The organism is Streptomyces sp. NPDC041108 (assembly GCF_055592645.1).
The window spans coordinates 1-53981 of sequence record NZ_JBVIYK010000020.1 but is presented as its reverse complement, the minus strand read 5'-3'; the positions used below and the strand labels follow the sequence as shown (position 1 = coordinate 53981).

Below are 53981 nucleotides of genomic sequence, written 5' to 3'. Positions count from 1 at the left end.
GGGAGTGGTACTCCAGGAAGTCCCGGCCGTCGTGGGAGAAGGTGACCTCCTGGCCGAAGTTGCACTTCTCGGCACCGGGGAAGTCGTGGACGCCCGCGCCCGCCCAGTCGCCGAGCAGAAAGGCGAGGGGGACGAGGTCCTTGTGCAGGTCGGACGGGATCTCGATCATGAGTGGCGTTCCTGGATGTCCTCGACGTGGGTCAGCGCTGGCCCTGGTACAGCTTCTTCACGGTCAGACCGGCGAAGGCGAGAACGCCGACGGCGACCAGGACCAGCAGGATTTCGAAGAAGAGTTCCACGGGGTGCTCCTCGGATGAGCGGGGGTTCGGTACTGCACAAGGCCGGGCCCCAGCTTACGCGGCCGGGGTCCGGGGTTCGCCGCGAGGTGGCCTTCGCCGCTCGGCGGCCACGATGATCACGGCGCGGACTACCATGCGGCCATGGCGAAGAAGCTCGTGATCAAGGTGACGGCCGGGGCGGACGCCCCCGAGCGCTGCTCCCAGGCCTTCACGGTGGCCGCCGTGGCCGTGGCCAGCGGGGTGGAGGTGTCCCTGTGGCTGACCGGCGAGTCCGCGTGGTTCGCGCTGCCGGGCCGGGCCGCCGAGTTCGAACTGCCGCACGCCGCCCCGCTCCCCGACCTTCTCGACTCGGTCCTCGCGGGCGGCAGGCTCACCCTGTGCACGCAGTGCGCCGCCCGCCGCGACATCACCGAGAAGGACGTCATCGAGGGCGTCCGGATCGCGGGGGCGCAGGTGTTCGTGCAGGAGGCGCTGGCGGACGACGCCCAGGCGCTCGTCTACTGAGCGCCGGGGATCCGTCGGCGGGGCCCTAGGGTCTCGGCCGTCTCCTGCCGTCCAGCTCGTCCCACCACTCGTCGGACTTCGGGTCACCGGAGGGGTCGTCCCACCAGCGGTCGTCGGGGCCGCGCCGGTTGGCGACGACCGCGGCCAGCGGCGGGATGACCATGGCCACCACGCACATGCCGACCGCGACCGGGACCGACCAGAGGCGTACGACGCCCCAGGCCAGGACGAAGAGCGCGAGGCACGTGCCCATCATGGCGAAGTAGGCGTGGCGCCGTCGGGCGTACATGTCTCCAGCGTAGGCCCGGACACGGCCGAGGGCCGTACCCCGGGTAGGACACCAGGGGTACGGCCCTCGGCCGTTCGGGAACAACCGCCTCAGACGGCGATCGCGACCTCCGCCAGGCCGCCCTGCTCGGCGACGACGGTACGGTCGGCGGTGCCGCCGGGGACGAGCGCGCGGACGGTCCAGGTGCCCTCGGCCGCGTAGAAGCGGAACTGGCCCGTCGCGGAGGTCGGGACCTCCGCCGTGAACTCGCCGGTCGAGTCCAGCAGCCGGACGTAGCCGACCACCGGCTCGCCGTCGCGGGTCACCTGGCCCTGGATCGTGGTCTCACCGGGCTTGATCGTCGAGGCGTCCGGGCCGCCGGCCTTCGCTCCACACATGTCTTTCTCCAAAGAGGTCTGACCGGAGGGGAAGGCCGGTCGGGATGAACGGGGTGTTCGCTTGCTACGGGTACCGCTGGGTGGGGCCGGGTCCTACTTGTTGGCGCCGAGCTCGATCGGGACGCCGACGAGGCTGCCGTACTCGGTCCAGGAGCCGTCGTAGTTCTTGACGTTCTCCACGCCGAGCAGCTCGTGCAGGACGAACCAGGTCAGCGCGGAGCGCTCACCGATGCGGCAGTAGGCGATGGTGTCCTTCGCCAGGTCGACCTGCTCGTCGGCGTACAGCTCCTTGAGCTGGTCGTCCGACTTGAAGGTGCCGTCGTCGTTGGCGTTCTTCGACCACGGGATGTTGCGGGCGCTGGGCACGTGGCCCGGACGCTGGGACTGCTCCTGCGGCAGGTGGGCCGGGGCGAGCAGCTTGCCGGAGAACTCGTCGGGCGAGCGCACGTCGACCAGGTTCTGCGAGCCGATCGCGGCGACGACGTCGTCACGGAAGGCGCGGATCGCGGTGTTCTGCGGCTTGGCCTTGTACTCGGTGGCGGGGCGCACCGGCACCTCGTCGGTCAGCTCGCGGGCGTCCAGCTCCCACTTCTTGCGGCCGCCGTCGAGCAGCTTGACGTTCTCGTGGCCGTACAGCTTGAAGTACCAGTAGGCGTACGAGGCGAACCAGTTGTTGTTGCCGCCGTAGAGGACGACGAGGGTGTCGTTGCCGATGCCCTTCTCCGACAGGAGCTTCTCGAAGCCCTCCTGGTCGACGAAGTCACGGCGCACCGGGTCCTGGAGGTCCTTCGTCCAGTCGATCCGGATGGCGTTCTTGATGTGGTTCTTCTCGTACGCGGTCGTGTCCTCGTCGACCTCGACGATGGCGATGTTCGGGTCGTCGAGGTTGGCCTCGACCCAGTCGGCGTCTACCAGGACGTCGCTGCGGCTCATGCTCTTTCTCCTCCGGGGCAGTTACGGCGGGGTGCGGGTGCCTCCGGCGGTTCGGCCGGCGGCGCGCAGGGATGGGCCCTGGCTCGAACAGGGCAGGCATCGGGGGACACGGCGGCAGGACTCCGCCGCTCGCTCAGAAAGTGCGACAGAGCATGGCGGCGACGCGGCACAGGTCTACTGCCCGCCGCTTCGTGAGATCCGCCTGTCGCTTCATGACTGTCGATCGTAGGGACGGACAGGCGGACGTGTCACCGGTGTGTCGGATATTGAGACGCGATCGTCCGCGATGTGGGACCAGATGGGCGTACGCGCTGCCGACGCAGCGGTTCCCGAGGGGTGTAGTGATCGTCACAGCTGCCCTGCGGACATGACCGTCTCGCCACTCGGACACCGCAGGTCCGTCCACCGTCCCCGGATCCCGCCCCCGTACTACCCGGCGAGCCTGACGTTCGAACCCCGGACCGTGATGTCCACGCCGTCCGACGCGGCCTCGACCTTGTCGAGCTTGATGCCGCCGGGGAGGCCGTCGATCTTCTGCTCGAAGTCGGTGATCGAACGGACCTGGCCCTCCGCGGCCTCCACGACGAGGTTCGGCAGGTTGTCGGCGTGCACCTTCACGGTGTCGCCGTCGACGGTGACCGTGCTGAGCACCGGGTAGGTCGTCGACTTGCCCAGGAAGGCGACCTTGATGTCGACCTTGACCTTGCCCTTGCCGCCGTCGGAAAGACCGACGACCTGGGCGGTCGCGCCGGGGAGGATCTGGGTCGGCGCGGACTTGGCGGCCTTGAGGAGTTCGTCGTACGTGATGGTCGCGGTGCCGGTGGCCGTGGCGGCGGTGGCGGAGCTGTAGTCGCTGGAGAAGGCGACGCCGTGCATGTTCGCCTTCAGGTCGGCGATACGGATGCTCTCGTCGCCCTTGCCGGTGGTCGCCTCGTAGTCCTCGATGCCGACCTCGACGTCGTCGAGTTCGCCGCTCGCGACCTGGGTGAGGAACGGGAAGCCCTTGATGGAGACGTCGGGGGTGGTCGCGAGGCCCTCGCTGGTCTTCAGCTGCTCGGCCGCCTCGTCCTCGGCGAAGCCGACGGCCACGCGGTCGGCGATCACGAAGAGGCCGCCCAGGATCACGGCGACGATGACAAGTATTCGCAGTGCGCGCATGTCTCGGTGTTCCCCACGTAGTCCACTCGGCGTTCGGCCCGGCGTCCGGCCCGGCGTTCGGTTCCGCTCCAACCACCTGAGTGGCCGTTCTCCGCGAGAGTAATCGGGCGGGTATGAAGGCGGGGTGGGCCGGATCGCCTTGTTGATCAGCTGTGACAGGGGCGGGGCGGCCGCGGGGGAGGTGTGCTGAGTGCGGGTCCGGTGGGGGCTGGTCGCGCGGTTCCCCGCGCCCCTGGAAAGCAGGGGCTGCGCCCCATGCTTTTCAGGCCCGCAGCCCCGTCGCTCTTCAGGCCCGCAGGGCCTGGGCTTTCAGGGGCGCGGGCAACCGCGCGAGAAGCCCCACGCACCCGCACCCGACAACGCGCCCTCGTCAGGCCAACGCACGACCCAGCAGATACACCGCCGGGGCCGCGGCCGTCAGCGGCAGGGCCACCCCCGCGGTGAAGTGGACGAAGCGCGAGGGGTAGTCGTACGCCGCGACCCGGTGCCCGATCAGCGCGCAGAGGCCCGCCCCGGCGCCGAGGAGGGCACCGGAGGTGCCGAGGCCGGTCCCACCGCCGACGGCGATGCCGGCGCCGGCCGCCGCCAGCAGGGACACGACCACCGACGCCGGCGTGGGCAGCGGCAGGGCGCGGGCCACCACGGCCACCGCCACCGCGACCCCGCCCACGGTCACCGCGTCCGCCACCGCCGCCAGATAGCCGGTCGCGATGATCGACAGCGCCGCCGAGGCCACCGTCGCCATCAGGCCGTACATCCGCTCGTCCGGGTCCGCGTGGCTGCGCAGTCCGAGCACGATGGCGAGCAGCACCCACACACCGAGCGTCCCGAGGATCGCGGCGGGCGCGTGCTCCCGTCCGGCCACGAACAGAGCCGCGTCCGCCGCGAGGGCACCCGCGAAGGCCAGCACGATGCCCTGCCGGGCCGGCCACATGCCGTTCAGCCGGAACCAGCCCGCCGCGGTCACGGCCTGGAGGATCACCAGCGGCACGGCGAGGGCGTACTCGCCGATCGCCGCCGCACCGGCCAGCAGCAGGCCCAGTACGGCCGTGATCAGCGCCGGCTGCATCCCGGGCTCGATGATCGGCGACCGCCCCTCGGCCCGCGCCCGCTGGGCGTCGGTGACCCGGGTGTTGCCGGTCAGCGTGGGCGGCCCGTAGCCGGGCTCGGGCGCGGCGGCGGGGTCCGTCCGGGGCGGCGCGGGCGTCTGCGGCTGGGCCTGCGGAGCCGTCTGCGGCGCCTGCTGCCCGTACGGGTCGTACGGGCCCTGCTGCCCCGGCTGCCCGTCCTGGCCCGGCTGCCCGTACCGCGCGCTCGGGCCGTCCGACTGCTGGGGCAGGTACGCCGTCTCCGTCAGATGGGCGGCGGGTGGGGTCTGGGGCTGGAGCTGGGTCTCCCAGGTCTGGCCCTCCCACTGCTGGGTGTACTGCTGGGCGTGGGCGGCCTGGCTCTCGTCGTAGCCCTGCCACTCGGGCTGGGCCTGGGCCCCGTACTGCTGCGCCCGCTGGTACTCGTCGTAGCCCTGGTGGCCCTCGTACCCGTACGGCTGGTTGCTCATGATGTGGGGGTCACCCTCCTGCGAACGGCGGAAGCACCTCGACCGTGCCGCCCTCGGCCAGACGTACCGTCTCATGGGCGCGGGTGCCCACCGGGTTGCCGTCGACGAGGAACGAGCAGCGCCGCAGGACGCGGACGAGTTCGCCGGGGTGTCGCTCGCGGGCCGCGTTCAGGGCCTCCGCGAGGGTGGCCGCGTCGTAGGGCTCCTCGGCGAGGCCGGCTGCGGACTTGGCCGCGGCCCAGTAGCGGACGGTGCCCTTTGGCATCTGCGTTCCTCTGTATTAGTCGTGACGGGGATCAGGCTACGGGGCGGGCGGCGCGGCGGGGAAACCGCGGGTGAGCGAGAACTTCTCGCCCCCGGAGCGGCACGGCCGCCGGCGTCCGTTCACTCCGACCTCCCCGATATCCACTCCCCGACGCGGGCCAGCAATTCCGCGCTCGCCGCGTTCTCCGCGTGCCCCATCCCCCGCTCCAGCCACAACTCGCCGTTCTCGCCGGCCGCGGTCGCCAGCATTTCGGGATGGTCGGTCGGAAAGTAGCCGTCGCTGTCGCCGTGGACCACCAGGAGCGGGGTCGGGGCGATGAGGGGGACGGATTCGACCGGGGAGAGGGGGACGGGGTCCCAGTCCCGGTCGTGGATACGGGTGCGGAAGCCGTAGCGGCCGAGCAGGCGGCCCTCGGGGCGGGTGATGAGCCAGTGGACCCGGCGCATGGGGGCCGTGCCGCGGTAGTACCAGCGGGCGGGGGCGCTGACGGAGACCACCGCGTCGGGGCCGTCGGGCAGGGCCGCGTGGCGCAGGACGACCGAGCCGCCCATGGAGAACCCGACCGTGGCGACGCGCTCGTGCCCGAGGGCGCGGGCCCAGCCGACCGCCGCCGCGAGATCGAGCACCTCGCGGTCGCCGACCGTGGAGCGGCCGCCGGACCGTCCGTGGCCCCGGAAGGAGAAGGTGACGACGGACCCGTACCGCGTGAGCGCCCGCACCACCCTCCGAACATGTGGGCGATCGGCGTGCCCCGTGAAGCCGTGTGCGACGACGACGGCGAGATGGCCGGAGGATGTAGTTCCGGTGTCGGCGGAGCCGTTGTATACAACGAGTTTCGGATCGTATACGGCCTCGATGTTCACCCCGTCGTCAGTGCGCAGAAACCTACGCAAAGGGGTTCGGGGCGGCCCCGCACTCGTTCGACCGGCCGTCTCAGAGTTCGGAATGTCGGAAGATCGCGTCACATGGCCTGCCGGACCAGCACTCATGTGGGCTATTCTGCTGGACAGAGGACTCGGGCAATGTTGCCCCCGGGTCCTTTTGTGCTTTCGGAAGCGTTGTATACGAGCGGGAAACGCCAGGTGACCGCAGGTATACGGGCCCCGGGATCGCAGAGCAGAACACTGATCGGCACCGCATGCGGGATCGCGGTGGCGCACAGTGCCACACACGTCCTCGCAGGGACCGAGGAGGAACCAGACGTATGAGTTCTCTGCTGCTCCTGACCAATGCCCTCCAGCCTTCCACGGAGGTGCTTCCGGCCCTCGGCCTGCTGCTGCACAACGTGCGCGTGGCCCCGGCCGAAGGCCCCGCCCTCGTCGACACCCCCGGTGCCGACGTCATCCTGATCGACGGTCGCCGCGACCTCCCACAGGTCCGCAGCCTGTGTCAGCTGCTCCGCTCCACGGGCCCCGGCTGCCCCCTCATCCTGGTCGTCACCGAGGGCGGCCTCGCCGCCGTCACCGCCGACTGGGGCATCGACGACGTCCTCCTCGACACCGCCGGCCCCGCCGAGGTGGAGGCCCGGCTGCGGCTGGCCATGGGCAGGCAGCAGATCGTCAACGACGACTCCCCCATGGAGATCCGCAACGGCGATCTCTCGGTGGACGAGGCTACCTACAGCGCCAAGCTCAAGGGCCGCGTCCTCGACCTCACCTTCAAGGAGTTCGAGCTCCTCAAGTACCTCGCCCAGCACCCGGGCCGCGTCTTCACCCGCGCCCAGCTGCTGCAGGAGGTCTGGGGCTACGACTACTTCGGCGGTACGCGCACGGTCGACGTCCACGTACGGCGGCTGCGCGCCAAACTCGGTCCCGAGCACGAGTCCCTGATCGGGACGGTCCGCAACGTCGGTTATCGATTCGTTACGCCCGAGAAGGCGGAGCGCGCCGGTGAGGACACCAAGAGCAGGGCCGCCTCCTCAAAGGCGGAGGATGCGGACGAGACGGCGCCCCTGGAGGCCGTCGAGATCACGGCCGAGGCGTAGTGGCGGTCCCGCCGGGCTTCGTACGCGCCGGTAACCCATCGGTGTGCCGGCGTACGCCCTGCCCAGCGGCGATCCATCCGCGTAGACTCCGCGCGTGGCCAAGGTGACTCGGGATGACGTGGCAAGACTGGCGGGTACATCGACCGCCGTCGTGAGCTACGTCATCAACAACGGACCCCGGCCGGTCGCCCCGGCCACGCGCGAGCGTGTCCTCGCCGCGATCAAGGAACTGTCGTACCGGCCCGACCGCGTCGCCCAGGCGATGGCCTCCCGGCGCACGGACCTCATAGGCATGATCGTGCCGGACGCGCGCCAGCCCTTCTTCGGCGAGATGACCCACGCCGTGGAGCAGGCCGCCGCCGAGCGCGGAAAGATGGTGCTCGTCGGCAACACCGACTACGTCGCCGAGCGCGAGGTCCACTATCTGCGGGCGTTCCTCGGGATGCGGGTCTCCGGACTGATCCTCGTCAGCCACGCCCTCAACGACAACGCGGCCGCCGAGATAGAGGCGTGGGACGCACGGGTCGTGCTGCTGCACGAGCGGCCCGAGGCGATCGACGACGTGGCCGTGGTGACCGACGACATCGGCGGCGCGAAGCTCGCCGTGGAGCACCTCCTCTCGCACGGGTACGAGTACGTCGCCTGTCTGGGCGGCATCGCCGAGACCCCGCTCGTCGGCGACCCCGTCTCCGACCACGTCGAGGGCTGGCGGCGCGCCATGGACGAGGCCGGGATCCCCACCGAGGGCCGGCTCTTCCAGGCTCCCTACAACCGGTACGACGCCTACCAGGTGGCGCTCAAGCTGCTGGCCGGGCCGGGCCGGCCGCCGGCGATCTTCTGCTCCACCGACGACCAGGCGATCGGGGTGCTGCGGGCCGCGCGCGAGCTGCGCATCGAGGTGCCGAGCGAGTTGGCCGTCGTCGGGTTCGACGACGTCAAGGAGGCGGCGCTGACCGATCCGCCGCTGACGACGATCGCGACGGACCGTACGGGGATGGCACGGGCGGCGGTGGACCTGGTGCTCGACGACGGGATCCGGGTGGCCGGGTCCCGGCGCGAGCGGGTGAAGCTGTTCCCGTCGACGCTCGTGGCCCGGCGGTCGTGCGGGTGCGCGTAGCCCTTCGGGCGCGTGCGGTCCCTCGGGCGCGTGCGGTCCCTCGGCCGCGTGCAGTCCCTCGGGCGCGCGTGAGCCTGCGGGTGCGATCGACCCCGCGGGTGCGCTCGGCCCTGCGGGGCACTGACCGCGGCATCCGATTGCGGCTGGTCGCGCGGCAATTCCTTGTTTTCCCATGCCCGTCGGGCCCGGCGCCTTTATCTGGGGCGAACGAGCTTCTGGTTCGGTTCTCAGGGAGCACTCAGGAACGTCTCATGGTCGGGCGGCAGGCTCTGAGTCATGACCGAGAGCTTCCGCCGCAGCGGCGAGTACGAGAACCCCTACCAGGGGCAGCAGCAGCACTCCGGGTACGCCCAGGGCGAGACCCAGCAGCAGCCCGCGTACCTCCAGCAGCAGCCCGCTTCCGCCCCGGTGAACCCGGAGTGGCCGCCTCCGCCGGCGTACGAGCCGGCCTCGGCGACAGCGTCGGCGGGGACGGGAGCGGCGACGGTGACGGCGCCCGTGTCGAGAAGGCGGAGCCGGGGTCCGATCGCGCTGGTGGCGGCCGTGGCGTTCGTCGCGGCGGCGATCGGCGGCGGTACGGCGTACGGCATCCAGGAGCTGACCGGCACGAGCAGCGCGGCCTCCAGCTCCACCAGCACGAGCGTGGTGCCGACCAGTCAGAAGGGCACCGTCTCCGGGGTCGCCTCGGCGGTCAGCCCGAGCATCGTGGAGATCAACGCCGGCTCGAACGCGGGTGAGTCCACCGGTTCCGGTGTGATCATCACCAGCGACGGCGAGATCCTCACCAACAACCACGTCATCGCCGGCGCCTCCCAGATCAAGGTGTCGACGAGCAACGGCAAGACCTACACGGCCGAGGTCGTGGGCACGGACAGCAAGAAGGACCTCGCCCTCATCAAGCTGCGGAACGCCTCCGGGCTGAAGACCGCCACGCTCGGCGACTCCGCCGGCGTCAAGGTCGGCGACCAGGTCGTGGCGATCGGCTCCCCCGAGGGTCTGACCGGCACGGTCACCAGCGGCATCGTCTCCGCCCTCGACCGTGACGTGACCGTCTCGACGGACGAGAGCCAGGGCCAGCAGCAACAGCAGGGCGGTGGCGGCGGGCAGTGGCCGTTCGAGTTCGGCGGTCAGCAGTTCAACGGCGACACGGGTTCGTCGACGACGACGTACAAGGCCCTCCAGACGGACGCGTCGCTGAACCCGGGCAACTCCGGGGGCGCCCTCATCGACATGAACGGCAACATCATCGGCATCAACTCGGCCATGTACTCCGCCGCGGACGCCTCCTCCTCCGGTGCCGGCAGCGTGGGCCTCGGCTTCGCGATCCCGATCAACACGGTCAAGGCCGACCTGAGCACTCTGCGGGCGGGCGGCTCGGACTGAGGTCCCCCGCTTCCGAGCAGGCCCGTGCCATCCCATCCAGCCCCGTGCAGTCCAAGGAGTTCGACATGATCACGCAGATCTCGCACGACGTGGAGACCGCCGGCGACCCGGCCGGGCCGGCTCTCGCGCTCGCGGTGGCGGCCGAGCTGCACCCGGCGGTGACGAGGGCACCCGAGGTGGCGTCCACCGTCGCCGCCCCGGCCCGCCGCGCCACGGCCGGCCGGCCCCGCCGTCGCACGGTCCGCGGCTGATCCGCACGCGCTACTGCGCGGCCGGGTGACATGCAAGGCTAGGACGAGACCGCGCGACCAGCCCCTACGGCGCCCCGGCCCGTACCCCACCCCACACGAGGAACGACACCCACATGAGCCCCGCCGAAGGTGCCCCCGAACCCCAGCGCATCCTCATCGTCGACGACGAGCCGGCGGTGCGCGACGCGCTCAAGCGCAGCCTCGCCTTCGAGGGCTACGGCACCGAGGTCGCCGTCGACGGCGCGGACGCGCTGGAGAAGGCGGCCGCGTACCGGCCGGACCTGGTGATCCTCGACGTCCAGATGCCGCGGATGGACGGGCTGACCGCGGCCCGCCGTATCCGCGGCGCAGGCGACACGACCCCGATCCTGATGCTCACGGCCCGCGACACGGTCGGCGACCGCGTCACCGGCCTCGACGCCGGCGCGGACGACTACCTGGTCAAGCCGTTCGAACTGGACGAACTCTTCGCCCGGGTACGGGCGTTGCTGCGCCGCAGCACCTACGCGACCGCCCTCGCCGACACCGCCGAGGCGGACGAGGCGGACGAGGCGCTCACCTTCGCGGACCTGCGGATGGACCTGGCGACGCGCGAGGTCACGCGGGGGGCGCGCCCGGTGGAGCTGACCCGTACGGAGTTCACGCTGCTGGAGATGTTCATGGCGCACCCGCGCCAGGTCCTCACGCGTGAGCAGATCCTGAAGGCGGTCTGGGGCTTCGACTTCGAGCCGTCCTCCAACTCCCTGGACGTGTACGTCATGTACCTGCGCCGCAAGACCGAGGCGGGCGGCGAGCCGCGGCTCGTGCACACGGTGCGGGGTGTCGGGTACGTCCTGCGACAGGGCGGCGCGGAGTGAGAAGGCTCCTGGGCCGCTACCGGTCCCTGCCGATCAGGGCCCGGCTGTCGATGCTGGTCGCGGCGGCGGTGGCGTTCGCGGTGGCGGCGGTGTCGGTGACCTGTTGGTTCATCGTGCAGGGGAAGCTGTACGACCAGCTCAACGATGACCTGAAGAAGTCCGTGGGCATGATGCGGAACGCGGCCGAACGGGCGGTCAACTCCTGCACGCAGGTCCCGGCGGAGAACGACGGCCGCCAAGGCCCGCAGAACGCCTACTTCCAGGTGGTCCTGGAGGACGGAACGCCCTGTGTCCTGCCCTTCTCCGCCGGCTTGGTGAACGTCAGCGAGGACGACGAGGAGATCGTCAGCGACCCGCAGCGTGATCTGACCCTCTACCGCAACGGCACCGACTCGGAAGGTGCCGACGTACGGATCATGACCACGCCGGTGACACTCACCGACCAGACCACCGGGGAGACGTCCAACGCGGCGATCGTCGTCGCGCTCCCCCTCAAGGGCACCCAGTCCACCCTCAACGACCTCGCCCTGATCCTCCTCCTGGTCTCCGGCATCGGAGTCGTCGGTGCCGGAGCGGCCGGTCTGGCCGTGGCGCGTGCGGGTCTCCGACCGGTCGACAAGCTCACCGAAGCCGTCGAACACGTGGCGCGCACCGAGGACCTGAGCATCCGCATCCCCGTGGAGGAGCGGAGCGAGGACGAGGTCGCCCGCCTCTCCCGGTCCTTCAACTCGATGACGAGCGCCCTCGCCAGCTCCCGCGAACTGCAACAGCAGCTGATCGCCGACGCCGGCCACGAACTCCGTACGCCCCTGACGTCGCTCCGGACGAACATCGAACTCCTCACCCGCAGCGAGGAGACGGGCCGCCCCCTCCCGGCGGACGACCGCAAGGCCCTGCTCGCCTCGGTGAAGGCCCAGATGACCGAACTGGCCGCGCTGATAGGCGACCTCCAGGAGCTGTCGCGCTCGGAGTCGGGTCAGCAGGGCGGCCGGCACCTCCAGGTGGTCGACTTCCAGGAGACCGTGGAGGCGGCCCTGCGCCGGGCCCGGCTGCGAGGCCCCGAGCTGACGATCACGGCGGACCTCCAGCCCTGGTACGTCCGCTCCGAACCGTCCGCCCTGGAGCGGGCCATCGTCAACATCCTCGACAACGCGGTGAAGTTCAGCCCCGAGGGCGGCACGATCGAGGTCTCGCTGAATGCGGGTGTCCTGACGGTCCGCGACCACGGCCCCGGCATCCCCGCCGACGAACTCCCCCACGTCTTCGACCGCTTCTGGCGCTCCCCCGGCGCGCGGGCCCTGCCGGGTTCGGGACTCGGCCTGTCCATCGTGGCCCGCACGGTCGAGCAGGCGGGCGGCGAGGTCTCGTTGTCCCGCGCGGACGGCGGCGGCACGCTGGCGACGGTACGGCTCCCGGGGGCGGCGACTCCGCCGCCGGAGGGGCCGGTGGGGGCCTGAGCGGGGCCTGAGCGGCGATGCGGGCCGGGGTGCTCGGGGTCAGTGGAAGCCGAGCATTCCGGGGGAGTCGATGTCGATGGCGAGTACGCCGGGCGGGTAGTCGTCCTCGCGTCCTGTCAGGATGATGGACATGCCGCCCGTCTCCAGATGCGGCGTGGCGACGTAGAGAGCGTGACAGATATCGGCTCCGCCCCATCCGTCACGCACCATCCCACCCACCGTCACAGCGGCTGTCTGCCCGAGTGGGTCCACCTGGATGCCCGGCAGCGCGAGCAGTGCCCGTCCCACACCCTCGTCCTTCTCCTCTGCCCTCATGAGGCACAGGGAGGGAATGTGCAACCAGTTCCCGGGGGTGTGCGCGACGTTGTCCGCGAGGCGTTGCAGGGCCTCGTGGCCGCGAGCGAGCGCGAGGGCCGCATCCGTGTCGAGCACGATCACGCGGCGCGCCCCCGGTCCGAGCGCGTCATCTCGCGGCCGGAGTGCATCTTCTCCGCAGCCATCGCGTAGATGTTGGCCAGGACGTCCGGCCCGCTGTCGAACTCCTCGTCCGTGAGCGTGCACCCCATGCGCTCACGGAGCACCTTGCGTGTGGCCGCGACCCGCTCCGCGATCTGCTCCGCCGTCGGCTGCTCCGAGGCCAGCTGCTCGATGAGCTGGCCGAGGGTCATGCCGCGTTCCTTGGCGACCTGGGCGAGGTGATCGCGGGCCTGCTTGGACACCTGGATGGTGGTACTTTCTGCCATGGAGCCACCATAGTCACACCACGGCCAGGGTGCCCCCCGTTTCCGGGCTGCATTCACCACGAGGTGCTCAGTCAGCCGCGACGACCTCGACGAAGGCGGACCAGGCCCCGGCGGAGAACAGGAGCGGACGGCGGTCCGGGACCTTGCTGTCCCGGACGGGGACTATGCCGGGGACTCCGTCGGTGACTTCGAGGCAGTTCGTTCCGCCCCCGTCGCTGTACGACGACTTGCGCCACACAGCGGCGCTGAGGTCGAGGGTCCGGTTCATGATCTGCGCTCCTCCAGAAGTCGTTTGATGAACGCGATCGACTCGGCCGGAGGCAGCGCCGCGTCCCGAACGAGATCGTAGGACAGCCGGAAGGCCAGGACCCTGTCCGGATCATCGATCAACTCGCCGATCCCATTGCCCTCCGCGTAGGCGACGGGATCGCCGGTTCGCTGCCAGAAAAGCCAGAGGTGGCTGTCCATGAGGTCGTGCACACCAGCCGACCAGGGCACGACCTGAATCGTGACGGAGGGCAACTCCGCGGTCTCCACCAGGTGCGAGAGCTGGTCCTTCCACACCTTCAGCTTCGGCACGGGCCGCCGCACCGCCCCCTCGTCGAGGATCACGCGGATGCTCGGCGCCGGTTGTCGGTACAGCAGCTCCTGCCGCCCCATCCGCGCAGCCACCTGCTCCTCGATCGCATCGCTGTTGCCTGCCGTTGTCTGGGCTCCAGACAACCCCGACAACACCGTGCGGGCGTAGTCCTCGGTCTGCAAGATGCCCGGCACGCGCAGCTGGAACATCCACATGATCCGAGCCGTCGCCTCCAGCTCCATGAACGCCTTGTACTTGTCCTTGATCACCTCCTTGCGCGCGTCCCGCCAGAGGCGAACCAGCAGGCCGGCCGACCCGTAGTAGGTGTCCAGGTCCTCCATCACCGCCCGCTTGGAGAGCCTCTCCCCCTTCTCCAAGCGGTAGAGATAGCTCTTGTCGTACGACGTCTCCGCCGCCAGCTGGGCCAGCGTCTTGCCCGCCTTCTCGCGCAGGAGCAGCAGTGTCCGCCCGAGCGCCACTCGCCCCGATTCCGGCTCCTCGTCAACGACTTCGCCCATGTCACCCCTCACCGTTGTCTGGGGCGCCAGACAACGCCGACCCCCTTCCGCAGCGTACGTCTCACCCGTGACGATCGGAACACGAACGGTAATCACCGCTCGTCAGGCCGCCCCTGAAAAAACCCTGAGACGAAAGCTGAGGCACCGCCATGCGCGCACTCGTCGTCCGGCTCTGCGAGGCACTGCTCCGCTGGGCCGCGCCCGGTCCACCGCCGCCCGAGGCGGAGGAGTCGCCGGAACCCGCCCCTCCTCGCCCGCCCCACAAGCCCGTCGACATCTGGCCCTTCGAGCGCTACGACACCCTCGTACGGCCTTACGTGCTCAGCGCGGAGGAGCTGTACAGCAACGACGTCTTCGGCTACCACCGCATCGAGGTCCCCGCATGATGCACGGACTGCGCCTGCTGCCCTGGACCACCCCCGACGGCAAGCCCTGCTATCTGGACCCGGACACCGCGCACCCCGGGGCCCTCTCCCTCCTGGCGGACAGCGTGGAGGTGTCCCAACTCGGCTCGGCGAAAGAGGTGCTGGCCGGGAGCCGGGCCGTACTGGGGGACGCGGCGGCCGGGGAGCGGGCGGTGCGGTTCGCGCTGACACGGGCGGTGGAGTCGTTGGAGGACGTGCTGCGGATCGCGGTCAGCAGGGGGCGCCGAATCGGCGAGGACGGCCCCTAGTCGGGAAGGTCGACGTGCAGGACCCCGTCGACTCCTTCGGGGGTTGCCTCGTCGGGGTCCAGGCTGCCGGCGAAGAAGGCGTACCGTTCGCCGATCAGCGGGCTCAGGATGGCGCCGGCGCCGTACCAGTCGAGGTCCAGGTCGCGCATGCGCATGTGGCTGGGGCCTCGTCGCAGGTGCAGGTTGTGGCCGAAGACCAGGGTCGGGCCGCGGCCCGCCTCGATGGCGCGGATGTCGAGGAGGTTCTCGACCATGAGGGCGTCGCGGGTGGCGAGGAGGCGGGATATGCGGACGCTCTCTTCGAGGGGCTGCGCCAACTGCCTGTGATAGCGCAGCAGGCCGAGACCGGCGGTGAGGTTTGTCTTCGCCCTGAACCACTCGGCACGTGAGGTCGCCGCGATCAGTTCCGGCGCGCGGGCGTGGAACTCGGTGAGCAGGTCGTCCGCGAGGCAGCGGAGCGTCTCGGCCTCCGCCGTGGCGCCGAGGGACATGGCCGGGTCCATGACGGCCTCCGTACGACTCCACCGGTCGTCGTCACCCGCGAGGCTCGCCAGATCGACGGCGGCCGCGGAGGCGAGGGAGAGAGACAGGGTGGGGGCGGGGCCTCCTCCGCGGGTCAGGTAGGCGCGGGCGTGTTCGAGGTAGCGGCGTGGGCTGGGCGCGCTCAGGTTCTCCATCTCGGCGTCGAAGCCGTGGAAGGCGAGGCGTTCCGCCGGCGGGCGGGTCCGGTTGTAGTCACGCATCCAGGTGATCAGTTGCCGGTTTGGGGCCATCTCGCCGCGGCCGAACGCGATGCCTTCGCGCATCACCTCGTCGAAGTCGCCGGTTCCCTCCTGGACGTGGTCGTTCAGGGCCAGCGCGGGGACGCGGTCGGTTTCGAGGGCGATCGAACGGAAGCCGTGCTCGACGAGTCGGGCGAACAGGTCGTTGCGGAGGCGGGGGAAGGCCGGCTCCGTGTGTGTCGGTTCGCCGAGGGCCAGCAGGTCGCATGACGGGGCCACGAAGTCTCGAATGTCCTGACTCATGAGCCTCAATCGTATCCTTGTAAGGGTCGGTTGAGGCTTGGGGAGCGAGAACTGCGCAGGCTTGGTCATCGACTCCCGTAAAGTCTCAAAGCGGTGATGACCTTGCGCCCTTCCGACCTCGCCCGCGAGCACGGCCTGTCGACCCAGGCGGTCCGCAACTACGAGCGGGACGGGTTCCTCCCGGCCGCCGAGCGCACACGCAGCGGCTACAGGGTCTACACCGAGGTGCACGCTGCGGCGCTCCGCGCCTTCCTCGCCCTCGTTCCGGCCTACGGCCACTCGGCGGCCGGGCAGATCATGCGTGCCCTGCACGAGGGCTCCCTCGACGACGCCCTGCTGATCATCGACCGTGGTCACAGCCGGTCGCTCCGCGACCGGGAGACCCTCGACGCGGTCCGGGACACGGTGGACCACCTGATGGCGGAGGGGCCGCCGGCACAGTCGCCGGCGGGGCCCGACCCTCTCACGATCGGCGACCTCGCCCACCGGCTCCGGCTCACCCCGGCGACCCTACGCAACTGGGAGAGCGCCGGCATCCTCATCCCCGCGCGCGACCCGCTCACCGGATACCGCCTCTACCGCGCGGACGACGTCCGGGACGCGGAGCTGGCCCACCTCCTGCGGCGCGGCGGCTACCCCCTGGACCACATCGCCACCGTCGTCCGACAGATCCGGACGGCTGGTGGCACCGACGCCCTGTCCGCCGCATTGGACGCGTGGCGACTGAGGCTGACCGCACGGGGCGCCGCCATGCTCGACGCGGCGGCCCGCCTCGGCGAGTACCTGGACCTGCTCGGCCGCCGCCCTTGACGACCCCTCAGGGGCCCGAACCCCCACCCCGTGCCCCGTCACCGCGAGGATCTTGTGTGACGTGTTCGTGACACGTTTCTGAGGAGGACCTGAGAAGGCTCTGACGCCGCTGTGAGGTCGGTCGTGTTCGCTACCGGTGAGTTCCACGAGTTCTTACGTTCCCCAGACGACAGAACCGGTGACCGCCGACGCCGGCGTACAGCAGTAGGAGCACACCGCCATGCGAACCGCACTCAAGGTCAAGGCATCCCTCAGGAAGGGCGCCCTCGTCGCCGCCTCCACCGCGCTGGCAGTGTCCGGCGTCCTGGCCGGCACCGGCTCCGCACAGGCGGCCGGCGGACCCGGCGGCGCCACGAACATCCGGGGCGTGGACCCCGGCAACACCGACTCGATGATCGAGCGGCTGTGCAACCAGAAGACGAGCCTGACGGGCGTGTACGGGGCCCTCAACGTCCGCACCGGCGAGTTCAAGACCCAGGACGAGTACCTGCGGGACGTCGTCGGGCTGTGGATGCCGGCCGGTGACTGGGAGACCTTCCGCGGCTGGTGCGGCAACGCGCAGGCGTCGACCTGGTCCATCACGGGCGCCGCCGTCCGCACCTCTCCCTGGATCGGCAACCGGGGGTCGCAGGCCGACAAGGAGACGTTCGTCAGCAGCTACAGCACCAAGACGTTCGCGAAGAAGAGCGTCGGCGCGGAGATCAGCCTGTCCGTGGCCAAGAGCATCTTCTCCGCCGGCGCGGGCGGCAGCTTCTCGTACGAGTGGGGCTGGGAGAAGTCGTCGAGCTTCGAGCGCCGCAGCGAGAAGGCGATCCCGCCGTGCACCCAGATCGCCATCACCTGGTCGCCGTACCAGCGCGTCGTCCGCGTCAACCCGATCTTCTACGTCGAGGACTACTCCTGGAACAAGGGCAACGGCGAGAAGACCGTGCACACCTGGCGCAACCGCTCCTACCGCACCATCTACTCGCACGGCTACTACATCGACGGCATCTCCGACAAGCTCCTGCCCAACGGGCAGCCCGACGGCCGCGAGGACAAGTGGGAGCAGAAGCTGGACCCGAAGACCTGCGCCAAGTGAGGCTGCCGCCGAGCCGCACGCCGCACCGGTGACGAAAAAAGGTTCCCCGCGCCCCCAGGAGGGCGCGGGGAACCTTTCTTTGGTGAGCGGCCCGCGGGACGGGTGGCTACTTGATGATCGTGATCCGGTTGGCGGCCGGGGGCGCGATCGGGCTGCTCGCCGAGGAGTTGGCCAGCAGGTACTGCTCCAGCGCGGCGAGGTCGTCCGCGCCGACCAGGTCGTTCGTGCCCTGGCCCAGCGTCGGGTAGCCGTCGCCGCCGCCCGCGAGGAAGCTGTTGGTGGCGACGCGGTAGGTGGCGTTCGGGTCGATGTCGGCACCGTTGAGCTTGATGGTGCTGACGACGACGCGGTCGGCGCCGGTCTTCGTGAGGTCGAGCGTGTACGTCAGACCGGACGACGGCAGCAGCACCTTCGGCGCGGCGGTGTTGGAACCGCTCACCTGCTCCTTGAGGACCTGGATGATCTGGGAGCCCTTGAAGTCCTGCAGGTTGACCGTGTTGGAGAACGGCTGGACGGTGAAGCCCTCGGCGTAGGTGACCACGCCGTCGCCCTCGGTGCCCTTGGCCGCGTAGGTGAGCGGCGCGCGCACCCCACCGGGGTTCATCAGCGCGAGGTCGACCTCCGGGTCCAGCGTCTTGCCGTACCAGAACTGCGCGTCGGCGATGAGGTCACCCATCGGGGTCTCCGTGCCGACGTTGGGCACATCGGCGGAGATGTAGCCGATGGTGCGGTTGCCGATGGGGGCGGCGAGGGTGTTCCACCTGCTGATGAGGGCCGTCATGTCGGCGGCCTTCGGGACGGTCCGGGTGACCACGTGGTTCGCGGACTTCACGGCCGTACGGGCGATGTCGCCGGTCTCACGGTCGTACGTCAGCGTCGTGTCGGTGTAGAGGCGGCCGAAGGACGCGGCCGAGGTGACCATGCGCGGCTTGCCCGCCGGGTCGTTGATCGTGCAGGCGTACGCGGCGTGCGTGTGGCCCGTGACGAGGGCGTCGACCTTCGGCGTGATGTTCTTGGCGATGTCGACGATCGGACCGGAGATGCCGTCACCGGCGCCGGGCGAGTCGCAGTCGTAGTTGTACGACTGGGAGGCGGGGGCACCGCCCTCGTGGATCAGCGCGACGACCGACTTGACGCCCTGGCCCTCCAGCTCCTTGGCGTACTTGTTGATCGTCTCGACCTCGTCCTTGAACTTGAGGCCCTTGACTCCCTCGGCGGAGACGACACCCGGGGTGTCCTCCAGCGTCACACCGATGAAGCCGATCTTGACGCCGTTCTTCTTCCACACCCAGTAGGGCTTCAGGAGCGGCTTGCCGGTCTTCTCCTCGATGACGTTCGCCGCGAGGTACGGGAAGTCGGCGCCCTTGAACTTCTTGCCGTCGACGTAGCAGCCGTCGACCTTGTGGCAGCCGCCCTTCTGCAGACGGCGCAGTTCCTTGGCGCCCTCGTCGAACTCGTGGTTGCCGACGCTCGTCACGTCGAGGTCGAGCCCGTTCAGCGCCTCGATGGTGGGCTCGTCGTGGAACAGGCCCGAGATCAGCGGGGAGGCGCCGACCATGTCACCGGCCGCGGCCGTGATCGAGAACTTCGCGTTGGCCTTGCGGGCCTCGCGCAGGTGCGTGGCCAGGTACTCGACACCACCGGCGTTGATCGTCGTGGTCGTACCGTCCTCGTGCAGCTCGGTCACCCGGCCCGAGGAACCGGCCGGCGGCTCCAGGTTGCCGTGCAGGTCGTTGAACGACAGCAGCTGCACGTCCTGGTAGCGCGGCTTGGTCTTGCCGGGCTTGTGCGACGGCGCCTCACCGGCGCTCGCCGGCATCGCGGCGGCCAGCGCCCCGACGGTCGCCAGGCCGGCCGCGGCGGCGAGGATCCGGTTGCGGCGGCCTCTGCGGCGCTGCGCTTGGGGTGTGGCTGACATGTGCCCCCCTGGATTCGTGAGAAGTAAGGAAAACGTGAGAACAGGCCCCGTCGGCCCGAAGCGTAGGGTCAACGCGCGTAGCGCGACAGGGGGTTCATGGTTACGACCTGGTTGCCGTCAGGGAGGAGTAACAACGAAACGGCACGTATGGGGGCACCGGATTCCCGCTTGTGCGACTCCCCCGCGGGACGCGCTCAGCCACATTCAAGCCGCGCCCGCGCGACAACGGGAAGCGACCGGGGCCGCGGACACCCCACCGGCCCACCCCGCGGCTAACCTCGAATCCATGACCAGCGACGACACCGCCCGGCCCGGCTCAGCCGCCCGCAGCATCGAGACCCGCCCGGACCTGACCGCCGCCCAGAAGGACGCCGTACTCGCGCTGCTGGACGAGGCCGCCCAGGTGGACGGCCAGCAGGCGGTCTCCGAGCAGGGCCGCCTCCAGCTCCGCGGCGGCCCTCGGGAAGGCGTACGCCACCTCCTCCTCAGCGTCGGCGAGGACCTGGTCGGATACGCCCAGCTGGAGGACAACGACCCCATCGAGGCGCCCGCCGCCGAACTGGTCGTCCACCCCTCCCACCGGGGCCACGGCCACGGCCGGGCCCTCGGCTCCGCCCTGCTCGCCGAGTCGGGCAAGCGCCTGCGCGTCTGGGCGCACGGCGGCCACTCCGCCGCCCGCCACCTCGCCCAGGTCCTCGGCCTCACCCTCTTCCGCGAACTGCGCCAGATGCGCCGCTCCCTGACCGACTTCGACCCTGCCGACCCGGTCCTGCCCGAGGGTGTCACCGTCCGCGCCTTCGTCCCCGGCGAGGACGACGCGGCCTGGCTCGCCGCCAACGCGGAGGCCTTCGCCCACCACCCCGAACAGGGCTCCCTGACCCAGCGCGACCTCGACGACCGCAAGGGTGAACCCTGGTTCGACCCGACGGGGTTCTTCCTGGCCTTCAGGGGCGAGGAACTGGTCGGCTTCCACTGGACGAAGGCGCACGCCGCCGAACAGCTCGGCGAGGTCTACGTCGTCGGCGTGCGCCCCGGCGCCCAGGGCGGCGGCCTCGGCAAGGCCCTCACCACGATCGGCCTGCGCCACCTCGCCGCCCAGGGCCTGCCCACCGCGATGCTCTACGTCGACGCCGACAACAAGGCGGCGGTGACCGTCTACGAGCGGCTGGGCTTCGTGACGTACGAGACGGACCTGATGTACCGCAGCGAAACCTGATGTACCGCAGCAGAACCTTGCGTACTGCGGCGGAACCGACGTACCGCGGCGGAACCTGACGTACCCGGAGTTTTCCACAGGCTGGGGGCGGTGTTGTTGACACCGCCCCCTTTCTGCACCACCCTTTAACTACTCAATTAGTGAAAGGGTGGTTGTCGAGTGGTCGAGTACCGCATCGACCGGCGCAGCGGTGTCGCCACCTATGTACAGATCGTCCAGCAGACCAAACAGGCTCTGCGGCTCGGCCTGTTGGAACCCGGCGACAAGCTCCCCACGGCCCGCGAGGTCGTGGAAGCCACCGCGATCAACCCGAACACGGTGCTGAAGGCCTACCGCGAGCTGGAGCGCGAAGGGCTGGTCGAGGCCCGCCGCGGCCTCGGCACGTTCGTCCGGAAGTCGCTGGGCGTCACGCCCGTCGACTCCCCGCTACGGGCCGAGCTGGACGCCTGGGCGGTACGGGCCCGGGAGACCGGGCTCGAACGGGACGACGTGGCGGCGCTCTTCACGTCCGTACTGGACGAGCAGTTCAGCAGGGATCGGCGAGACCAGAAGGATCAGGGGGACGAGGCATGACGGGGACCGCGATGGAAGCGGCCGCGCTCGGCAAGAAGTTCGGGTGGCGGCAGGGGGGCTGGGCGCTGCGCGACTGCACGCTGCGGCTGCCGAGGGGACGGGTGTGCGCGGTCGTCGGACCGAACGGCGCGGGCAAGTCGACGCTCCTGGCCCACGCGGCCGGGCTGCTCGGCCCCACCGAGGGCACCATCGGCGTCCTGGGCACGACCCCGGCCGCGGCCCGCGAGCGCATCGGGTACGTGGCCCAGCACAAGCCCCTGTACCCGCAGCTCACCGTCGCCGAGACCCTGCGGCTGGGCCACGACCTGAACCCCCGGCGCTGGGACGCGGACGTCGCCGGGCGGGTGGTGGACGAGGGCGGGCTCAACCGGGGCGCCAAGATCCGCTCCCTCTCCGGCGGCCAGCGCACCCGGGTCGCGCTCGCCCTCGCCCTCGGCAAGCGGCCCGAACTGCTGCTCCTGGACGAGCCGATGGCCGACCTCGACCCGCTCGCCCGGCACCAGCTGATGGGCACGCTGCTCGCGGACGCCGCCGACCACGGCACCACGGTTGTCATGTCCTCGCACGTGGTGGCCGAACTGGAGGGCTCCTGCGACCACTTGCTGCTGCTCGGCGCCGGACGCGTGCGCCTCGCGGGCCCGCTGGACGCGGTCCTCGCCGCGCACACCCTGGTCACCGGCCCGGCCGGCGATCTCACCCCGCACACGGTCGTCGAGTCCCGCACGACGGGACGTCAGCTCACCGCGCTCATCCGCCCCCGGGGCCCCGTCGGCCCCGGCTGGCAGACCGCCGAACCGACCCTGGAGGAGCTGGTCCTCGCCCACCTGCGGGCACCTCAGGCGCCGGCCCTCACGCTCGACGAGAGCGCCGGGCCCCAGGAGGCGGCCGTATGAGCACCACGGTCACCGCGCCCCCGGCCGCCCGCGCCGGGAAGCGCGGCCCCGCCCCGGCCACGACCCCGGTCCGGGGACTGATCCGGGCGACGCTCCGCGTGCACCGGTCGGCGCTCTGGTTCTGGGCACTGCTGGCGCTCCTCGTGGGCGGCGGGCTGCTGTGGGCCGCAGGACCAGGGCTCGACGCGGCCTGGACCGAGTACGTCAGGAGGGGCTGCACGCAGAACGACTTCTGCTCGACAGGCCCCGCGTACTCCCGCTACGGGCTGGCCGTCAACCTGGGCTCCGCGGTCCTCACCGTCGCCCCCGCCCTGATCGGTGCCTGGGCGGGCGGCGCCCTGATCGGCCGCGAGCTGGAGACCGGCACGGCATGGCTGGCCTGGACCCAGTCCGTCGCCCCGGCCCGCTGGTTCGCCGCCAAGCTGGCGGTCCCGGCCGCCGTGATCGTCTCGGGGACGGTCCTGCTGACCCTGCTGAACCGGCTGGTGTGGTCGCGGGAGGAGCGGCTGCGACAGACGCCGAGGGCGAGGGACTGGTGGGAGTTTTCCACCTTCACCGGTCACGGCACGGTCGCCACGGCGTACGCCCTGCTGGGTCTGGCGGTCGGTGTTCTCGCGGGCCTGCTGATCCGCCGCTCGCTTCCCGCGCTCGGCGCCGGCCTCGCCGGAACGGCCGCCCTCGCGGCCGTCCTGCAGTCCAACCGCCACCTGCTGTGGCCCCCCGCGAGCCACGTCTCCACGTCACCGAACCGGAACTGGACGGGCGAGCTGGTCGACCGCGGATTCGTCACCGGCACGGGCGAGCGCGTCTCGGACCTGACGTGCGAGGGCACATCCTGCGACCAGGCCGGCGCCGTCGCCTTCTACGCCGACTACCACCCCTCCTCCCACTTCTGGCCCCTCCAGCTCGTCGAGACCGGCATCCTCCTCGCCGTCACCGCCCTGCTGGTCTGGGCCGCCTTCCGCCTGCTGCGCCGCCACACGGGAGGAACCGTATGAGCACCGCAACCGTCACCGCGCGCGGCGGCCTGACCCGGGCCATCGGGCGCGTGCACCGCCCGGCCCTGCTGGTGTGGAGCACGTACGTGCTGCTCATGGTGGGGTGGATACTCTGGCTGCAGTACGTCACCGGCGCGGACATACGCGCCGAGCGGGCCGCCTGCCAGAAGCTGGAGGGCGGCTGCATGGACTTCGAGTCGGCTTTCGGCTACTCCATGGGCATGAGCTGGGTCGGCAGCCTGATCGCCTACTCCTGCTACGCCGTGGCCGCCTGGGCGGGGGCTTCGCTCACCGGCCGCGAGCTGGAGCGGGGCACGGCCCAGCTGGCCTGGACGCAGTCCGTCACCCCGGCCCGCTGGCTCACCGTCAAGCTCGCGGTGCCCGCTGCCGCGCTGACCGCCGGCGTCGCCGTACTGGTGCCGCTCTACCGCTGGGCCTGGTCCTCGAACGGGGACCTGCGCGGCGACGAGTGGTACTACGCCGAGCCCTTCGTGAACCGCGGCCCCGCGGTCCTGGCGTACGCCCTGTGCGCACTGGCCGTCGGCGCCCTGGCGGGCCTCGCCCTGCGGCGGGCGCTGCCCGCGCTCGCCGTGGCGCTCGGCTTCATGGCCGCGTTCCGCGCATGGCTCGACGAGCGGTACGACGAGCTGTGGCGCTCCACCACGCTCTCCGGCACCGCCGCCGGCCGGCTGCCGGGGTCGGCCGACCAGCTGGAGCTGGGCGCGGTCACCGGCTCCGGAGCCCGCGTCAACGACCTGAGCTGCTTCGGCGTCGACGCCGACGCCGACTACACCCGGTGCATGAGCGGGAAGGGCTTCACCGACCTGTACGCCGAGATACACCCGGCGTCCCACTTCTGGCCCCTGCACCTCATGGCGACCGGCGTCATCCTCGCCGTCACCGTCCTCGCCACCATCGCCGCCTTCTGGCTGCTGCGCCGCCGCACCCGCTGACGGCCCGCGGCCACCGGCCGGCCCATCGACCAGGCACGCCCCTCCTACGGGGGGAGGGGCGTGCCGACGGCGTACAGAAGGTGAACGGCGCGCGACGGCGAAACGGCGTGCGCCGGGGCCCGGCGCAGGTCCGCGCGGAACCGGCGGGCCTCCCCGCGCTATCCCGCACGTAAGGTCTCCGTAACCGGCGATTAAGACGACCTTGCGACGCTTCGGCAATGAACCCCGTCGTGCCCGAGCCCTCGCCTCCCCCACGCAACGGCCCAAGCAACGGGAAGAGCGCGGGGAACGGCCCCCGTGCGACCGTGCCCGTCGCCCCGGACCACGCCACCGGTGTCGTCGGCGTGGTCGACGTCGTAGCCCGTATCGACGCCGACATCGCCGAGAACGACGCCGCGAACGCCCTCGCGCCCGTCACCGCACTCCCACCGGCCCTGTCCGACGCGCCTGTGATGCTCGCGGCGCGGAAGAATGGTGCCATGAGCCAGTCCAACGCCCAGGCAGACCAGGTCCAGCACGCACAGCCGACCGTCGGCTCCATAACGGGCCACCGCCCGCACACGGTGTCGGCCGCGGTCTCCGATCTGGAACCCGACATCGACGCCGACCTCGACGGATACGAGGAGGAGGACCACGGCGGCGAAAGGCTGCCGCAGGGCCGCTTCCTCGACCGGGAGCGCAGCTGGCTCGCCTTCAACGAACGCGTCCTGGAACTGGCCGAGGACCCGAACACCCCCCTCCTCGAACGGGCGAACTTCCTGGCGATCTTCGCCAGCAACCTCGACGAGTTCTTCATGGTCCGCGTGGCCGGCCTGAAGCGCCGCATCGCCACCGGCGTCGCCACCAAGTCCGCCTCCGGCCTGCAGCCCCGCGAGGTGCTGGAGATGATCTGGGCCCGCTCCCGTGAGCTGATGGCCCGGCACGCCGCCTGCTTCCACGAGGACGTCGCCCCGGCACTGGCCGAGGAGGGCGTGCACCTGGTCCGCTGGAGCGAGCTGGCGGAGAAGGAGCAGGCCCGCCTCTTCACGCTCTTCCGCCACCAGATCTTCCCGGTGCTGACGCCGCTGGCCGTCGACCCGGCGCACCCCTTCCCGTACATCTCGGGTCTCTCCCTGAACCTGGCCGTACGCGTGCAGAACCCCGTGACCGGCACCTCGCACTTCGCCCGGGTCAAGGTCCCGCCGCTGCTGTCCCGCTTCCTGGAGGCCTCCCCGGGCCGGTTCGTCCCCCTGGAGGACGTGATCGGCGCCCATCTGGAGGAGCTGTTCCCGGGCATGGAGGTGCTGGAGCACCACGCCTTCCGGGTCACCCGCAACGAGGACCTGGAGGTCGAGGAGGACGACGCCGAGAACCTGCTCCAGGCACTGGAGAAGGAGCTGATGCGGCGCCGCTTCGGGCCGCCGGTGCGCCTGGAGGTCGAGGAGAACATCAACCAGGAGGTCCTGGACCTGCTGGTGCGCGAGCTGAAGATCAAGGAGTCCGAGGTCTACCCGCTGACCGGGCCCCTGGACCTCACCGGTCTCTTCCGCATCGCCTCCCTGGACCGGCCCGAGCTGAAGTACCGCAAGTTCGTCGCCGGCGTCCACCGCGACCTGGCCGAGGTCGAGTCGGCTTCCGCGCCGGACATCTTCGCCGCCCTGCGCAGCCGGGACGTGCTGCTGCACCACCCCTACGACTCGTTCTCGACGTCGGTGCAGGCGTTCCTGGAGCAGGCGGCCGAGGACCCGGACGTCCTCGCGATCAAGCAGACCCTGTACCGGACGTCCGGCGACTCCCCCATAGTCAACGCGCTGATCGACGCCGCCGAGGCCGGCAAGCAGGTCCTCGTCCTGGTCGAGATCAAGGCGCGCTTCGACGAACACGCCAACATCAAGTGGGCCCGCAAGCTGGAGGAGGCCGGCTGCCACGTCGTCTACGGCCTGGTCGGCCTGAAGACCCACTGCAAGCTGTCCCTGGTGGTCCGTCAGGAGGGCGACACCCTCCGCCGCTACAGCCACGTCGGCACGGGCAACTACCACCCGAAGACGGCACGGCTCTACGAGGACCTCGGGGTGCTCACCTCGGACCCGCAGGTCGGCGCGGACCTCTCCGACCTCTTCAACCGGCTCTCCGGCTACTCCCGCCGCGAGACCTACCGCCGCCTCCTCGTCGCGCCCAAGTCCCTGCGCGACGGCCTGATCGCCCGCGTCAACAAGGAGGTCCAGCACCACCGTGCCGGACGTCCCGCGCACGTCCGCATCAAGGTCAACTCGATCGTGGACGAGGCCCTCATCGACGCCCTCTACCGGGCCTCGCAGGCAGGTGTGCCGATCGACGTGTGGGTGCGCGGCATATGCGCCATCCGGCCCGGTGTCCCGGGCCTGTCGGAGAACGTCCGGGTGCGCTCCGTCCTCGGCCGCTTCCTCGAACACTCGCGGGTCTTCGGCTTCGGCAACGGCGGCGAGCCCGAGGTGTGGATCGGCAGCGCCGACATGATGCACCGCAACCTCGACCGCCGGATCGAGGCCCTGCTGCGGGTCACCGACCCGGCCCACCGGGCGGCGCTCAACCGCCTGCTGGAGACCGGCATGTCCGACTTGACCTCCTCCTGGCACCTCGGTCCCGACGGCGAGTGGACCCGGCACTCGTACGACGCGGACGGCCAGCCCCTGCGCAACGTCCAGGAGATGCTCATTGACGCCCGGAGGCGCCGGCGTGGCACAGCAACACCTTGACCGCACGAACTCCACGGTCGTGCCCGCGGATGCCGTCGCCGGCTATCTGCGGGCCCAGGCCACGGAGTTCCTCCGCGCGCTGCGCACCCACCGCGAGACCGGTGGGGGCGCGGCCGCGGGAGCCGAGGAGTCCACCGACGCGGCGCTCGCCCTGCGCCGCTCGGCCCGCCGCATCAGCGGCACCCTGCACACCTTCCGCCCGCTCCTGGACACGGACTGGTCGGAGTCGCTCCGCCCCGAACTGGCCTGGCTGGCCGGCACGTTGGGACGCGAGCACGCCTACGCGGCCCGCCTGGACCGCCTGGTGAGCGCCCTCAACCGCCTCTCGGGAGCCACCCCGTTCCCGGCCCAGCCGACGATGCCGGCCCGCGCCGCCGCCACGACCGTCGCCGCGGGCAGCCGCTCCCCCGCCGCCCGCCCCGCCGCCTCCGCCGTCGGCACCCGCCCCCCGGCCACCCCGGACCGCGGCAACCTGACCGTCGGCGCGGCGAAGGCCGGCGCCCTGCTGGACCGCCAGCTCACCCTCGCCCGCACCCGGGCCCACTCCGCCGCCCTCCAGGCCCTCGGCTCCAGCCGCTTCCACGCCGTCGCCGACAGCGTCGCCGTCCTCGCCAGCGAGGTCCCGCTCACCCCCACCGCCCCCACCACGGACCTGCGCCCTCTCGCCGCGGCCGCCCACGACCGCCTGTGCGACGCGGTCACCGGCCTCCCCCTCCTCACGGCCGCCCACCCGTACAACGCCGAGGCCCTCGTCCACGGCCTCTCCCCGGACACCGCGCCGCACCCCCAGGACGCCCCCTGGCACCAGGTACGGCTCCTGCTGCGCCTGCACCGCTACGCCCTGGAGGTCCTCCATCCCGAGGCCGTCCCCGTCGACGTACGCCTCCTCGCGGCCGGCGAGGCCCTCAACCGCCACCGCGACGCCTCCGAGGCGGGCTCGGCCGCGGCCGCCGCCGCCCGCACCCCCCGGATCGCCCCGGCCACGGCCTACGCCCTCGGCGTCCTGCACGCCGACCAGCGTCACGAGGTGGAGGCATCCCGGTTCGCGTTCCAGCAGTCCTGGCAGAAGGAAACGGTGAGCACGTCGTGACCGGGAACAGCGACACCGTCGTCCGGGCGGCCGGCTGCGTCCTGTGGCGCCGCTCGCCGGAGGCCGGAGACCTGCGGATCCGTCCGGCGCACCGGCCCGACTACGACGAGTCGTGGCACCGCTCATCAAGGTGAAAGAACCCGCAGGTCAGAGGCATGACGAGATCGAGGTAGTGATGGACATCACACCACTGGTACGTGCCGCGGGCTGCGCCCTGTGGCGCCGGTCGTCCTCCGGCGGGGGCATCGAACTGGCCTTGGTCTACCGGCCGAAGTGGTCAGACTGGTCTCTGCCGAAGGGCAAGCTCAAGCGTGACGAAGACGCTCGCGACGGCGCCCTCCGCGAAGTACTCGAGGAAACCGGCATGCGATGCGCCCTCGGCCCGGAACTCCCGACCGTCCACTACACCGACCACCAGGGGCGCCCCAAGCAAGTGCGCTACTGGGCGGCCGAAGCGACGCGCGGCACATTCACCCCGAACAGCGAAGTCTCCGACCTCCTCTGGCTGCCTCCTGAGGCCGCGACACAGCGGCTCACGCACGAGAGGGACCGAACCATGGTGTCCTCGCTCCTCGAAGCGCTGCACAAGACAGGGTTGGACCGCTAGAGGGCGGGCTCGCGTGTGAAGGTGCGCTCCGGCGAGTCCTTCCCGTGTTGCGCGAGGGATGCCCCGGCCAGGGCCGGGGCGGACGGCCGGGTGAGCCGTCCACGCTCAAAGCCGAGGGGCGCCCCCCGGGGAGGACGCCCCTCGCTCATTTCGCAGGCCTCCTCAAGGAGACGAGGCCGTGGTGTCGCTCAGTCCTCGCACTTCGCCTGGGACTTGGCCTTGGACTTGGCCTTCCACGGCCAGTCCTTCCCGTGCTCCTCCCAGGGGGGAGGACCCTCGTGCTTGGAGCAGTGGTGCTTGTGACCGCCGTGGTCCCCGTGGCCGTCGTGGCCACCGCCCGGTCCCTCAGGACCCTGCGGCCCCTCAGGACCCTGCGGCCCCTCAGGACCCTGCGGCCCCTCAGGACCCTGCGGCCCTTCAGGACCTTGAGGTCCGGTGTCTCCCTTGGGGCCCTCAGGTCCGACAGGCCCGGTGGGCCCGACAGGACCGGTCGGTCCGGCAGGTCCCGTGGGTCCGACCGATCCGGCAGGACCGCTGGGGCCGGCAGGCCCGGTCGGTCCGACTGATCCGGGAGGCCCGGTGGGACCGGTGTCTCCCGGGGGGCCCTCAGGCCCGGTGGGACCGGGAGGCCCGGTGGGACCGGCAGGTCCGCTGGGACCGGCAGGTCCGCTGGGGCCGGCAGGTCCCGTGGGTCCAGGAGGACCACTGGGGCCGGCGGGCCCGGTCACGCAGAACGGCCTCGTGATGTCGTTGTTGTCCAGCGTCACCGCGGCGGTCTGCGCAAGTGCTCGGCCCTGGACGTCGGCGCCCGTATTCAGCGTGATGGATGCCAGGGCCATGATGGTGCCCACGAAGTCTGAATTTGTCCCGAGGGTGGCGGAACTGCCCACCTTCCAGAACACGTTGCAGGCCTGCGCACCGTTGATGAGTCTGACGCTGCTGTTCGCAGCGGTGATCAGCGTCTCTGTGGTCTGGAAGATGAAGACGGCGTTGGGGTCACCCTCGGCATTGAGCGTGAGTTCTCCGGTGATTCCCAACGTCGGGTTCGAGTAGACGCCGGGCCCCAGTACGCGTCCGCCGAGTTCGACCGCAACGGAAGTCCCGCTTCGGCCGGCCGCGTTGTTGTAGGCCGTGGTCAGATCCAGCTTCGCCTGATCAGCCGCGCCGTTGGCGATGTTCAGGGCGCCGAAGATCTCTCCGGGCGGGAACCCCGTCACGGAGGTGCCCGGACTGAGCCCCACGTCGCCGATGATGTCGGAGTCGCCGGTGTTGGTGATCGTCGAACCGGCCAGGATCGCGTAGCTCTCGGCGGTCCCCAGCGGAACGGGGGGTTCTGCTGCCTGCGCGGTGGTGTTCCAGGCCAGAGTGGCCATGGCCAGCAGTACCACTCCGGGCACCACTGCGAGACGCGCCTTGAGGCGGCGGTGTATACGGGGTCTGCCTCGCGGCGGAGGTGGTACGTCCACGACTGTCATGAGACTGGCCTTTCTTGTCGTCATTGAGCTCAGCCGCACCGGCACAAGGGCATCCCCGCCTCCACGGTGAGTTCCCTCGGGGCGGGAGCCTGCCGATGATGATGAGCCGTCATCAACCAGTCAAAAGCTAGCAATAGCCCAATAAAGTACATATGCGTAGGAGACCGAACGAGGTGCAAGATGTGTGTTATTCACTCTGCCGGTCGTGTCGGTGCTTGATTCCGGCCTCGGCCCGCTCTCGGGAAGGGCGGGGTCACCAGCCGGATCACGGGGTGCCGCCCGGCTCGAACCGGCCGTTCCGGGCTCGGTTCCACCGCTGGAAGAACGGGCGGTCGATCGCCTGACCGTCCGGCTGCCGTCGGCTCACCGTCCGGTACGAGCGAAAGGGCTCCCGCTCCCTCGCCCTGCTCGGCCTCGCCGTCGCCCCTCACCTGCTACGGAAAGCTCGCGAAGCTCACCACGTGAGCCGTCCTCCAGGGATGCCATGACGACCCGTCGCATCCCAGGGGGAAGCTGAAGCGCGACGAGAACGCCCTCACCGGCGCACTGCGCGAGGTCGAGGAGAAGACCGGCCACCGCTGCGCGCCCGGCCCCCGGCTGCCCACCGCCCACTACGTCGTCAACCGCCGTGCCAAGCAGGTGGATTACTGAGCCGCCGAGGTGACCGGCGGTCACTTCACACCCGGCGAGGAGGTGGACCGGATCCTCTGGCTAAAGCCCGGCCGCCGCCCGTGACCGCCTCACCCGGCCCCGCGACCGCGAACCGGTCGAGGAGTTCCCGGCGGCCTCCGCCACGCCTGACGCCCACCCGCTCGGCGGCCGCGCCACGCTCACCCGGCCCGCCGCTCACACCCCGCTCGCCGTGTGCCCCTCCGCGTCCGTCCGGGCCAGGCTCCTGGCCCGTCGGGCGGGCCCGCGCCAGCCGCAGCTGCATCTCGCCACACAGAACCGGCCCTGCTCGACGGTGGTCGTCCGATGCTGCTGCGGGAGTACCGGCTCGCCATGATGCGCCACACCGACAACGTTACCCAGGGCGGGCGGCCACGACCCCTTCCGCGCCCGTCGGCCCCGGCCGACGGGCGCCCCCGCTCCCCGGCCCGCGCGCTCCCGCGTGACGACCTCCCCGACCTGTCGTTATCCGAACGAGCAGAAGACCCGGTTCGGACCCGGCCAGGGGGTTGGCAGGCGATGGTGACGCGGCGGCACAGCAGAACGGGCGCGGCACTCGTCGCGGCGGGACTCCTCGTCGGCGCGACCGGTGTCACCGGCTGCCACGGCGGCGGCCCCGACGACGACTCCCTCCCCTCCGACCCGGTGGACCTGCTGCACCGCGCCGCCCCGGCCCTCGTCCGCGCGGGCAGCTCCAAGGCCCGTACGGAGATGGAGATGGCCACCGGCGGCACCCGGGTGACCATCCACGGCGAGGGCGTCTACGACTACGGCAGACGGCTCGGCCGGCTGAAGGTGCTGCTCCCGTACGACCCCGCCGGCCGCAGCGAGCACCGCCCGATCACCGAACTCCTCGCCCCCGGCGCCCTGTTCATGAAGAACCGGGGTGCGGGCGTGCCCGCCGACAAATGGGTCCGCGTCGACACGGGCACCCTCTCCGACGGCAATCTGGTCACCGGCGGCGCCACCGACCCGTTCGCCGCGGCCGAGGTGCTGCGCGGAACGCGGACGGCGCGGCTCGTCGGCGAGAGCGAGGTGGACGGCACCCGCGTCCGGCACTACCGCGGCACCGCCGATCTGACCACCGCCTCCCGCGCGGCCTCCGAAGGCAACCGGGCTCCCCTGCGGGCCGCCGCCCGGGGCTTCGCCACCGCCCGGGTGCCCTTCGACGCCTATCTCGACGACGAGGGCCGTATCCGCAAGGTCCGCCACCGGTTCAGCTTCGTCAACGGCGGCCGGCCGGGCACGATCGCCGTCGCCTCGACGACTCTGCTCTACGACTTCGGCGTCCCCGTCACCGTCCGGCTGCCGAAACCCGAGGACATCTACGCCGGGAAGATCGCGGAGGAGTAGCGGAGAGTACGGGGCCGGAAATGGTCCGTTGGTGCCATGCGCGGGCTGTGGGCCGCTGCCTACCCTAGGGGTCGGTGGCGGCAGAGAAGAGGTGATGCGCGTGGCTCCGGCAGGCGGTACGGCGGTTCAGGACCACGTGGCCCTCGCCGAGATCGAACTCTGCGGCGACCTCATCATCGCGGCCTCGACCACCGACGGCGACCGCCTCAGCCCCGATCGCATCGACGAGGTCCTGCGCGTCCGGGAAGAGCGCGCCCCCGAGGACACCCCGCCCCGGTAGCGGACGGCCGCACGGAACGGCACCACCCGGCGGGACACCTCGGCCCCGCCCCGGCGAGCGCTCCCGGTGGCCGAAAAGCGACCCCGGGCGGCGCCGCTCCCGACTCCTCCGGCGCTCAGGTCCGCAGCAGCCGGCCGATCGCCTTCGTGGCCTCCTCGACCTTCGCGTCGATCTCGGCGCCGCCCTTGAGGGCCGCGTCGGCGACGCAGTGCCGCAGGTGCTCCTCCAGGAGCTGCAGCGCGAAGGACTGCAGGGCCTTGGTGGAGGCGGAGACCTGGGTCAGTATGTCGATGCAGTAGACATCCTCGTCGACCATCCGCTGGAGCCCACGGATCTGCCCCTCGATGCGCCGCAGACGCTTCAGGTGTTCGGCCTTCTGATGGTGGTACCCGTGGATTCCACGGTCGTGGTCGGTCACGACACCCTGTTCCACACCGTCTACGGCCGAGGGCGCTCCCGCGCCGGCCCCTGTGGTCGTCATCGCAGCCTCCAGACATATACCCCTACCGGGTATATGATAGCGAACTTTGGCGGGTATACGCCCTGCGGGCAGCCCCCGTGCCGACCGATCTCGCTGATGGGCGACACTGGTGGACGGCCCATTAGCCGTGGCCGGATGATGCGCCTAGCATCAGCCTGACCGAAACCCATGCATACCGAGGACCCCACGTGCGCTTTCGTCTGACCCCCAGGGAGACGAGCTTCTATGACATGTTCGCCGCATCCGCGGACAACATCGTCACGGGCTCGAAGCTCCTCATGGAACTGCTCGGGGCGGACACCGCCGGCCGGGCCGAGATCGCAGAGCGTATGCGGGCCGCCGAACACGCCGGTGACGACGCCACCCACGCGATCTTCCACCAGCTGAACTCCTCGTTCATCACGCCGTTCGACCGCGAGGACATCTACAACCTCGCGTCCTCCCTCGACGACATCATGGACTTCATGGAGGAGGCCGTCGACCTGGTCGTCCTCTACAACGTCGAGGACCTGCCCAAGGGCGTCGAGCAGCAGATCGAGGTGCTGGCGCGGGCCGCCGAGCTGACCGCTGAGGCCATGCCGAACCTGCGGACCATGGCCAACCTCACGGAGTACTGGATCGAGGTCAACCGCCTGGAGAACCAGGCCGACCAGATCCACCGCAAACTGCTGGCCATGCTCTTCAACGGCAAGTACGAAGCCATCGAGGTGCTCAAACTCAAGCAGATCGTGGACGTGCTGGAGGAGGCGGCGGACGCGTTCGAGCACGTGGCGAACACGGTGGAGACCATCGCCGTCAAGGAGTCCTGAACCCTTCATGGACACCTTCGCTCTGGTCGTGACCATCGGGGTCGCGCTCTTCTTCACGTACACCAACGGCTTCCACGACTCCGCGAACGCGATCGCGACCTCGGTGTCGACCCGCGCGCTGACGCCCCGCGCGGCTCTCGCCATGGCCGCGGTGATGAACCTCGTCGGCGCGTTCCTCGGCAGCGGCGTCGCCAAGACCGTCAGCGAGGGCCTGATCTCCACGCCCGAGGGCTCCAAGGGGATGGGCATCCTCTTCGCGGCCCTCGTCGGCGCGATCACCTGGAACCTCGTCACCTGGTACTTCGGCCTGCCCTCGTCCTCCTCCCACGCGCTGTTCGGCGGCATGGTGGGCGCGGCGCTCGCGGGCGGTACGACGGTCTACTGGTCCGGCGTCCTCGAAAAGGTCGTCATCCCCATGTTCATCTCACCGGTGGTCGGCCTGGTCGTCGGCTATCTGGTGATGGCGGCGATCATGTGGATCTTCCGCCGCGCCAACCCGCACAAGGCCAAGCGCGGATTCCGTATCGCGCAGACCGTGTCGGCGGCCGGCATGGCCCTCGGCCACGGTCTGCAGGACGCCCAGAAGACGATGGGCATCGTCGTGATGGCCCTGGTCATCGCGGACGTCGAGGACTACGGAGACCCCATCCCGGTCTGGGTGAAGATCGCCTGCGCGGTCATGCTCTCCCTCGGCACGTACGCGGGCGGCTGGCGCATCATGCGCACCCTGGGCCGCAAGATCATCGAACTCGACCCGCCGCAGGGCTTCGCCGCCGAGACCACCGGCGCGTCGATCATGTTCATCACGGCCTTCATCTTCAAGGCCCCCATCTCCACCACCCACATCATCACCTCGGCGATCATGGGTGTGGGCGCCACCAAGCGCATCAACGCCGTCCGATGGGGCGTGGCCAAGAACATCATCCTCGGCTGGTTCATCACGATGCCGGCCGCGGCCCTGGTCGCCGCCGCGAGCTTCTGGATCGTGAACCTGGCTTTCCTGTAGGGGCGGGGCACCCCCGAGAACGGCGGAGGGCCCGCCCCCGGTCTTCCGGGGGCGGGCCCTTCACCTACCTCGCGGCGGCACCGCCATGCAGCACCACGAGGGGTCCTTCGCGGACGACGGCCTAGCCGAAGCGCCCGGAGATGTAGTCCTCCGTGGCCTGCACGGACGGGTTGGAGAAGATCCGCTCCGTGTCATCTATCTCGATCAGCTTGCCGGGCTGCCCGACGGCCGCGAGGTTGAAGAACGCCGTACGGTCGGAGACACGCGCCGCCTGCTGCATGTTGTGCGTCACGATGACGATCGTGAAGCGCTCCTTCAGCTCACCGATGAGGTCCTCGATGGCGAGCGTCGAGATCGGGTCGAGCGCGGAGCACGGCTCGTCCATGAGCAGCACCTTCGGCTCGACCGCGATCGCGCGGGCGATGCACAGCCGCTGCTGCTGACCACCGGAGAGGCCGGAGCCCGGCTTGCCCAGGCGGTCCTTGACCTCGTTCCAGAGGTTCGCGCCCTTGAGGGACTTCTCGACGATCTCGTCCAGCTCGGCCTTCTTCTTGCCGCCGACCAGCTTCAGGCCCGCCGCCACGTTGTCGTAGATCGACATCGTGGGGAACGGGTTCGGACGCTGGAAGACCATGCCGACCTCACGCCGCACGGAGACCGGGTCGACCCCGGCGCCGTACAGGTTCTCGTCGTCGAGCATGACCTTGCCCTCGACCCGGCCGCCCGGCGTGACCTCGTGCATCCGGTTCAGGGTGCGCAGGAACGTGGACTTGCCGCAGCCGGAGGGGCCGATGAAGGCCGTCACCGTGCGGGGCTCGATGGCCATCGAGATGTCCTCGATGGCCCGGAACGAGCTGTAGTAGGCGTTGAGGCCGCTGACGTCGATTCGCTTGGCCATGGAGATCACTGCTTCTTTCGCGGGGGAACTGGTCGCTGTGTGGCCGCGTCAGCGACCGGCCGCGCGGCACAGCCGCACGTTGTCCTCGTCATCGTGGGGCCTTCCAGCGGGCGATACCGCGGGCCGCCAGGTTCAGGATCATGATGAAGGCGATCAGCGTCAGCGACGCCGCCCAGGCACGGTCGTACGCCGCTCCGGAGCCGCCGCTCTGCTGGAACTGCAGATAGATGTACATCGGCAGCGAGGCCTGCGGGTCGGTGAAGGGGTTCGCGTTGATGTAGTTCGAGCCCCACACCAGCAGCAGCACCGGAGCGGTCTCACCGGCGATACGGGCGACCGCGAGCATCACACCTGTCGTGATACCACCGATGGCGGTCGGCAGCACGATTTTGAGGATGGTGCGCCACTTCGGCACGCCCAGCGCCAGCGACGCCTCGCGCAGCTCGTTCGGGACGAGCTTGAGCATCTCCTCGGTGGAGCGGACGACGACCGGCAGCATCAGGATGGTCAGCGCCATCGCGCCGGCGAACCCGGAGGGGCCCATCCCGAGGATCAGGATCCAGGTGCTGAGGATGAACAGACCCGCGACGATCGACGGGATGCCCGTCATGACGTCGACGAAGAAGGTGACGGCCTTGGCGAGCCTGCCGCGGCCGTACTCGACCAGGTAGATCGCGGTCAGCACACCGACCGGCACGGAGATGACGGCGGCGATGCCCACCTGCTCCAGGGTGCCGAGGATGGCGTGGTAGATACCGCCGCCGGGCTCGGTGGTGGAGACCACACCCATCGAGTGGGTGAGGAAGTAGACGTCGAGGACCTTCACACCGCGGCTGATGGTCTCCCAGATGAGGGAGACCAGCGGGATCACCGCGAGCAGGAACGCGACCCACACGAGGCTGGTCGCGACCCGGTCCTTGGCCTGCCGCTTGCCCTCGACGCGCGCGGCGATGCCGTACGAGCCGAGGACGAACAGGACGCCCGCGATCAGGGCCCACTGGATGGAGCTTTCGAGGCCGGCCACGGCACTGATGCCGAGGCCCAGGGCCACCGAGCCCGCGGCGACCGCCCAGGCGAACCACTTGGGCAGCGACGCGGCACGCAGCGTGCTCGGGCCCTTCGGGGTGAGAGTTGCGTTGCTCATGCGTTGGCCCCCGAGAACTCCTTGCGGCGGGCGATGATCAGCCGGGCCGCGCCGTTGACCAGCAGGGTGATGACGAACAGGACCAGACCGGAGGCGATCAGGGCGTCCCGGCCCATCTCTGTGGCCTCACTGAACTTGCTGGCGATGTTCTGCGCGAAGGTGCCGCCGCCCGGGTCGAGCAGGCTGAGGTTGATCTCGAAGCTGGACGACAGGACCATCGCCACGGCCATGGTCTCGCCGAGCGCCCGGCCGAGGCCGAGCATCGAGGCGGAGATGACGCCGGAGCGCCCGAAGGGCAGCACCGACATGCGGATCACCTCCCAGCGGGTGGCGCCGAGGGCCAGCGCGGCCTCCTCGTGCATCCGCGGGACCTGGCGGAAGACCTCACGGCTCACGTTGGTGATGATCGGCAGGATCATGATCGCGAGCAGGATGCCGACGGTGAGCATCGAACGGGGGGCGCCGCCCTGCCATTCGAGGACGCCGGTCCAGCCGAGGTAGTCGTTCAGCCAGCCGTAGAGCCCGTCGAGCTGCGGCACGAGGACCAGGATGCCCCACAGGCCGTACACGATGGACGGCACGGCGGCGAGCAGGTCGATCACGTACGCGATGGGGCCGCCCAGCCTGCGCGGGGCGTAGTGCGTGATGAAGAGGGCGATGCCGACCGCGACCGGGACCGCGATGGCCATCGCGATGACCGACGAGACGACGGTGCCGAACGCCAGCACCGCGATGCCGAAGACCGGCGGGACCGCGGTGGGGTTCCACTCGAAGGTCGTGAAGAAGTTGGCCTCGTCCTTGCTGATCGCGAGCGCGGCCCGGTAGCTGAGGAACACGGCGATGGCCGCCATGAGCACCAGCAGGAAGATGCCGGACCCTCGGGACAGGCCGAGGAAGACCCGGTCGCCGAGGCGGGTGACGCCGCGCTCGACGCGCTTGTCCTCGCGGGCCTCGGAAGTCGGTGGGGTGGGGGGAGCGGGAGTGTCTTTGGTCGATATGTCCATCAGGTTCTCCGGTCTGCGGAGCCGGCGCGGTACGGGCGGCGGCTCGGGGCGGAGCCACCCGCGCTGGCGGCGGACTCCTGGCGGCGGTGCACCGGACGGTGCGGCCCGGTCCCGTCGGGACCGGGCCGCACTCGGGTCAGCTCAGTTCCGAGATGGTCGTACGGACCTTGGTGATGATCTCCTCGGGCATCGGGGCGTACCCGGCCTCGGAGAGCAGCGCCTGGCCGTCCTCGGAAGCGACGTAGGTGAGGAAGGACTTCGTGGCGGTCAGGGTGTCCGCCTTGTTGCCCTTGTCGCAGACGATCTCGTACGTGACGAGGGTGATCGGGTAGGCGCCCTCGGCGGTCGGCGTGTAGTTCAGCTTCAGCGCGAGGTCCTTGCCGGTGCCCACGACCTGGGCCTCGGAGATGGCCTTGGTGGCGTTCTCCACGGTCGCCTTCACCGGGGTGGCGGCACCGGTCTTGACGTCGACCGTGCTGATGCCGTCCTTGGCGTAGGACAGCTCCATGTAGGAGATCGCGCCCTTCGTCTCCTTCACGCCCTGCGCGACACCGGAGGAGCCCTGCGCGGACTGGCCGCCCTTGGCCTGCCAGGCCTTGCCGCCCTCGTACTTCCAGCTGTCGGGGGCCGCGGCGATCAGGTACTTGGTGAAGTTGTCCGTGGTGCCGGACTCGTCCGAGCGGTGGAATGCCTGGATCTTGAGGTCGGGCAGCTCGGCGTCGGGGTTGAGCGCCTTGATGGCCTTGTCGTTCCAGTTGGTGATCTTGCTGTCGAAGATCAGGGCGAGGGTCTTGGCGTCCAGGATCAGGTTCTCGACACCCGGGACGTTGTAACCGACGGCGATCGGACCGCCGACCATCGGCAGGTCGATGCCCTGACCGCCCTTGCAGACCTCCTTGGAGGCCGTGACCTCTTCGGGCTTCAGCGCCGAGTCGGAGCCCGCGAAGGCGATCTGGCCCTGGGTGAACGCGGTGATGCCCGCACCCGAGCCGCTGCCCTTGTAGTTGATCACGACGTCCCGGCAGGTGCTCTGGTACTGCTTCACCCAGGCGTCGATCGCGTTCTTCTGCGCGGAGGAGCCGTCGGCCAGCAGCTGGCCCTTGGCGTCGCCGCAGTCGATCTTGCCGGCGGCCGCCGGGCTGTCGCCGCTGCCGCTCGCGCCGCCACCGGTGTCGTCGGACCCGCATGCCGAGAGGGTCAGGACGCCGGTGAGGGCGACAGCACCGAGAGAAAGGGCGCGCAGCCGGTTCTTGCGCTGAAGCTTCACTTTCGGGAGTTCCTTCCAGGAGCCGCCGTCCACATGGCGGCGTGCGAAGTCGTCGTATCAGCCTCGGGACCTGCCCGGTCGATGCCGTCAGTCCCTCGAACTGCTGTCGTCACGGGTTGCACGGCCTCATTTCGGCCCACATCCCGCACCGGGTAAGGCCGAAATTAGGCAGATCAGGTGAAGCCGCCGATGGACGGAAGTGAACGGCGAGTGAACCCCTGCCGAAAGTGCGGTGAGGTCACGGAACGCTCACGGGAAGAGCACGCGCGGATTCCGATCCCGCGGCCCATGACCACGCGCCCCACGGAACCCCAGCGTTCCACACGGCCCCACCCCTCCCAGATCCTGTAACTCTCCGAACCCATTCAACTACAGAGAGAAACCATCCCCCGTTCGGGCCCTCCCTACGCCCGCCCATGGCCTCCGGCCCGGCCGCCGGCGGTCCTCGATGCGGCCCCGCGTGAGCGAAGCCGGGCGCAGTGCGCGTCGGGCGCGTGCCGGGCGTAGGGCGCGTGGGGAGAGAGTGCCGGGCGTAGGGCGCGTGGGGCCGCGGGCCGGGTGTCGCGGCGCCACGCGGAGGTCCGGCAGAAGGGGTCCACGGGACCCAAGGGGTACGGGGGGCCGCGCGAACCCCTCAGGAGACCCTCACGAAGCCCCCACATCGACGATCCGGGACCCCGGCGGCAACCTCCGGGAGCGGCGGCCGCAGAATCGGGGTCCGAAGGACCGCAGCCCCCGAGGACCGGAACGGGCAGGGGAGACAGGGGCGAATCCGGGAACCCCGTCACCACCAACCCCGTCTCGTTCCACGACCCACCACGCGGCGCACCGGGAGACGCAACATGGAACGACGCATGTTCATCGGAGGCGGCGCGGCCGCGCTCACCACGCTGACGGCCTCCGCCTGCACCGGCACGGATCCCGGCCCCGCCACCCGCGCCACGGACACCTCCCTGCGCACGGCCACCACCACCGGCACGGGCATCGCGTCCAGGGCCTCCGCCGCCAACTGGTCCGCCCTCGCCCGCGACCTCGACGGCCCCCTCTTCCGCCCCGGCGACAAGGCCTGGTCCACGGCCCGGCAGCTCTACAACACCCGCTTCGACACCCTGAAGCCCACCGCCGTCGCCTACGTCGCCCACGCCGACGACATCCGTACGACCCTCGCCTACGCCAGGGCCCACGACATCAAGGTGTCGATACGCAACGGCGGCCACTCCTACGCGGGCTGGTCCTCCGGCAACGGCCGCCTCGTCATGGACGTCTCCAAGCTGAACAAGGTCCGCGCCTCCGGGGGCGAGGCCGTGGTGGGCGCCGGCTCGAAGCTGATCGACGTCTACCGCGCCCTGGCCGCGAAGGGTGTGACCATCCCCGCCGGTTCCTGCCCGACGGTCGGCGTCTCCGGCCTGACCCTCGGCGGCGGCCACGGCGTGACCTCCCGCGCCTACGGCCTGACCTGCGACAGCCTCACCCAGGCCACACTGATCACGGCCGACGGCAAGCAACTGACCGCGAACGCCACCACCAACAAGGACCTCTTCTGGGCCCTGCGCGGCGCGGGCAACGGCAACTTCGGCGTGGTCACCGAACTCCGCTTCCGGACCCACCCCGCCCCCCAGGGCGTCACCGCGTACCTCACCTGGCCCTGGTCCAAGGCCGCCGCCGTGGTGAGGGCCTGGCAGGAGTGGGGCCCGACGCAGCCCGACGAGATCTGGTCCTCCTGCCATCTGGAGAACGGGGGCAGCCCGTCCGTCGCGGTCGCCGCCTTCTCCCTCGGCACCTACGGCGACCTGGAGAACGCCCTCGACCGCCTGGCCGACCGCGTCGGCACCCCGGCCCGCAGCGTCTCCCTGAAGCGCCGCTCGTACGAGGACGCCATGGAGGGGTACGCGGGCTGCGGCTCCTTCTCGGCCGACGCCAAGTGCCATCTGCCCGGCTCGACCCCGGGCCGCTCCCCGCAGGGCGCGCTGGGCCGCGAGACGTACGCGGCCCGCTCGGACTTCTTCGACCGCTCGATCTCCTCGGCGGGCGTCCAGACCCTGCTGACCCAGATCACGGGCGTGAAGGGCGGAGCCGGCAGCATCGCCCTGACCGCCCTCGGCGGCCAGGTCAACCGCGTCTCCCCCACGGCCACGGCCTTCGTCCACCGCCGCTCCCGGATGCTGGCCCAGTACCTCGCCTCCTGGAAGTCCGGCACCTCCGGCACGACCGCCCAGTCCTGGCTCGACAAGGCCCACAAGTCCATGGCCCGCCACGCCTCCGGCGCCGCCTACCAGAACTACACGGACCCCACCCTCACCGACTGGAGGAAGGCGTACTACGGGGACGCGGCCCCCCGCCTGACCACCCTGAAGAAGAAGTACGACCCGAAGCGCTTCTTCACCTTCCCGCAGGCCCTCTAGGGCCCGTCAGGGGCGCGGGCAGCTGCGCGAGAAGCCGCACCGGGCCCCCGGGCACACCTGAGCCGCATACAGCACCCCGTTCGGGCCCTCAGGCAGCCAGATCCCGCTCCTCCGCGGAAGCCCCACCCACCCGAGCCCCCGGAATCACCGCACGCCGCCCGTCCCGCCCCCGGGCCCGCACGACCCACCCGACCCGAGGCGACCGCTCCACCGCCTTCATCAACGGCGTGAGGAGAGCCATCGCGAGCGGCGACAGCAACAGCGCGACCGCGGTCCCCAGCGCGAACCCACCGATCACATCGGTCGGATAGTGCACGCCCATGTACACGCGGATGAACCCGCCCAGCAGGCCGATCACCAGCCCGACCATCCCGAACTTCCGGTTGGCGACGAACAGTCCCACCGCCATCGCCATGATCAGCGTCGCGTGATCGCTCACGAAGGAGTAGTCGGTCTTGCCGGAGACGAGCACCTCCAGCCCCTCGTGGTCGAGAAAGGGGCGGGGCCGCTCCACGAACCCGCGTATCGGCACGTTCACCAGCACGGCGACCCCGGCGGCGAGCGGCGCCCACATCAACGCGGCCACGGACGAGGCGGCATCCTCCCCGCCCCGCTTCCGCACGCCCCACCAGCACCACAGGATCAGCAGCACCATCGCGAAGAGCAGTCCGTACTCACCCACGAACTCCATCACCCGGTCGAGCCAGGTCGGCGCGTCCTTGGCGAGGCCGTTGATCTCGTAGAGCAGCTCGACGTCGGGATTCGATCCGGATTCAGCGGCAATTGCGGCATGCGCGGCGAGTCCAGCCATCGTGCTGCGGCCCTTTCGTCATCGTTCTCGCGACCGCACCCTTACGTGCGCCGCGCTCTGCCACCCCCGTGGTACGTAGTGCTTCCGCATGAGCGTCAACGGGCTACGTCAATCAGGAACGCACACTCCCCTTCAATGCGTTCCACCCTCCACCGAATGATCACTCAGACGTTATCGAAGAGAGACACGTCTCTGCAGCTCAGGGCAGGGGTTCACAGACAATTACGGCGCTGTCAGACCGTTGTGGGCAATGCTTTCGCGCCATCTTCCGTAACCCGGGTGGCACCGAAGTAGTCGGGGGTGTCAATCGGGTCGAAACGGATGACGGCCCCCGTGCGCGGAGCGTCGATCATATATCCGCCCCCGACATAGATACCGACGTGCCGAATGGTCCGGGAGTTGGTGAGGTCGTCGGAGAAGAACACCAGATCCCCGGGCAGCAGCTCGTCCCTCGACGGATGCGGCCCGGCGTTGTACTGATCGTTCGCGACCCGCGGCAGCGTGATCCCCACACTCTCGTACGCCGCCTGCGTCAGCCCTGAGCAGTCGAAGCGTCCGCCCTGCTCAGCGGTACCGGTGCCACCCCACAGATAAGGCGTCCCCAGCTTCTTCTGCGCGTACGCGATGGCCCCGGCCGCCTGCTCGCTGGGATCGACCCGGGTCGTGGGCGCGGCGAAACTCTCCGACAGCGTGGTGATCGTCTTGACGTAGTTCTGCGTCTCCTTGTACGGCGGGACGCCCCCGTACTTGATGACGGCGTACGCCCCCGCGTTGTAGGAAGCGAGCATGTTCGCCGTCGGATCACCGGGGACGTCCTTCACGTACTTCGCGAGGGAGCAGTCGTACGAGGCGGCCGACGGAATCGCGTCATTCGGGTCCCAGACGTCACGATCGCCGTCCCCGTCCCCGTCGACCCCGTGCGCGGCCCATGTCCCCGGGATGAACTGAGCGATCCCCTGCGCCGCGGCGGGGCTCTGCGCCTTCGGATTGAACCCGCTCTCCTGGTACAGCTGTGCGGCCAGCAACGCCGGATTGATGGCGTCGCACAGATTGCCCCACTTCTGCACGAGGGTCTGATAAGCGGCGGGGACGGCCCCCTTGGCCAGCCCGACGGACCTCCCGCCGATACCGCCCGCGAGGTTCCCGGCGACCATGTAGACGCCCACGACCAGCAGCATCACGAAGCTGAGCCCAACGCTGCAGGCAGCGATCGCCACGATCCATGCCTTACGCACCGTCAACCGCCCCTCACCGCGCGCCAGTCCGCCGTCAGCAAGTGTAGAGGCGGCCACCCGCCTGGGGAATGATCACCGGAGGCCCCCGCTCGCCGGCCCACGACGACTGCCCCGACCCCGAGGAGGGACGCCCCCATGTCCGACATCCCCCCCGACCTCGACTGGATCCGCGCCGCCCCCGAGGGCGCGACCGGCCCCGGCCCCTGGATCGAGGTCGCCTTCGAGCGGGGCGACGGCGCGGACGACCCCGAGGCCCTCGTCCACCTCCGCGAGACCAGCGACCCGGACAACGTCGTCACGACGAACCGCAGGAAGTGGGACGCCTTCGTACTCGGCGTACGGGCGGGAGAGTTCGACCACTTCGTGGCGGGCGTCGCAGGGTTCGAGGGGTTCGAGCCGGCGAACGAGACGTAGAAGACCCCAGGGCCGAGGCTCACGCCGGCCGACGGCGGTGTCAGCGGGGCGTGCCAGGATCTCGACATGAAGGTCCACGTCCCGCTCCCGACGCAGCCGCACACGTCGACGGTGTACGTCGACTGGGTCAGAGCGCACGACCCGGCCGACGAGCCCGTGGCGCTCGACGCGCTGGCGGCGCTGCGCGCGCGGATCTCCGTGGCGTACGAGAAGCCGGGCCGTTTCCTGACCGGCATGGAGCAGTGGGCGTCGGCCCCGAGGCCGCGACGCTGCACCTCCAGCTCCTGACCCTCGCCCGCCCCACCGACCAGAACATCCGCCGCTGGAACGACTGGACTCCCGCCCGGCACAGGGCCGCGGAGACGGAACTGCTGACCACGGGCGCGGTGGAGCGGGCCAAGCGCCCCAGAGCGGGACGCACGGTGTTCGTACCGGGCCCGTGGACCGACCTCAAGTCCCCCCACCTCCCCCTGGAAACCGCCAAACCGACCCACCACAGAGCCGACGCCCCCACCCCGACCGACCTGCGCGGCCCGTTCCCCCGCCTCCTGTGCCCGATCCCCCGCACGAACTGTTCACGAGCACGTGGACAAGCACACACACCTGAGCCGCGACGCCCACCGTGCCGGAAGCGGCCCACAGCAACGCTCCCCAACATCCACGACTCTGACAACGCCTCAGGTGGGGAACACACCCGGCCAACCGCGTTCGCACCGCACCGCACCGTGCCTGACGCCTGGACGAACGGGATCGCCCCAGGGACGCCCAGCCGATCATTTGCGCCAAAGTCGCGATCGCGATCCCATGCAGTTCTGGCCAAAGCTCAGCCCCGCCGGGGCACCCGCCCCCCACACACGACCCTTACGTCCACATCAGGCACACTCGGACTCCGGAGAACAACGGAACGACAGAACAATCCCGACACCCCGTCAGAAGCGGGGCCGGGCAAGCCCCCAGAGGGCACGAAAGGGGAATAACGACGGAACCACACCACAGGTTCCGTTTCATCCTCGTTGCCCGGCGTGACCCGCCGTGATACACAGAGTGACGATACGGCCCTTCGTTTACCGTTCCGCGCCCCCCGTTAGGGGCCCGCACGGGCCGGCGGCAAGGGATCCGTACGAAAACCGCCAATCAATGACGCCAAGTCGACATACGTCGGCGTGATTGTCGGCGAGAATGGGCTCGACCTCTGCGCACCCGCGTGGAGGCGTGCGGAGCGGACGCCCCGGCGCACGCGCCGCACAGCCACCGAAGACAACAGAACGACCCACTAGGGGCGGTGACTTACATGTTCATTGCGGCCGACAAGGGCGACATCACCACCATCATCGGCGGAATCGCCCCGGACTGGGGGCCTTTCGGCAGCCTGGGCAACGAGGCACGCGTGATGATCGAGGTCGTGATGGCGGTCGCCATCCTCCTCTGCCTCGGCATCGCGATCTGGGGCGCGGCCAAACAGCGCATCGGCGCGACCGCCCTGCGCGACACCTTCAGCGCCGAACAGGGCAAGGGCCTCATCATCGCCGGCCTCACCGGCGTCTTCATCATCGGCTCCCTGGGCACGCTCTTCACCATCGTGTACGGCATGGCCGTGTAGCGCGGCGGCCCGCCCACGTCCCGGCCGGGCCGCCGGCTCCGCCCGGTTCCCCCTCCCACCCCACCTGTCCGTCGTGCCCACCGGCTGAGGTTGCGTTTCCCTGATGTCGAGTCTCCACACCGCGCCCGCGCGGGAACCAGCGCGGCTACCGTCGTACTGCTACGCCTTTCGGTACGACGTCGAAGTTGAAGGGGCGACTGCGGCATGAGTCTCGGCGACGAGCAGGGGTACGGCGAGTCCTCACGCTCCGGTGACGACGCGTACGGGGGATACGCCGGCACCGGCCAGACCCGAACCCGCCTCCCCGAAGGCGGTGGCGACCCCTACGGCGGCGCCCCCCGCCGCCCCCGCTCCTCCTCCAGAAGCCTCGTCACCATCGTCGGCGTCGTCGTCCTCCTCATCGCCGCGATCGCCTTCGCGAACCGGGGCGGCGACAGCGACACCACGGACGACTCCGGCGGCGACACGACGAAAACGGCACCGACGGCGGCTTCGGGGGAACGGCCGGTCACCACCAAGACCGGTGGCATCCCCTCCGGCTTCGCCCACGACCAGCAGGGCGCCGAATCGGCTGCCGCCAACTACTCCGTGGTGCTGGTCTCGGCCGACATCCTCAAGCCCTCCCGGCGAAGCGCGATCGTGCGGCAGGTCTTCGCCGCCGACAAGTCGACCGACCTGGAAAACAGTCTGAACAAGGTGTACAGCAAGAACTTCCTGACCAAGGTCGGCTTGGACGAGAACGGCAACGCACCGGCCGGCAGTACGTACGTCTCACGCACCATGCCGGTCGGCACCACCGCCACCGGCTACTCGGACAGCACCGCGACCGTCGAGGTCTGGTGCACAGGCGTGTTCGGCATGGCTTCCGAGACCACGACCAACCCTGTCACCAGCGACTGGTTCACCATGACCCTCCAACTGCGCTGGGAGAACGAGGACTGGAAGGTCGACAGCTTCGCGCAGAAGGAAGGCCCCGCGCCGGTCAACGGCGACAACAAGGTCTCGACGTCCGACGAGATCTCGAAGGCTGTCGAGGAGTACGGAGGGTTCACCTATGCCCGGTAGGTCACGCCGTGTACTCAAGGTCACCGCAGCCTTCGCAACCGTACAGACCACGCTGCTGCTGTTCGCGACGCACGCTGTCGCCGCACCTACACCGTCTCCCTCTCCCTCTCCCAGCGGTGATTCCTGCTCATTGCTCTCCGGCGCGGCCCGGGAGTTCTGCGAGAGCGACAACGGCGGTGGCGGCGGCGGGTCAGGGACCACCCCCAAGGACCTCACCACCACCCTCGACCCCCTCTCCTCCCTGGCCCAAGGTTGCGCCGACGCCGCCTCCTGGACCATCGACAAACTCTCCGCCGCGGTCAACGACACCGCGAACGTCGACTTCACGAACCCGAAGTTCCTGCAGCAGTACGCCGTCGTGTTCGCGGCGTCGACGATCCTCACCCTCGTCCTGTGGCTGCTCGCGGTGGCGAAGCGGGCCGTGCGGGGCGTCCCCCTCACCACGGCCCTCTCGGAAGCCGTCGGCTTCCTCTGGCTGACCGTCCTCGCCTCCGCCTTCACCCCCCTGATCCTCTACACCGTCGTATCGGCGACCGACGGCGTCACCGACGTCCTCGCCAAAGCCACCGGCGACCAGACGGACACCTTCTTCGGCACCTTCTCCGGCGCCCTGAAGAAGGGCGAGGACATCGGCGGCGGCCCGATCATGCTGATCGTCGTCTCCCTCGTCTCCATCCTCGCCGCCGGCGTCCTCTGGCTGGAGCTGGTCATCCGCGCCGCACTGCTCTACGTCGGCGCACTCCTCGGCACGGTCGTCTACGCCGGCCTGGTCGACAAGAACCTGTGGGGCCACGTCCGCCGCTGGGCGGGCATCATGATCGCGGTCATCCTCATCAAACCCGTGATCGTGATCGTCCTGGGCCTCGCCGGCGCACTCTCCGCGGACGACGGACCCAACGCCTTCTCCGCCGTCGTCTCCGGCCTCGCCATCATCCTCCTCGCCATCTTCGCCTCGGCGATGATCTACCGCTTCGTCCCCGGCTTCGGCGACGAGATCGCCGGCTCCCGCAACAACCGCATCATGCGCGGCGCCGAAGGCAAGGCCGCCGCCGTCATCAGCTCCCCGGCCAGCCTCGTCGCCCAGGGCATCAAGACCCACAGCTCCCGGGCCGACAACAACGGCGGCGGGAACACCACCCCCCGCCAGGCCAACCCCGCATCCGGCGGCGTGGCCGCCCACAGCTCGCGCCCCGCGGGCGGAGGCGGCGGAACTGTCCCCTCCGCCGCACCCCCGCCCCGCACGAGCCCGGTCAACACCCCCCACGCCGGCAACACCCGCAACAGCAACCGCACGGGAGGTGAAGGGCGTTGACGACTGATTCCCACGCGGCCCATATGTCCCATCCAGTCACGCCCCGCCGTACGTATCTGATCGGCCGCGCCCGGCCGAACGCGATCATCGGCCGGAACCGCGAGTCCGGCGAGATCGCGCTCATCATCACGGGCGCGTTCCTCGGCATGATGTGCGGCCTCCTCGTCCCCGTACTCGTCCCCCGCATCGCCCTGCTCACCGGCTTCCCGATGCTCGCGCTCGCCGCGGTGTACGTGCCGTACAAGCGCCGGACGTTCTACAAGTGGTTCGAGATCAACCGCAGTTACAAGCGCAGCCTGCGCCGCGGCACGACGTACCGCTCCGCCAACATGGAGGCCGGCACCCGCCTCGACGGCCGAGAGGTCGAGGTCGGCCCCCCGCCGGGCATCGGCCGCATCACCTGGCTGGCCGCGCCCTTCGGCCCCGACGAGATCGCCGTCCTCCTGCACGCCGACCGCCGGACCGTCACCGCCGCCATCGAGATCGAGGGTCCCGGCGTGGGCCTGCGCGACTCCGAGGACCAGGAAGCCCTCGTCGACCGCTTCGGCACCCTCCTCAAGCACGTGGCCAACGGCGACGGCTTCGTCACCCGCCTGCAGATGCTCGCGCGCACCCTCCCCGCCGACCCCGACGCCCACGCCAAGGACGTCGCCCAGCGCGGCGACGAACGCTCGCCCGGCTGGCTGCAGCAGTCGTACGACCAGCTCCAGTCCATGGTCTCCACCAGCAGCGAGCAGCACCGCGCGTACCTCGTCGCCTGCATGCACTACTCCCGCGAACTCGCCGCCGAGGGCCACGCCATGGCCCGCGCCGCCCGCCCGAAGGGCCGCAAGCTCGACAAGGACGCCGGCCTCGCCGTCGTCATGGCCCGCGAGCTGACCGACATCTGCTCGCGCCTCCAGGAGGCCGACATCCGCGTACGGCAGCCGCTCGGCCAGGGCCGCCTCGCCTCCCTCATCCACTCCATGTACGACCCGGACCACCCCATCGACCACATCCAGGCCATGACCAAGCGCAACGCCTGGCCGGCCGAACTCGACGCGATGGAGCCGGACTACCTCCAGGCCAAGACCCGCGAGTCCTCCACCCGCGCCCCCTGGTGCCACGCCACGGCCTGGGTGAAGGAATGGCCGATGACCCCGGTCGGCGTCAACTTCCTGGCGCCCCTCCTGGTCCACACCCCGGACGTCATCCGCACGGTCGCCGTCACCATGGACCTCGAACCCACCGAGGTCGCCATCGAACGCATGCTCACGGAGAAGACGAACGACGAGGCGGAGGCGTCCCGCGCCGCCAAGATGAACCGCACCGTCGACCCCCGTGACGTGGCCTCCCACTCCCGCCTCGACCAGCGCGGCGAGGACCTCGCCAGCGGCGCGGCCGGCGTCAACCTCGTCGGCTGGATCACCGTCTCCTCCCGCTCCCCGGAGGCACTGGCACGCGACAAGCGCACGATAAGGGCCTCGGCCGGCAAGTCGTACCTCAAGCTGGAGTGGTGCGACCGCGAACACCACCGGGCCTTCGTCAACACGCTCCCGTTCGCCACCGGAATCCGAAGGTAGGGCTGCCGCGATGCGGGATCACCCGACCCAACCGCACCTGGAGGTGAAGCGCTGATGCGAGACCCCATGTCCGCCCTCACGGACGCCTTCACGTCCTTCCTCTTCGGCAAGGTCGAGACGACCCGCCTCCCCGTGCGCACCTCCACGGGCCAGGCCCAGGCCGTGTACCTGCCGACCGCCGCCCCCGGCCTCGGCGACTCCGGCGTGATCATCGGCCGCGAGGTCTACTCCGGGAAGGGCTACATCTACGACCCCTTCCAGCTCTACGGCCAGCAGCTCCCCGCCCCGCACTGGCTCGTCCTCGGCGAGTCCGGCAACGGCAAGTCGGCCCTGGAGAAGACGTACGTCCTGCGGCAGCTGCGGTTCCGCGACCGCCAGGTCGTCGTCCTCGACGCCCAGGGCGAGGACGGCGTCGGCGAATGGAACCTCATCGCGGAGGAGCTGGGAATAACCCCCATCCGCCTGGACCCGACGGCCGCCCTCGACATGGGCATCCGCCTCAACCCCCTCGACCCCTCGATCACCACGACGGGGCAGCTCGCGCTGCTCCGCACGATCATCGAGGTCGCGATGGGCCACGGCCTCGACGAACGCTCCGGCTTCGCCCTCAAGGTCGCGCACGCCTACGTCAACGAGACCATCGTCGAACGCCAGCCGGTCCTCACCGACATCGTCGAGCAGCTCCGCCACCCCGAGCCGGAGTCCGCCGAGGCGATGAACGTCGCCATAGACGACGTACGGGCCTGGGGCCTGGACGTGGCGCTCGTCCTGGACCGCCTCGTCGACGGTGACCTGCGCGGCATGTTCGACGGCCCCACCACCGTGGGCATCGACCTCGACGCGCCCCTGATCGTCTTCGACCTGTCCCACATCGACCGCAACTCCATCGCCATGCCCATCCTCATGGCGATCGTCGGCGTGTGGCTGGAACACACCTGGATCCGCCCCGACCGGAAGAAGCGCATCTTCCTGGTCGAGGAGGCCTGGCACATCATCAACAGCCCCTTCGTCGCCCAGCTCTTCCAGCGCCTGCTGAAGTTCGGCCGACGGCTCGGCCTGTCCTTCGTCGCGGTCGTCCACCACCTGTCGGACGTCGTCGACGGCGCGGCGGCCAAGGAGGCGTCCGCCATCCTCAAGATGGCCTCGACACGGACGATCTACGCCCAGAAGGCGGACGAGGCGAGAGCCACGGGCCGCGTCCTGGGCCTGCCCCGCTGGGCGGTGGAGATCATCCCCACCCTTACCCCCGGCATCGCCGTCTGGGACGTCAACGGCAACGTCCAGGTGGTCAAACACCTGATCACCGAGACCGAACGGCCCCTGGTCTTCACCGACCGCGCGATGACCGAATCGTCCGCCGACCACCTGCTGGACGAGGACGACGCCCTGCGCGCCGCCGAGTTGGAGGCGGAGGAACGGGCGGCCGCCTTCGTCGAACACCGGCTGAGCGAGATCGACGGCTACGGCTCCTCCGAGTCGACGGTGGCCTGACCCGGGCCGGGATGAACAGGGCAGTACGAGCGGGCCGGTACGGGCGGCAACGAACGGACAGGGTCGGGCCAGGGCAAGGTGACAGCGTGAACGGCGGCATGCGATGAGACCGGACGACCGGCACCCCCGGCAGGGCGGAGGCGGCATCCCCGACGGGCTGCTGATCGCCCTCCTCGGCTTCCTGGTGGGCCTGACCGTGCTGGTCTGGTCGGCCACCGGCCTGGCCGGCGTCTTCGCCCACGGCGCCTGGCCCGACGCCGTCACCTTCGGCCGCACCCCCCTCGCCGTACGCAACCTGGTCTCCGCCCCCCAGGACCTCGCCGCAGCCTGGCCGGACACCCCCGCCGACCAGCTCTCCGGCTACGGCCTCTTCTGGGGCCTCGTGATCAGCCAGCTCATGGTCCTCCTCGTCCTGACCGTCTTCACCATGGGCACCCTGGCCCGCTGGAGGGCCGTACGGGCCCGCGAGAAGGCCGCCCGGCGCCAGACACCGACAGCCGCGACGGCGGCGCCGCCCACCGCTTCCCCCGCCCACGCCCACGCCCCGGTGGAACAGGCCGCCCCCGCCGAGCCCCCCACCGGAGGCAGCACCCCCCACACCGCCCCGGCGACCGACACCCACGGGGAGCCGACAGCCCCGCTCCCCCCACGCAGCGGCGGCCTCGCCCCGCCCGCGGGATTCCCCGCCACACTCGCCCCGCCACTCCCCGAGCCACGGCACGACGCCCCCTCCACACCGTCACCGCCCGCCTCACCGGCCGAAGCCGACACAGCGATCGGCCCGCACACGGGCGGATGGACGCGCACGATCCCCCCGGTTCCCCCCGTCGTCCTGGGCCCCGCCGAGTCCCGCCGCCCCACCGCCGTCCAGGCCGTACGGGACGCCGAGGGCCCCGCCCTGGTGATCACCTCCGACCCCGCGGTCTGGTCGGAGACGAAGGACGCCCGCGCGAAACTGGGCCCGGTCCTCCTCTACGACCCCGCGCACCGCTGCGACACCCCGGCCCGCCTGCACTGGTCCCCCGTCACCGGCTGCGAGGACAAGCCGACGGCGGTGGCCAGGGCGACCGCCCTGCTCGCCGCCATCCGCCCCACCGCCAAGATCGACCAGGCCATGGCGGACACCGCGGAAACCCTTCTGCGCAGCTACCTCCACGCCGCCGCCATAGACAACCGCACCATCCGTCATCTGCACCGCTGGGCCCAGGGCGGCAATGTCCAGGAAGCGGTCCGCACCCTGCGCACGAACCCCAAGGCTGCCCCCGGCGCGGCCGGCGAACTGGAGTCGGCCCTCACCTCGCACCCCGAACGCCGCGACATCGCTCAGCAGTTGACGGCGAGGGCCCTCTCCGCCCTCTCCACGGTCAACGTCAGGGAATCCTGCACCCCGAACCGCGCCGACTCCCTCGCCCTGGATTCCTTCGTACGCGAGGGGGGAACGCTCTTTGTGGTCGGCGACCCCATCGAGGACCCCAAGGCGAACCCCTCCGCCATGCCGCTGCTGACGGCCCTCGCCTCAAGCGTGGTCGAGCGCGGCCGGCGCATGGCCGAACGGTCATCCTCCGGCCGCCTCGACCCACCACTCACGCTGGTCCTGGACGACGTGGCAGCCGTGGCCCCACTCCCCCAGCTCCCCGCGCTCCTGACCACGGGCGCCGACCAGGGCCTCCCCACCCTGGCCCTCCTCCGCTCCCGCGAACAGGCCAGATCCCGCTGGCCGAACCACGAACTCCCGCTGCCGTAGAGACGGTTCACAACCGCGGGGGGTTCGGTCACTCCGCCGACGGCTGCTCGCCCTCGGAAGGCACCGCGTACCCGGCAACGGACGGCCATCGCACGGTCAGCACCACCGACTCCTCCTCCGCGACCCAGGAGTGATCCACCCCACGCCCCCAGACCACGTAGTCGCCCTGGCGCTCCAGTACGACGCTACGACCGGGGAAGTCGACCCGAAACCGACCGCTGATCAGCACCTGGAGAGCGGTACGTTCCTCGCCCCGCACCCACTGCGCACGCGTGTCGCCCTGCGGGTGGACCCCCCACTTGATCTCCACGGCCTCACTACGGCGAGGATCCCCCTCCGCCTTGAAGTGCCCGAGCAACCACCCGCGGTCCAGCGCCGCGTCCTTGCCCGCGTTGCCCACATACACGCTGTCGTCCATGCCGCCGAACGCTAACACCAGCCCACCCGAGGCCCACTACGCGGCCGTCAGCACGTACTCCAACTCCTGCCCCTCATCGCCCTCGACCGTCACCCCGCTGCTCACGAAACCGATCCGCCGGTAGAAGGCCGCGGCCCGCCCGTTCCCCTCGTTCACGAACAACCGCACCCGCTCGACGCCGACGCCCCGAGCCCACTCCACCGCGGCCGCAAAGAGCGCCTCACCCACGCCCTTCCCCCGGTGTCCGTCCCGCAGGAACACCCCCACCAGATGCGCCTGCCGCCGCTCGACGGTTCCCCCGAAGAAGTCCCGCGTGCCGGCTTCTTCCACGAGCACGGTCACCGTCCCGACCCACCGGCCGTCCTCGCCCTCCGCCACGAACTGCTGCCGCTCCCGGACCCCCTCCACAGCCCCTTCGGTCCGCTCCTTCCAATAGGAGTCCGGCCTCGCCGAGGCCTCCTCGTACGTCTCCAGGAACGCGAGATGCGCCACCGGGTCCTGGAGCGCCGCCAATCGCAGCTCCCGCACGGCCCGCCACTCATCGGCCCGAACAGCCCTCACCAGCAGATTCATGCGGGCCACGGTAGTGCCGGGCCGCCGCCGGGTTCATCTGGTTTCTGGTCCGGAAACGCAGAAAGGCCCACACCATAAGGTGTGGGCCTTTCCCAATATTTGTTCGGCGGCGTCCTACTCTCCCACAGGGTCCCCCCTGCAGTA

57 protein-coding genes and 1 pseudogene (1 of these 58 running past the window's edge) are annotated in these 53981 nt (G+C 70.4%); 34 read left to right on the top strand and 24 right to left on the bottom strand.

Features of this window, described 5'->3' with window-relative positions; all coding sequences use genetic code 11:
- A protein-coding gene (locus tag ACZ6BB_RS36590) for a heme-binding beta-barrel domain-containing protein (protein ID WP_005476868.1) crosses the window boundary here: on the bottom strand, positions 1 to 169 show its beginning. 407 nt of this gene lie to the left of the window's left edge; 169 of the gene's 576 nt are visible here — the first part of the coding sequence; it begins with the start codon at positions 167 to 169; its stop codon lies off the left edge, out of view.
- A 271-nt stretch (positions 170 to 440) separates the two neighbouring features.
- Here ACZ6BB_RS36590 and ACZ6BB_RS36585 point away from each other — a divergent pair, with 271 nt between their 5' ends.
- Positions 441 to 803: a DsrE family protein gene (locus tag ACZ6BB_RS36585; protein ID WP_059084269.1), complete on the top strand. Its 363-nt coding sequence runs from the start codon at positions 441 to 443 to the stop codon at positions 801 to 803.
- A gap of 25 nt (positions 804 to 828) precedes the next feature.
- Here the strand turns inward: ACZ6BB_RS36585 and ACZ6BB_RS36580 are convergent, their stop codons facing one another.
- From ACZ6BB_RS36580 to ACZ6BB_RS36550, 7 genes are all read right to left on the bottom strand, one after another.
- Entirely contained in the window at positions 829 to 1092 is a 264-nt protein-coding gene (locus tag ACZ6BB_RS36580) for a DUF3099 domain-containing protein (RefSeq protein ID WP_005476872.1), read from the bottom strand.
- An 89-nt stretch (positions 1093 to 1181) separates the two neighbouring features.
- Complete coding sequence (locus ACZ6BB_RS36575) at positions 1182 to 1469, bottom strand: DUF1416 domain-containing protein (RefSeq protein WP_013002600.1); 288 nt, start codon at positions 1467 to 1469, stop codon at positions 1182 to 1184.
- Between the two features lie 93 nt (positions 1470 to 1562).
- Entirely contained in the window at positions 1563 to 2402 is an 840-nt protein-coding gene (locus ACZ6BB_RS36570; protein WP_471619439.1) for a sulfurtransferase, read from the bottom strand.
- Positions 2403 to 2831: 429 nt separating this feature from the next.
- On the bottom strand, positions 2832 to 3560 hold the full coding sequence (locus ACZ6BB_RS36565) for an LmeA family phospholipid-binding protein (RefSeq protein WP_471619438.1): 729 nt from the start codon (positions 3558 to 3560) through the stop codon (positions 2832 to 2834).
- A 370-nt stretch (positions 3561 to 3930) separates the two neighbouring features.
- Complete coding sequence (locus ACZ6BB_RS36560; protein ID WP_471619437.1) at positions 3931 to 5118, bottom strand: hypothetical protein; 1188 nt, start codon at positions 5116 to 5118, stop codon at positions 3931 to 3933.
- A 10-nt stretch (positions 5119 to 5128) separates the two neighbouring features.
- A complete protein-coding gene (locus ACZ6BB_RS36555) occupies positions 5129 to 5383 on the bottom strand; it encodes a MoaD/ThiS family protein (protein WP_471619436.1) in 255 nt (84 codons plus the stop codon).
- A 119-nt stretch (positions 5384 to 5502) separates the two neighbouring features.
- A complete protein-coding gene (locus ACZ6BB_RS36550) occupies positions 5503 to 6372 on the bottom strand; it encodes an alpha/beta hydrolase (RefSeq protein WP_471619435.1) in 870 nt (289 codons plus the stop codon).
- 215 nt (positions 6373 to 6587) lie between these two features.
- Here ACZ6BB_RS36550 and ACZ6BB_RS36545 point away from each other — a divergent pair, with 215 nt between their 5' ends.
- The 6 genes from ACZ6BB_RS36545 to ACZ6BB_RS36520 all read left to right on the top strand — a co-directional run bounded on the left by ACZ6BB_RS36545 (position 6588) and on the right by ACZ6BB_RS36520 (position 12432).
- Positions 6588 to 7367: a response regulator transcription factor gene (locus ACZ6BB_RS36545; protein WP_471619434.1), complete on the top strand. Its 780-nt coding sequence runs from the start codon at positions 6588 to 6590 to the stop codon at positions 7365 to 7367.
- Between the two features lie 94 nt (positions 7368 to 7461).
- A complete protein-coding gene (locus tag ACZ6BB_RS36540; RefSeq protein WP_471619433.1) occupies positions 7462 to 8484 on the top strand; it encodes a LacI family DNA-binding transcriptional regulator in 1023 nt (340 codons plus the stop codon).
- A 276-nt stretch (positions 8485 to 8760) separates the two neighbouring features.
- Entirely contained in the window at positions 8761 to 9867 is a 1107-nt protein-coding gene (locus ACZ6BB_RS36535) for a S1C family serine protease (RefSeq protein ID WP_471619432.1), read from the top strand.
- Positions 9868 to 9932: 65 nt separating this feature from the next.
- Entirely contained in the window at positions 9933 to 10118 is a 186-nt protein-coding gene (locus tag ACZ6BB_RS36530) for a hypothetical protein (RefSeq protein WP_471619431.1), read from the top strand.
- Between the two features lie 113 nt (positions 10119 to 10231).
- Positions 10232 to 10975: a response regulator transcription factor gene (locus ACZ6BB_RS36525; RefSeq protein ID WP_471619430.1), complete on the top strand. Its 744-nt coding sequence runs from the start codon at positions 10232 to 10234 to the stop codon at positions 10973 to 10975.
- Positions 10972 to 12432, top strand: coding sequence for a HAMP domain-containing sensor histidine kinase (locus ACZ6BB_RS36520; RefSeq protein WP_471619429.1), 1461 nt, complete (start codon positions 10972 to 10974; stop codon positions 12430 to 12432). The genes ACZ6BB_RS36525 and ACZ6BB_RS36520 overlap by 4 nt, the downstream gene beginning before the upstream one ends.
- A 39-nt stretch (positions 12433 to 12471) precedes the next feature.
- Here the strand turns inward: ACZ6BB_RS36520 and ACZ6BB_RS36515 are convergent, their stop codons facing one another.
- The 4 genes from ACZ6BB_RS36515 to ACZ6BB_RS36500 form a co-directional block, all read right to left on the bottom strand.
- Positions 12472 to 12870 (bottom strand): PIN domain-containing protein, encoded by a 399-nt coding sequence (locus ACZ6BB_RS36515; RefSeq protein WP_471619428.1) that lies wholly within the window; start codon positions 12868 to 12870, stop codon positions 12472 to 12474.
- Positions 12867 to 13175 (bottom strand): hypothetical protein, encoded by a 309-nt coding sequence (locus tag ACZ6BB_RS36510; protein ID WP_471619427.1) that lies wholly within the window; start codon positions 13173 to 13175, stop codon positions 12867 to 12869. The genes ACZ6BB_RS36515 and ACZ6BB_RS36510 overlap by 4 nt, the downstream gene beginning before the upstream one ends.
- Before the next feature lie 67 nt (positions 13176 to 13242).
- Entirely contained in the window at positions 13243 to 13443 is a 201-nt protein-coding gene (locus ACZ6BB_RS36505; protein ID WP_471619426.1) for a DUF397 domain-containing protein, read from the bottom strand.
- Entirely contained in the window at positions 13440 to 14273 is an 834-nt protein-coding gene (locus ACZ6BB_RS36500) for a helix-turn-helix domain-containing protein (protein WP_471619425.1), read from the bottom strand. Before ACZ6BB_RS36500 ends, ACZ6BB_RS36505 begins: the two co-directional genes overlap by 4 nt.
- A 149-nt stretch (positions 14274 to 14422) precedes the next feature.
- Between ACZ6BB_RS36500 and ACZ6BB_RS36495 the strand changes: the two genes are divergently transcribed.
- Both ACZ6BB_RS36495 and ACZ6BB_RS36490 read left to right on the top strand, forming a co-directional pair.
- The gene (locus tag ACZ6BB_RS36495; RefSeq protein ID WP_471619424.1) at positions 14423 to 14659 is read left to right on the top strand and encodes a hypothetical protein; all 237 of its coding nucleotides are present in this window, start codon (positions 14423 to 14425) and stop codon (positions 14657 to 14659) included.
- Positions 14656 to 14946 carry a hypothetical protein gene (locus tag ACZ6BB_RS36490; protein WP_471619423.1) on the top strand — a complete coding sequence of 97 codons (291 nt, stop codon included), beginning with the start codon at positions 14656 to 14658 and terminating at the stop codon, positions 14944 to 14946. Before ACZ6BB_RS36495 ends, ACZ6BB_RS36490 begins: the two co-directional genes overlap by 4 nt.
- Here ACZ6BB_RS36490 and ACZ6BB_RS36485 read toward each other — a convergent pair.
- Positions 14943 to 15971: an erythromycin esterase family protein gene (locus tag ACZ6BB_RS36485; RefSeq protein ID WP_471619422.1), complete on the bottom strand. Its 1029-nt coding sequence runs from the start codon at positions 15969 to 15971 to the stop codon at positions 14943 to 14945. The two genes, ACZ6BB_RS36490 and ACZ6BB_RS36485, sit on opposite strands and share 4 nt — an antisense overlap.
- Before the next feature lie 96 nt (positions 15972 to 16067).
- Between ACZ6BB_RS36485 and ACZ6BB_RS36480 the strand changes: the two genes are divergently transcribed.
- Both ACZ6BB_RS36480 and ACZ6BB_RS36475 read left to right on the top strand, forming a co-directional pair.
- Complete coding sequence (locus tag ACZ6BB_RS36480) at positions 16068 to 16781, top strand: TioE family transcriptional regulator (RefSeq protein WP_471619421.1); 714 nt, start codon at positions 16068 to 16070, stop codon at positions 16779 to 16781.
- Positions 16782 to 17001: 220 nt separating this feature from the next.
- Entirely contained in the window at positions 17002 to 17862 is an 861-nt protein-coding gene (locus ACZ6BB_RS36475) for a hypothetical protein (RefSeq protein WP_471619420.1), read from the top strand.
- Between the two features lie 106 nt (positions 17863 to 17968).
- On the opposite strand, the gene ACZ6BB_RS36470 is transcribed toward ACZ6BB_RS36475, so the two are convergent.
- Positions 17969 to 19780 carry a bifunctional metallophosphatase/5'-nucleotidase gene (locus ACZ6BB_RS36470; protein WP_471619419.1) on the bottom strand — a complete coding sequence of 604 codons (1812 nt, stop codon included), beginning with the start codon at positions 19778 to 19780 and terminating at the stop codon, positions 17969 to 17971.
- A 286-nt stretch (positions 19781 to 20066) separates the two neighbouring features.
- Between ACZ6BB_RS36470 and mshD the strand changes: the two genes are divergently transcribed.
- From mshD to ACZ6BB_RS36425, 9 genes are all read left to right on the top strand, one after another.
- Positions 20067 to 20996 carry a mycothiol synthase gene (mshD, locus tag ACZ6BB_RS36465; protein ID WP_471619418.1) on the top strand — a complete coding sequence of 310 codons (930 nt, stop codon included), beginning with the start codon at positions 20067 to 20069 and terminating at the stop codon, positions 20994 to 20996.
- A 159-nt stretch (positions 20997 to 21155) separates the two neighbouring features.
- The gene (locus ACZ6BB_RS36460; protein ID WP_471619417.1) at positions 21156 to 21569 is read left to right on the top strand and encodes a GntR family transcriptional regulator; all 414 of its coding nucleotides are present in this window, start codon (positions 21156 to 21158) and stop codon (positions 21567 to 21569) included.
- A complete protein-coding gene (locus ACZ6BB_RS36455) occupies positions 21566 to 22462 on the top strand; it encodes an ABC transporter ATP-binding protein (protein ID WP_471619416.1) in 897 nt (298 codons plus the stop codon). Before ACZ6BB_RS36460 ends, ACZ6BB_RS36455 begins: the two co-directional genes overlap by 4 nt.
- A complete protein-coding gene (locus tag ACZ6BB_RS36450; RefSeq protein ID WP_471619415.1) occupies positions 22459 to 23460 on the top strand; it encodes an ABC transporter permease in 1002 nt (333 codons plus the stop codon). The genes ACZ6BB_RS36455 and ACZ6BB_RS36450 overlap by 4 nt, the downstream gene beginning before the upstream one ends.
- Positions 23457 to 24413 (top strand): ABC transporter permease, encoded by a 957-nt coding sequence (locus ACZ6BB_RS36445; RefSeq protein WP_471619414.1) that lies wholly within the window; start codon positions 23457 to 23459, stop codon positions 24411 to 24413. Before ACZ6BB_RS36450 ends, ACZ6BB_RS36445 begins: the two co-directional genes overlap by 4 nt.
- A gap of 479 nt (positions 24414 to 24892) precedes the next feature.
- Positions 24893 to 27127, top strand: coding sequence for an RNA degradosome polyphosphate kinase (locus tag ACZ6BB_RS36440; protein ID WP_471619487.1), 2235 nt, complete (start codon positions 24893 to 24895; stop codon positions 27125 to 27127).
- Positions 27108 to 28217, top strand: coding sequence for a CHAD domain-containing protein (locus ACZ6BB_RS36435; RefSeq protein WP_471619413.1), 1110 nt, complete (start codon positions 27108 to 27110; stop codon positions 28215 to 28217). Before ACZ6BB_RS36440 ends, ACZ6BB_RS36435 begins: the two co-directional genes overlap by 20 nt.
- On the top strand, positions 28214 to 28351 hold the full coding sequence (locus ACZ6BB_RS36430; RefSeq protein WP_471619412.1) for a hypothetical protein: 138 nt from the start codon (positions 28214 to 28216) through the stop codon (positions 28349 to 28351). Before ACZ6BB_RS36435 ends, ACZ6BB_RS36430 begins: the two co-directional genes overlap by 4 nt.
- Before the next feature lie 41 nt (positions 28352 to 28392).
- On the top strand, positions 28393 to 28824 hold the full coding sequence (locus ACZ6BB_RS36425) for an NUDIX hydrolase (RefSeq protein ID WP_471619486.1): 432 nt from the start codon (positions 28393 to 28395) through the stop codon (positions 28822 to 28824).
- A gap of 188 nt (positions 28825 to 29012) precedes the next feature.
- On the opposite strand, the gene ACZ6BB_RS36420 is transcribed toward ACZ6BB_RS36425, so the two are convergent.
- On the bottom strand, positions 29013 to 30197 hold the full coding sequence (locus ACZ6BB_RS36420; protein ID WP_471619485.1) for an ice-binding family protein: 1185 nt from the start codon (positions 30195 to 30197) through the stop codon (positions 29013 to 29015).
- A 585-nt stretch (positions 30198 to 30782) separates the two neighbouring features.
- Between ACZ6BB_RS36420 and ACZ6BB_RS36415 the strand changes: the two are divergent.
- The 3 genes and pseudogenes from ACZ6BB_RS36415 to ACZ6BB_RS36405 all read left to right on the top strand — a co-directional run.
- A pseudogene (locus ACZ6BB_RS36415) lies at positions 30783 to 31074 on the top strand (NUDIX domain-containing protein); the annotation flags it as partial.
- A 413-nt stretch (positions 31075 to 31487) separates the two neighbouring features.
- Entirely contained in the window at positions 31488 to 32321 is an 834-nt protein-coding gene (locus ACZ6BB_RS36410) for an SCO4651 family lipoprotein (RefSeq protein ID WP_471619411.1), read from the top strand.
- A 94-nt stretch (positions 32322 to 32415) separates the two neighbouring features.
- A complete protein-coding gene (locus ACZ6BB_RS36405; protein WP_471619410.1) occupies positions 32416 to 32601 on the top strand; it encodes a hypothetical protein in 186 nt (61 codons plus the stop codon).
- 115 nt (positions 32602 to 32716) lie between these two features.
- Here the strand turns inward: ACZ6BB_RS36405 and ACZ6BB_RS36400 are convergent, their stop codons facing one another.
- The gene (locus ACZ6BB_RS36400; RefSeq protein ID WP_013002575.1) at positions 32717 to 33082 is read right to left on the bottom strand and encodes a metal-sensitive transcriptional regulator; all 366 of its coding nucleotides are present in this window, start codon (positions 33080 to 33082) and stop codon (positions 32717 to 32719) included.
- Positions 33083 to 33270: 188 nt separating this feature from the next.
- On the opposite strand from ACZ6BB_RS36400, the gene ACZ6BB_RS36395 reads away from it, so the two are divergent.
- Together ACZ6BB_RS36395 and ACZ6BB_RS36390 are read left to right on the top strand one after the other, a co-directional pair.
- Positions 33271 to 33891 carry a DUF47 domain-containing protein gene (locus ACZ6BB_RS36395; RefSeq protein ID WP_013002574.1) on the top strand — a complete coding sequence of 207 codons (621 nt, stop codon included), beginning with the start codon at positions 33271 to 33273 and terminating at the stop codon, positions 33889 to 33891.
- A gap of 7 nt (positions 33892 to 33898) precedes the next feature.
- Positions 33899 to 34897, top strand: coding sequence for an inorganic phosphate transporter (locus ACZ6BB_RS36390; protein ID WP_471619409.1), 999 nt, complete (start codon positions 33899 to 33901; stop codon positions 34895 to 34897).
- A 121-nt stretch (positions 34898 to 35018) separates the two neighbouring features.
- Here ACZ6BB_RS36390 and pstB read toward each other — a convergent pair whose 3' ends face one another.
- The 4 genes from pstB to pstS all read right to left on the bottom strand — a co-directional run bounded on the left by pstB (position 35019) and on the right by pstS (position 39210).
- On the bottom strand, positions 35019 to 35795 hold the full coding sequence (gene pstB / locus ACZ6BB_RS36385; protein ID WP_336542494.1) for a phosphate ABC transporter ATP-binding protein PstB: 777 nt from the start codon (positions 35793 to 35795) through the stop codon (positions 35019 to 35021).
- A gap of 88 nt (positions 35796 to 35883) precedes the next feature.
- Positions 35884 to 36939 carry a phosphate ABC transporter permease PstA gene (gene pstA, locus ACZ6BB_RS36380; protein WP_471619408.1) on the bottom strand — a complete coding sequence of 352 codons (1056 nt, stop codon included), beginning with the start codon at positions 36937 to 36939 and terminating at the stop codon, positions 35884 to 35886.
- On the bottom strand, positions 36936 to 37943 hold the full coding sequence (gene pstC / locus ACZ6BB_RS36375; RefSeq protein WP_471619407.1) for a phosphate ABC transporter permease subunit PstC: 1008 nt from the start codon (positions 37941 to 37943) through the stop codon (positions 36936 to 36938). The genes pstA and pstC overlap by 4 nt, the downstream gene beginning before the upstream one ends.
- Positions 37944 to 38079: 136 nt before the next feature.
- Positions 38080 to 39210 (bottom strand): phosphate ABC transporter substrate-binding protein PstS, encoded by a 1131-nt coding sequence (pstS, locus tag ACZ6BB_RS36370; RefSeq protein WP_471619406.1) that lies wholly within the window; start codon positions 39208 to 39210, stop codon positions 38080 to 38082.
- Positions 39211 to 40052: 842 nt separating this feature from the next.
- Between pstS and ACZ6BB_RS36365 the strand changes: the two genes are divergently transcribed.
- On the top strand, positions 40053 to 41612 hold the full coding sequence (locus tag ACZ6BB_RS36365) for an FAD-binding oxidoreductase (protein WP_471619405.1): 1560 nt from the start codon (positions 40053 to 40055) through the stop codon (positions 41610 to 41612).
- Between the two features lie 88 nt (positions 41613 to 41700).
- Here ACZ6BB_RS36365 and ACZ6BB_RS36360 read toward each other — a convergent pair whose 3' ends face one another.
- Together ACZ6BB_RS36360 and ACZ6BB_RS36355 are read right to left on the bottom strand one after the other, a co-directional pair.
- Positions 41701 to 42423, bottom strand: a complete 723-nt coding sequence (locus ACZ6BB_RS36360) for a phosphatase PAP2 family protein (RefSeq protein ID WP_471619404.1) — start codon at positions 42421 to 42423, stop codon at positions 41701 to 41703.
- Positions 42424 to 42656: 233 nt separating this feature from the next.
- Entirely contained in the window at positions 42657 to 43601 is a 945-nt protein-coding gene (locus ACZ6BB_RS36355) for a C40 family peptidase (RefSeq protein ID WP_471619484.1), read from the bottom strand.
- A 192-nt stretch (positions 43602 to 43793) separates the two neighbouring features.
- On the opposite strand from ACZ6BB_RS36355, the gene ACZ6BB_RS36350 reads away from it, so the two are divergent.
- The 8 genes from ACZ6BB_RS36350 to ACZ6BB_RS36315 all read left to right on the top strand — a co-directional run bounded on the left by ACZ6BB_RS36350 (position 43794) and on the right by ACZ6BB_RS36315 (position 52846).
- Positions 43794 to 44072, top strand: a complete 279-nt coding sequence (locus ACZ6BB_RS36350; protein ID WP_471619403.1) for a DUF397 domain-containing protein — start codon at positions 43794 to 43796, stop codon at positions 44070 to 44072.
- Between the two features lie 66 nt (positions 44073 to 44138).
- Positions 44139 to 44360 (top strand): hypothetical protein, encoded by a 222-nt coding sequence (locus ACZ6BB_RS36345; RefSeq protein ID WP_471619402.1) that lies wholly within the window; start codon positions 44139 to 44141, stop codon positions 44358 to 44360.
- Between the two features lie 1003 nt (positions 44361 to 45363).
- Positions 45364 to 45672 carry a hypothetical protein gene (locus ACZ6BB_RS36340; RefSeq protein WP_055519934.1) on the top strand — a complete coding sequence of 103 codons (309 nt, stop codon included), beginning with the start codon at positions 45364 to 45366 and terminating at the stop codon, positions 45670 to 45672.
- A gap of 204 nt (positions 45673 to 45876) precedes the next feature.
- The gene (locus tag ACZ6BB_RS36335; protein WP_471619401.1) at positions 45877 to 46737 is read left to right on the top strand and encodes a DUF8175 domain-containg protein; all 861 of its coding nucleotides are present in this window, start codon (positions 45877 to 45879) and stop codon (positions 46735 to 46737) included.
- Positions 46727 to 48049: a hypothetical protein gene (locus ACZ6BB_RS36330; RefSeq protein ID WP_471619400.1), complete on the top strand. Its 1323-nt coding sequence runs from the start codon at positions 46727 to 46729 to the stop codon at positions 48047 to 48049. The genes ACZ6BB_RS36335 and ACZ6BB_RS36330 overlap by 11 nt, the downstream gene beginning before the upstream one ends.
- A 23-nt stretch (positions 48050 to 48072) precedes the next feature.
- Positions 48073 to 49611, top strand: a complete 1539-nt coding sequence (locus ACZ6BB_RS36325) for an SCO6880 family protein (RefSeq protein ID WP_471619399.1) — start codon at positions 48073 to 48075, stop codon at positions 49609 to 49611.
- A 54-nt stretch (positions 49612 to 49665) separates the two neighbouring features.
- Entirely contained in the window at positions 49666 to 51102 is a 1437-nt protein-coding gene (locus tag ACZ6BB_RS36320; protein ID WP_471619398.1) for an ATP-binding protein, read from the top strand.
- A 103-nt stretch (positions 51103 to 51205) separates the two neighbouring features.
- Positions 51206 to 52846: a type IV secretory system conjugative DNA transfer family protein gene (locus ACZ6BB_RS36315; RefSeq protein WP_471619397.1), complete on the top strand. Its 1641-nt coding sequence runs from the start codon at positions 51206 to 51208 to the stop codon at positions 52844 to 52846.
- 28 nt (positions 52847 to 52874) lie between these two features.
- Here ACZ6BB_RS36315 and ACZ6BB_RS36310 read toward each other — a convergent pair whose 3' ends face one another.
- Both ACZ6BB_RS36310 and ACZ6BB_RS36305 read right to left on the bottom strand, forming a co-directional pair.
- A complete protein-coding gene (locus ACZ6BB_RS36310) occupies positions 52875 to 53264 on the bottom strand; it encodes a cupin domain-containing protein (RefSeq protein WP_471619396.1) in 390 nt (129 codons plus the stop codon).
- 36 nt (positions 53265 to 53300) lie between these two features.
- Positions 53301 to 53837, bottom strand: a complete 537-nt coding sequence (locus ACZ6BB_RS36305) for a GNAT family N-acetyltransferase (protein WP_471619395.1) — start codon at positions 53835 to 53837, stop codon at positions 53301 to 53303.
- Between the last annotated feature and the right edge of the window lie 144 nt (positions 53838 to 53981).

What these genes read in the sequence shown, in the direction of transcription:
- ACZ6BB_RS36360 (WP_471619404.1), bottom strand. Translation starts at nt 42,423, where the DNA reads ATGGCTGGACTCGCCGCGCATGCCGCAATTGCCGCTGAATCCGGATCG.
- ACZ6BB_RS36585 (WP_059084269.1), top strand. Translation starts at nt 441, where the DNA reads ATGGCGAAGAAGCTCGTGATCAAGGTGACGGCCGGGGCGGACGCCCCC.
- ACZ6BB_RS36340 (WP_055519934.1), top strand. Translation starts at nt 45,364, where the DNA reads ATGTTCATTGCGGCCGACAAGGGCGACATCACCACCATCATCGGCGGA.
- pstB (WP_336542494.1), bottom strand. Translation starts at nt 35,795, where the DNA reads ATGGCCAAGCGAATCGACGTCAGCGGCCTCAACGCCTACTACAGCTCG.
- ACZ6BB_RS36490 (WP_471619423.1), top strand. Translation starts at nt 14,656, where the DNA reads ATGATGCACGGACTGCGCCTGCTGCCCTGGACCACCCCCGACGGCAAG.
- ACZ6BB_RS36425 (WP_471619486.1), top strand. Translation starts at nt 28,393, where the DNA reads ATGGACATCACACCACTGGTACGTGCCGCGGGCTGCGCCCTGTGGCGC.
- ACZ6BB_RS36390 (WP_471619409.1), top strand. Translation starts at nt 33,899, where the DNA reads ATGGACACCTTCGCTCTGGTCGTGACCATCGGGGTCGCGCTCTTCTTC.
- ACZ6BB_RS36570 (WP_471619439.1), bottom strand. Translation starts at nt 2,402, where the DNA reads ATGAGCCGCAGCGACGTCCTGGTAGACGCCGACTGGGTCGAGGCCAAC.
- ACZ6BB_RS36530 (WP_471619431.1), top strand. Translation starts at nt 9,933, where the DNA reads ATGATCACGCAGATCTCGCACGACGTGGAGACCGCCGGCGACCCGGCC.
- pstA (WP_471619408.1), bottom strand. Translation starts at nt 36,939, where the DNA reads ATGAGCAACGCAACTCTCACCCCGAAGGGCCCGAGCACGCTGCGTGCC.
- ACZ6BB_RS36305 (WP_471619395.1), bottom strand. Translation starts at nt 53,837, where the DNA reads ATGAATCTGCTGGTGAGGGCTGTTCGGGCCGATGAGTGGCGGGCCGTG.
- ACZ6BB_RS36500 (WP_471619425.1), bottom strand. Translation starts at nt 14,273, where the DNA reads ATGGGCGAAGTCGTTGACGAGGAGCCGGAATCGGGGCGAGTGGCGCTC.
- ACZ6BB_RS36315 (WP_471619397.1), top strand. Translation starts at nt 51,206, where the DNA reads ATGAGACCGGACGACCGGCACCCCCGGCAGGGCGGAGGCGGCATCCCC.
- ACZ6BB_RS36325 (WP_471619399.1), top strand. Translation starts at nt 48,073, where the DNA reads ATGTCCCATCCAGTCACGCCCCGCCGTACGTATCTGATCGGCCGCGCC.
- ACZ6BB_RS36420 (WP_471619485.1), bottom strand. Translation starts at nt 30,197, where the DNA reads ATGGCCACTCTGGCCTGGAACACCACCGCGCAGGCAGCAGAACCCCCC.
- ACZ6BB_RS36580 (WP_005476872.1), bottom strand. Translation starts at nt 1,092, where the DNA reads ATGTACGCCCGACGGCGCCACGCCTACTTCGCCATGATGGGCACGTGC.
- ACZ6BB_RS36475 (WP_471619420.1), top strand. Translation starts at nt 17,002, where the DNA reads ATGCGAACCGCACTCAAGGTCAAGGCATCCCTCAGGAAGGGCGCCCTC.
- ACZ6BB_RS36310 (WP_471619396.1), bottom strand. Translation starts at nt 53,264, where the DNA reads ATGGACGACAGCGTGTATGTGGGCAACGCGGGCAAGGACGCGGCGCTG.
- ACZ6BB_RS36550 (WP_471619435.1), bottom strand. Translation starts at nt 6,372, where the DNA reads ATGAGTGCTGGTCCGGCAGGCCATGTGACGCGATCTTCCGACATTCCG.
- ACZ6BB_RS36470 (WP_471619419.1), bottom strand. Translation starts at nt 19,780, where the DNA reads ATGTCAGCCACACCCCAAGCGCAGCGCCGCAGAGGCCGCCGCAACCGG.
- pstC (WP_471619407.1), bottom strand. Translation starts at nt 37,943, where the DNA reads ATGGACATATCGACCAAAGACACTCCCGCTCCCCCCACCCCACCGACT.
- ACZ6BB_RS36555 (WP_471619436.1), bottom strand. Translation starts at nt 5,383, where the DNA reads ATGCCAAAGGGCACCGTCCGCTACTGGGCCGCGGCCAAGTCCGCAGCC.
- ACZ6BB_RS36345 (WP_471619402.1), top strand. Translation starts at nt 44,139, where the DNA reads ATGAAGGTCCACGTCCCGCTCCCGACGCAGCCGCACACGTCGACGGTG.
- ACZ6BB_RS36485 (WP_471619422.1), bottom strand. Translation starts at nt 15,971, where the DNA reads ATGAGTCAGGACATTCGAGACTTCGTGGCCCCGTCATGCGACCTGCTG.
- ACZ6BB_RS36335 (WP_471619401.1), top strand. Translation starts at nt 45,877, where the DNA reads ATGAGTCTCGGCGACGAGCAGGGGTACGGCGAGTCCTCACGCTCCGGT.
- ACZ6BB_RS36400 (WP_013002575.1), bottom strand. Translation starts at nt 33,082, where the DNA reads ATGACGACCACAGGGGCCGGCGCGGGAGCGCCCTCGGCCGTAGACGGT.
- ACZ6BB_RS36535 (WP_471619432.1), top strand. Translation starts at nt 8,761, where the DNA reads ATGACCGAGAGCTTCCGCCGCAGCGGCGAGTACGAGAACCCCTACCAG.
- ACZ6BB_RS36330 (WP_471619400.1), top strand. Translation starts at nt 46,727, where the DNA reads ATGCCCGGTAGGTCACGCCGTGTACTCAAGGTCACCGCAGCCTTCGCA.
- ACZ6BB_RS36505 (WP_471619426.1), bottom strand. Translation starts at nt 13,443, where the DNA reads ATGAACCGGACCCTCGACCTCAGCGCCGCTGTGTGGCGCAAGTCGTCG.
- ACZ6BB_RS36320 (WP_471619398.1), top strand. Translation starts at nt 49,666, where the DNA reads ATGCGAGACCCCATGTCCGCCCTCACGGACGCCTTCACGTCCTTCCTC.
- ACZ6BB_RS36510 (WP_471619427.1), bottom strand. Translation starts at nt 13,175, where the DNA reads ATGGCAGAAAGTACCACCATCCAGGTGTCCAAGCAGGCCCGCGATCAC.
- ACZ6BB_RS36445 (WP_471619414.1), top strand. Translation starts at nt 23,457, where the DNA reads ATGAGCACCGCAACCGTCACCGCGCGCGGCGGCCTGACCCGGGCCATC.
- ACZ6BB_RS36450 (WP_471619415.1), top strand. Translation starts at nt 22,459, where the DNA reads ATGAGCACCACGGTCACCGCGCCCCCGGCCGCCCGCGCCGGGAAGCGC.
- ACZ6BB_RS36495 (WP_471619424.1), top strand. Translation starts at nt 14,423, where the DNA reads ATGCGCGCACTCGTCGTCCGGCTCTGCGAGGCACTGCTCCGCTGGGCC.
- ACZ6BB_RS36410 (WP_471619411.1), top strand. Translation starts at nt 31,488, where the DNA reads ATGGTGACGCGGCGGCACAGCAGAACGGGCGCGGCACTCGTCGCGGCG.
- ACZ6BB_RS36350 (WP_471619403.1), top strand. Translation starts at nt 43,794, where the DNA reads ATGTCCGACATCCCCCCCGACCTCGACTGGATCCGCGCCGCCCCCGAG.
- ACZ6BB_RS36575 (WP_013002600.1), bottom strand. Translation starts at nt 1,469, where the DNA reads ATGTGTGGAGCGAAGGCCGGCGGCCCGGACGCCTCGACGATCAAGCCC.
- ACZ6BB_RS36365 (WP_471619405.1), top strand. Translation starts at nt 40,053, where the DNA reads ATGGAACGACGCATGTTCATCGGAGGCGGCGCGGCCGCGCTCACCACG.
- ACZ6BB_RS36355 (WP_471619484.1), bottom strand. Translation starts at nt 43,601, where the DNA reads ATGCTGCTGGTCGTGGGCGTCTACATGGTCGCCGGGAACCTCGCGGGC.
- ACZ6BB_RS36455 (WP_471619416.1), top strand. Translation starts at nt 21,566, where the DNA reads ATGACGGGGACCGCGATGGAAGCGGCCGCGCTCGGCAAGAAGTTCGGG.
- ACZ6BB_RS36565 (WP_471619438.1), bottom strand. Translation starts at nt 3,560, where the DNA reads ATGCGCGCACTGCGAATACTTGTCATCGTCGCCGTGATCCTGGGCGGC.
- ACZ6BB_RS36545 (WP_471619434.1), top strand. Translation starts at nt 6,588, where the DNA reads ATGAGTTCTCTGCTGCTCCTGACCAATGCCCTCCAGCCTTCCACGGAG.
- mshD (WP_471619418.1), top strand. Translation starts at nt 20,067, where the DNA reads ATGACCAGCGACGACACCGCCCGGCCCGGCTCAGCCGCCCGCAGCATC.
- ACZ6BB_RS36560 (WP_471619437.1), bottom strand. Translation starts at nt 5,118, where the DNA reads ATGAGCAACCAGCCGTACGGGTACGAGGGCCACCAGGGCTACGACGAG.
- ACZ6BB_RS36440 (WP_471619487.1), top strand. Translation starts at nt 24,893, where the DNA reads ATGAGCCAGTCCAACGCCCAGGCAGACCAGGTCCAGCACGCACAGCCG.
- ACZ6BB_RS36480 (WP_471619421.1), top strand. Translation starts at nt 16,068, where the DNA reads ATGACCTTGCGCCCTTCCGACCTCGCCCGCGAGCACGGCCTGTCGACC.
- ACZ6BB_RS36405 (WP_471619410.1), top strand. Translation starts at nt 32,416, where the DNA reads ATGCGCGTGGCTCCGGCAGGCGGTACGGCGGTTCAGGACCACGTGGCC.
- ACZ6BB_RS36525 (WP_471619430.1), top strand. Translation starts at nt 10,232, where the DNA reads ATGAGCCCCGCCGAAGGTGCCCCCGAACCCCAGCGCATCCTCATCGTC.